The sequence below is a fragment of the Vibrio sp. ED002 genome (assembly GCF_023277445.1).
Classification (GTDB): Bacteria; Pseudomonadota; Gammaproteobacteria; order Enterobacterales; family Vibrionaceae; genus Vibrio; species Vibrio jasicida.
Window position 1 is genome coordinate 1,499,459 of the sequence record NZ_CP080238.1, and the last position, 57,671, is coordinate 1,557,129.

51 protein-coding genes (2 of these 51 running past the window's edge) are annotated in these 57,671 nt (G+C 45.4%); 22 read left to right on the plus strand and 29 right to left on the minus strand.

What is annotated here, in order from left to right:
• The 7 genes from sucC to sdhC all read right to left on the minus strand — a co-directional run.
• Positions 1–153 carry the beginning of an ADP-forming succinate--CoA ligase subunit beta gene (gene sucC, locus ITG12_RS06890; RefSeq protein WP_038877583.1) on the minus strand. Its footprint begins 1,014 nt before the window's first position, so the window shows 153 of its 1,167 coding nt (coding positions 1–153); the start codon lies at positions 151–153; the stop codon falls past the left edge of the window.
• A gap of 204 nt (positions 154–357) precedes the next feature.
• Positions 358–1,566: a 2-oxoglutarate dehydrogenase complex dihydrolipoyllysine-residue succinyltransferase gene (gene odhB, locus ITG12_RS06895; RefSeq protein ID WP_104026953.1), complete on the minus strand. Its 1,209-nt coding sequence runs from the start codon at positions 1,564–1,566 to the stop codon at positions 358–360.
• A 28-nt stretch (positions 1,567–1,594) separates the two neighbouring features.
• Positions 1,595–4,420 carry a 2-oxoglutarate dehydrogenase E1 component gene (gene sucA, locus ITG12_RS06900; protein WP_038877581.1) on the minus strand — a complete coding sequence of 942 codons (2,826 nt, stop codon included), beginning with the start codon at positions 4,418–4,420 and terminating at the stop codon, positions 1,595–1,597.
• Between the two features lie 93 nt (positions 4,421–4,513).
• Positions 4,514–5,224 carry a succinate dehydrogenase iron-sulfur subunit gene (locus ITG12_RS06905; RefSeq protein WP_038865681.1) on the minus strand — a complete coding sequence of 237 codons (711 nt, stop codon included), beginning with the start codon at positions 5,222–5,224 and terminating at the stop codon, positions 4,514–4,516.
• An 18-nt stretch (positions 5,225–5,242) separates the two neighbouring features.
• Positions 5,243–7,009 carry a succinate dehydrogenase flavoprotein subunit gene (gene sdhA / locus ITG12_RS06910; protein ID WP_038865683.1) on the minus strand — a complete coding sequence of 589 codons (1,767 nt, stop codon included), beginning with the start codon at positions 7,007–7,009 and terminating at the stop codon, positions 5,243–5,245.
• Positions 7,010–7,354, minus strand: a complete 345-nt coding sequence (sdhD, locus tag ITG12_RS06915) for a succinate dehydrogenase, hydrophobic membrane anchor protein (RefSeq protein WP_038865684.1) — start codon at positions 7,352–7,354, stop codon at positions 7,010–7,012.
• Positions 7,348–7,740, minus strand: a complete 393-nt coding sequence (gene sdhC, locus ITG12_RS06920; protein ID WP_005446421.1) for a succinate dehydrogenase cytochrome b556 subunit — start codon at positions 7,738–7,740, stop codon at positions 7,348–7,350. Before sdhC ends, sdhD begins: the two co-directional genes overlap by 7 nt.
• 395 nt (positions 7,741–8,135) lie before the next feature.
• Between sdhC and ITG12_RS06925 the strand changes: the two genes are divergently transcribed.
• Positions 8,136–9,425 (plus strand): citrate synthase, encoded by a 1,290-nt coding sequence (locus tag ITG12_RS06925; protein ID WP_038865686.1) that lies wholly within the window; start codon positions 8,136–8,138, stop codon positions 9,423–9,425.
• 215 nt (positions 9,426–9,640) lie between these two features.
• Here the strand turns inward: ITG12_RS06925 and ITG12_RS06930 are convergent, their stop codons facing one another.
• Positions 9,641–10,399 (minus strand): Nif3-like dinuclear metal center hexameric protein, encoded by a 759-nt coding sequence (locus tag ITG12_RS06930; protein WP_248873897.1) that lies wholly within the window; start codon positions 10,397–10,399, stop codon positions 9,641–9,643.
• 132 nt (positions 10,400–10,531) lie between these two features.
• Between ITG12_RS06930 and ITG12_RS06935 the strand changes: the two genes are divergently transcribed.
• Positions 10,532–11,284, plus strand: a complete 753-nt coding sequence (locus tag ITG12_RS06935) for a DUF1853 family protein (RefSeq protein WP_248873898.1) — start codon at positions 10,532–10,534, stop codon at positions 11,282–11,284.
• Between the two features lie 211 nt (positions 11,285–11,495).
• Here the strand turns inward: ITG12_RS06935 and pgm are convergent, their stop codons facing one another.
• Both pgm and seqA read right to left on the minus strand, forming a co-directional pair.
• Positions 11,496–13,142 carry a phosphoglucomutase (alpha-D-glucose-1,6-bisphosphate-dependent) gene (gene pgm / locus ITG12_RS06940; RefSeq protein ID WP_248873899.1) on the minus strand — a complete coding sequence of 549 codons (1,647 nt, stop codon included), beginning with the start codon at positions 13,140–13,142 and terminating at the stop codon, positions 11,496–11,498.
• A gap of 92 nt (positions 13,143–13,234) precedes the next feature.
• On the minus strand, positions 13,235–13,777 hold the full coding sequence (seqA, locus tag ITG12_RS06945; RefSeq protein ID WP_038865694.1) for a replication initiation negative regulator SeqA: 543 nt from the start codon (positions 13,775–13,777) through the stop codon (positions 13,235–13,237).
• Between the two features lie 92 nt (positions 13,778–13,869).
• Here seqA and ITG12_RS06950 point away from each other — a divergent pair, with 92 nt between their 5' ends.
• The 3 genes from ITG12_RS06950 (at position 13,870) to fldA (ending at position 15,553) form a co-directional block, all read left to right on the plus strand.
• Positions 13,870–14,637 carry an alpha/beta fold hydrolase gene (locus ITG12_RS06950; RefSeq protein ID WP_248873900.1) on the plus strand — a complete coding sequence of 256 codons (768 nt, stop codon included), beginning with the start codon at positions 13,870–13,872 and terminating at the stop codon, positions 14,635–14,637.
• A gap of 112 nt (positions 14,638–14,749) precedes the next feature.
• Positions 14,750–14,971, plus strand: coding sequence for a DUF2788 domain-containing protein (locus ITG12_RS06955; protein ID WP_038877574.1), 222 nt, complete (start codon positions 14,750–14,752; stop codon positions 14,969–14,971).
• Between the two features lie 48 nt (positions 14,972–15,019).
• The gene (gene fldA / locus ITG12_RS06960) at positions 15,020–15,553 is read left to right on the plus strand and encodes a flavodoxin FldA (protein WP_038877571.1); all 534 of its coding nucleotides are present in this window, start codon (positions 15,020–15,022) and stop codon (positions 15,551–15,553) included.
• A gap of 54 nt (positions 15,554–15,607) precedes the next feature.
• On the opposite strand, the gene ITG12_RS06965 is transcribed toward fldA, so the two are convergent.
• Positions 15,608–16,111, minus strand: a complete 504-nt coding sequence (locus ITG12_RS06965; RefSeq protein WP_038877569.1) for a DUF4442 domain-containing protein — start codon at positions 16,109–16,111, stop codon at positions 15,608–15,610.
• Positions 16,112–16,310: 199 nt separating this feature from the next.
• On the opposite strand from ITG12_RS06965, the gene fcrX reads away from it, so the two are divergent.
• Complete coding sequence (gene fcrX, locus ITG12_RS06970; RefSeq protein WP_010643296.1) at positions 16,311–16,760, plus strand: ferric iron uptake transcriptional regulator FcrX; 450 nt, start codon at positions 16,311–16,313, stop codon at positions 16,758–16,760.
• Between the two features lie 71 nt (positions 16,761–16,831).
• On the plus strand, positions 16,832–17,419 hold the full coding sequence (locus ITG12_RS06975; protein ID WP_038877566.1) for a type II secretion system protein: 588 nt from the start codon (positions 16,832–16,834) through the stop codon (positions 17,417–17,419).
• A 53-nt stretch (positions 17,420–17,472) separates the two neighbouring features.
• Here the strand turns inward: ITG12_RS06975 and glnS are convergent, their stop codons facing one another.
• On the minus strand, positions 17,473–19,143 hold the full coding sequence (gene glnS / locus ITG12_RS06980) for a glutamine--tRNA ligase (protein WP_038877564.1): 1,671 nt from the start codon (positions 19,141–19,143) through the stop codon (positions 17,473–17,475).
• Between the two features lie 237 nt (positions 19,144–19,380).
• Positions 19,381–20,955: an N-acetylglucosamine-specific PTS transporter subunit IIBC gene (gene nagE / locus ITG12_RS06985; RefSeq protein ID WP_038865705.1), complete on the minus strand. Its 1,575-nt coding sequence runs from the start codon at positions 20,953–20,955 to the stop codon at positions 19,381–19,383.
• Positions 20,956–21,444: 489 nt separating this feature from the next.
• On the opposite strand from nagE, the gene nagA reads away from it, so the two are divergent.
• The 4 genes from nagA (at position 21,445) to asnB (ending at position 27,363) form a co-directional block, all read left to right on the plus strand.
• A complete protein-coding gene (gene nagA, locus ITG12_RS06990) occupies positions 21,445–22,581 on the plus strand; it encodes an N-acetylglucosamine-6-phosphate deacetylase (protein WP_038865707.1) in 1,137 nt (378 codons plus the stop codon).
• A gap of 2 nt (positions 22,582–22,583) precedes the next feature.
• Positions 22,584–23,798 (plus strand): ROK family protein, encoded by a 1,215-nt coding sequence (locus tag ITG12_RS06995; RefSeq protein WP_038865709.1) that lies wholly within the window; start codon positions 22,584–22,586, stop codon positions 23,796–23,798.
• Between the two features lie 81 nt (positions 23,799–23,879).
• Positions 23,880–25,469 (plus strand): cation:proton antiporter family protein, encoded by a 1,590-nt coding sequence (locus ITG12_RS07000; RefSeq protein ID WP_038877561.1) that lies wholly within the window; start codon positions 23,880–23,882, stop codon positions 25,467–25,469.
• 229 nt (positions 25,470–25,698) lie between these two features.
• Complete coding sequence (gene asnB / locus ITG12_RS07005) at positions 25,699–27,363, plus strand: asparagine synthase B (RefSeq protein WP_038865711.1); 1,665 nt, start codon at positions 25,699–25,701, stop codon at positions 27,361–27,363.
• 104 nt (positions 27,364–27,467) lie between these two features.
• Here asnB and rfaH read toward each other — a convergent pair whose 3' ends face one another.
• Positions 27,468–27,968 carry a transcription/translation regulatory transformer protein RfaH gene (gene rfaH / locus ITG12_RS07010; protein WP_038865712.1) on the minus strand — a complete coding sequence of 167 codons (501 nt, stop codon included), beginning with the start codon at positions 27,966–27,968 and terminating at the stop codon, positions 27,468–27,470.
• 332 nt (positions 27,969–28,300) lie between these two features.
• Here rfaH and ITG12_RS07015 point away from each other — a divergent pair, with 332 nt between their 5' ends.
• Positions 28,301–29,689, plus strand: a complete 1,389-nt coding sequence (locus ITG12_RS07015) for a peptide MFS transporter (protein WP_038865713.1) — start codon at positions 28,301–28,303, stop codon at positions 29,687–29,689.
• An 85-nt stretch (positions 29,690–29,774) separates the two neighbouring features.
• On the opposite strand, the gene hemH is transcribed toward ITG12_RS07015, so the two are convergent.
• The 3 genes from hemH to htpG form a co-directional block, all read right to left on the minus strand.
• Entirely contained in the window at positions 29,775–30,737 is a 963-nt protein-coding gene (gene hemH, locus ITG12_RS07020) for a ferrochelatase (RefSeq protein ID WP_038877559.1), read from the minus strand.
• Between the two features lie 140 nt (positions 30,738–30,877).
• Positions 30,878–31,522 (minus strand): adenylate kinase, encoded by a 645-nt coding sequence (gene adk, locus ITG12_RS07025; RefSeq protein WP_038865715.1) that lies wholly within the window; start codon positions 31,520–31,522, stop codon positions 30,878–30,880.
• 318 nt (positions 31,523–31,840) lie between these two features.
• Positions 31,841–33,745 (minus strand): molecular chaperone HtpG, encoded by a 1,905-nt coding sequence (htpG, locus tag ITG12_RS07030; protein ID WP_248873901.1) that lies wholly within the window; start codon positions 33,743–33,745, stop codon positions 31,841–31,843.
• A 271-nt stretch (positions 33,746–34,016) separates the two neighbouring features.
• On the opposite strand from htpG, the gene ITG12_RS07035 reads away from it, so the two are divergent.
• From ITG12_RS07035 to ITG12_RS07050, 4 genes are read left to right on the plus strand one after another with little or no spacing between them, the layout of a single operon-like run.
• The gene (locus tag ITG12_RS07035) at positions 34,017–34,889 is read left to right on the plus strand and encodes a transcriptional regulator (protein ID WP_061036232.1); all 873 of its coding nucleotides are present in this window, start codon (positions 34,017–34,019) and stop codon (positions 34,887–34,889) included.
• A gap of 11 nt (positions 34,890–34,900) precedes the next feature.
• A complete protein-coding gene (gene toxS, locus ITG12_RS07040) occupies positions 34,901–35,416 on the plus strand; it encodes a transmembrane regulator ToxS (protein WP_038865718.1) in 516 nt (171 codons plus the stop codon).
• A 47-nt stretch (positions 35,417–35,463) separates the two neighbouring features.
• The gene (locus ITG12_RS07045) at positions 35,464–36,219 is read left to right on the plus strand and encodes a sulfite exporter TauE/SafE family protein (RefSeq protein WP_042602238.1); all 756 of its coding nucleotides are present in this window, start codon (positions 35,464–35,466) and stop codon (positions 36,217–36,219) included.
• A 23-nt stretch (positions 36,220–36,242) separates the two neighbouring features.
• Positions 36,243–36,521, plus strand: coding sequence for a SelT/SelW/SelH family protein (locus tag ITG12_RS07050; protein ID WP_005436938.1), 279 nt, complete (start codon positions 36,243–36,245; stop codon positions 36,519–36,521).
• Positions 36,522–36,580: 59 nt separating this feature from the next.
• Here ITG12_RS07050 and yfcE read toward each other — a convergent pair whose 3' ends face one another.
• The 6 genes from yfcE to ITG12_RS07080 form a co-directional block, all read right to left on the minus strand.
• Positions 36,581–37,126 (minus strand): phosphodiesterase, encoded by a 546-nt coding sequence (gene yfcE / locus ITG12_RS07055; protein ID WP_038877557.1) that lies wholly within the window; start codon positions 37,124–37,126, stop codon positions 36,581–36,583.
• 70 nt (positions 37,127–37,196) lie between these two features.
• On the minus strand, positions 37,197–37,406 hold the full coding sequence (locus ITG12_RS07060) for a hypothetical protein (RefSeq protein ID WP_080774343.1): 210 nt from the start codon (positions 37,404–37,406) through the stop codon (positions 37,197–37,199).
• 163 nt (positions 37,407–37,569) lie between these two features.
• Complete coding sequence (locus tag ITG12_RS07065) at positions 37,570–37,977, minus strand: CBS domain-containing protein (RefSeq protein ID WP_038865724.1); 408 nt, start codon at positions 37,975–37,977, stop codon at positions 37,570–37,572.
• The gene (locus tag ITG12_RS07070; protein WP_005436932.1) at positions 37,974–38,324 is read right to left on the minus strand and encodes a P-II family nitrogen regulator; all 351 of its coding nucleotides are present in this window, start codon (positions 38,322–38,324) and stop codon (positions 37,974–37,976) included. Before ITG12_RS07070 ends, ITG12_RS07065 begins: the two co-directional genes overlap by 4 nt.
• On the minus strand, positions 38,314–39,105 hold the full coding sequence (locus ITG12_RS07075; RefSeq protein ID WP_038865726.1) for a DUF1538 domain-containing protein: 792 nt from the start codon (positions 39,103–39,105) through the stop codon (positions 38,314–38,316). Before ITG12_RS07075 ends, ITG12_RS07070 begins: the two co-directional genes overlap by 11 nt.
• On the minus strand, positions 39,102–39,836 hold the full coding sequence (locus ITG12_RS07080) for a DUF1538 domain-containing protein (protein WP_038865727.1): 735 nt from the start codon (positions 39,834–39,836) through the stop codon (positions 39,102–39,104). The genes ITG12_RS07075 and ITG12_RS07080 overlap by 4 nt, the downstream gene beginning before the upstream one ends.
• A gap of 258 nt (positions 39,837–40,094) precedes the next feature.
• Between ITG12_RS07080 and ITG12_RS07085 the strand changes: the two genes are divergently transcribed.
• The 3 genes from ITG12_RS07085 (at position 40,095) to ITG12_RS07095 (ending at position 43,187) form a co-directional block, all read left to right on the plus strand.
• On the plus strand, positions 40,095–41,012 hold the full coding sequence (locus ITG12_RS07085) for a TIGR01777 family oxidoreductase (protein WP_038865728.1): 918 nt from the start codon (positions 40,095–40,097) through the stop codon (positions 41,010–41,012).
• Between the two features lie 37 nt (positions 41,013–41,049).
• Positions 41,050–41,877, plus strand: coding sequence for an SDR family oxidoreductase (locus ITG12_RS07090; RefSeq protein WP_248873902.1), 828 nt, complete (start codon positions 41,050–41,052; stop codon positions 41,875–41,877).
• A gap of 455 nt (positions 41,878–42,332) precedes the next feature.
• Positions 42,333–43,187, plus strand: a complete 855-nt coding sequence (locus tag ITG12_RS07095; protein WP_005436922.1) for a co-chaperone YbbN — start codon at positions 42,333–42,335, stop codon at positions 43,185–43,187.
• A gap of 104 nt (positions 43,188–43,291) precedes the next feature.
• On the opposite strand, the gene ITG12_RS07100 is transcribed toward ITG12_RS07095, so the two are convergent.
• The 6 genes from ITG12_RS07100 to ITG12_RS07125 are packed head-to-tail and all read right to left on the minus strand — an operon-like array spanning position 43,292 to position 54,038.
• On the minus strand, positions 43,292–47,059 hold the full coding sequence (locus ITG12_RS07100; RefSeq protein ID WP_248873903.1) for a cellulose synthase subunit BcsC-related outer membrane protein: 3,768 nt from the start codon (positions 47,057–47,059) through the stop codon (positions 43,292–43,294).
• Positions 47,050–48,156, minus strand: coding sequence for a cellulose synthase complex periplasmic endoglucanase BcsZ (gene bcsZ, locus ITG12_RS07105; protein ID WP_248873904.1), 1,107 nt, complete (start codon positions 48,154–48,156; stop codon positions 47,050–47,052). The genes ITG12_RS07100 and bcsZ overlap by 10 nt, the downstream gene beginning before the upstream one ends.
• Positions 48,153–50,444, minus strand: a complete 2,292-nt coding sequence (gene bcsB / locus ITG12_RS07110; RefSeq protein ID WP_248873905.1) for a cellulose biosynthesis cyclic di-GMP-binding regulatory protein BcsB — start codon at positions 50,442–50,444, stop codon at positions 48,153–48,155. Before bcsB ends, bcsZ begins: the two co-directional genes overlap by 4 nt.
• Entirely contained in the window at positions 50,434–53,067 is a 2,634-nt protein-coding gene (gene bcsA, locus ITG12_RS07115) for a UDP-forming cellulose synthase catalytic subunit (protein ID WP_248873906.1), read from the minus strand. Before bcsA ends, bcsB begins: the two co-directional genes overlap by 11 nt.
• 3 nt (positions 53,068–53,070) lie before the next feature.
• The gene (bcsQ, locus tag ITG12_RS07120) at positions 53,071–53,844 is read right to left on the minus strand and encodes a cellulose biosynthesis protein BcsQ (RefSeq protein ID WP_248873907.1); all 774 of its coding nucleotides are present in this window, start codon (positions 53,842–53,844) and stop codon (positions 53,071–53,073) included.
• Positions 53,841–54,038 (minus strand): hypothetical protein, encoded by a 198-nt coding sequence (locus tag ITG12_RS07125; protein WP_038865736.1) that lies wholly within the window; start codon positions 54,036–54,038, stop codon positions 53,841–53,843. Before ITG12_RS07125 ends, bcsQ begins: the two co-directional genes overlap by 4 nt.
• A gap of 478 nt (positions 54,039–54,516) precedes the next feature.
• Between ITG12_RS07125 and bcsE the strand changes: the two genes are divergently transcribed.
• The 3 genes in view from bcsE to bcsG are tightly spaced (each overlapping or abutting the next) and all read left to right on the plus strand, a layout consistent with a single transcriptional unit that may run on beyond the window.
• A complete protein-coding gene (bcsE, locus tag ITG12_RS07130; RefSeq protein WP_248873908.1) occupies positions 54,517–56,100 on the plus strand; it encodes a cellulose biosynthesis protein BcsE in 1,584 nt (527 codons plus the stop codon).
• Positions 56,097–56,273, plus strand: coding sequence for a hypothetical protein (locus ITG12_RS07135; protein ID WP_173652484.1), 177 nt, complete (start codon positions 56,097–56,099; stop codon positions 56,271–56,273). Before bcsE ends, ITG12_RS07135 begins: the two co-directional genes overlap by 4 nt.
• Positions 56,273–57,671, plus strand: the 5' portion of a protein-coding gene (gene bcsG / locus ITG12_RS07140; RefSeq protein ID WP_248873954.1) for a cellulose biosynthesis protein BcsG. Its footprint extends 224 nt past the window's final position; 1,399 of the gene's 1,623 nt are visible here — the first part of the coding sequence; its start codon is at positions 56,273–56,275; the stop codon falls past the right edge of the window. Before ITG12_RS07135 ends, bcsG begins: the two co-directional genes overlap by 1 nt.

A 57,671-nucleotide genomic window follows, 5' to 3' on the forward strand; every position in this document is an offset into this window, starting at 1 on the left:
AGCGTGAACCTGACATTTAACGACTTTCTTTTCAGTAGTGATGCGACCCGCCGCTTCGAAAGCTTCTTGTGGCGTATCACATGCGTAGCCTTCTGGTACAGGCAAACCGAATTCTGCAAACAGCTGTTTGGCTTGGTATTCGTGCAAATTCATTTTGATATTCCGTTTGTTTATCCCTTAGGGGATTTATTATTTCCATAACGCCGCTTCATGCGGTACGTCTGTAGGGTCTTCTCAAATCAACTGCTTATAATTTTATATCGGGGGCAGTTCAAATGAAGGCCAGACGCTGAGCCAGTCTAGCCTTGGATGCTGTAGACGTCGAGCCATCAAGGATAACTCGACGTTTTAGCGATATTAAACGTCTAATAACAGACGCGCTGGATCTTCTAGTAGCTCTTTAATGGTTACCAGGAAGCCCACTGACTCACGGCCATCAATCAAACGGTGGTCGTAAGATAGTGCTAGGTACATCATCGGCAAGATTTCTACTTTGCCATCAACCGCCATTGGACGCTCTTGGATTTTGTGCATACCCAAGATTGCCGATTGTGGTGGGTTAATGATTGGCGTAGACATCAATGAACCAAATACACCGCCATTGGTGATAGTGAAGTTACCGCCCATCAGTTCATCAACGGTTAACTTGCCGTCACGGCCTTTGATTGCTAACTCTTTGATGCCTTTTTCGATGTCAGCGAAACCTAGTGTGTCACAGTCTTTTAGAACTGGCGTCACTAGACCACGTGGCGTAGAAACTGCCATGCTGATGTCGAAGTAGTTGTGGTAAACGATATCATCACCATCGATAGATGCGTTCACTTCTGGGTAACGTTTTAGTGCTTCTGTTACTGCTTTCACGTAGAAAGACATGAAACCAAGACGAGTACCGTGGCGTTCTTCGAACTGGTCTTTGTATTGCTTACGAAGGTCCATGATTGGCTTCATGTTCACTTCGTTAAACGTGGTTAGCATTGCCGTGTTGTTCTTCGCTGCTAGAAGACGGTTTGCGACTGTCTTACGCAGACGCGTCATTGGAACACGTTTTTGACTGCGAGCCGCTGCAGGCGCTTCAACGGCTGCCGGAGCTTCCGCTTTTGGTGCCGCTTTTGCATTTGCAAGGTGCGCTTCAATGTCTTCTCGAGTAATACGACCGCCAACACCAGAGCCTTTCACTTGGCTAGCTTCAAGGCCGTGTTCAGCAAGAAGACGACGAACCGCTGGGCTTAGCGCATCGTTGCTCTCTTCTGTCAGCGTTGCTTTGTGACGCTTATCAGGAGACGCTTCTTTGTCTTCTGTTGAATCTGTTGTCGGCTCACCCGCTACCGCGCCTGGCTTAAGCTTTGCAAGCAGTTGTTTAGAAAGTACCGTCGCACCTTCTACTTCAATAATGGCTTCTAAAACGCCAGCTTCCGGAGCTGGAACTTCAAGCACAACTTTATCGGTTTCTATATCAACCAGAACTTCATCACGCTCTACCGCGTCGCCTGGTTGTTTGTGCCATGTCGCTACGGTTGCGTCAGCAACTGATTCAGGTAAATCTGGAACCAGAATTTCAATTGTCATATCTGTTTCTTCCTTTAACTTCTAGTTCTTAATTCGAAGTTTTTGAGTTCACGTTCAGAGCGTCTTCAACCAACGCTTTTTGTTGTTTCAAGTGCACCGACATGTAGCCTACTGCTGGCGAAGCAGAAGCTGGGCGACCTGCGTATTTAAGATCTGCACCTGCTGGAATTGCAGCACGGAAGTTGTGTTGACTGCAGTACCAAGCACCTTGGTTTTGAGGCTCTTCCTGACACCAAACAAAATCTTCAACATTCGTGTATTGTTCGATGGCAGCTTGTACTTCATCCAGAGGGAATGGGTACAGTTGCTCAACACGTACAATAGCAACATCATCTTGTTCGTTGTTGCGACGTTGTTCTAGAAGGTCGAAGTAAACCTTACCTGAACAGAACACAACACGTTTCACTTTGCTCGGTTCCAGATTATCAATCTCAGGAATCGCTGGTTGGAATGTGCCATCAGACAATTCTTCCAACGTTGAAGTACAAAGTGGATGACGCAGTAGCGACTTAGGTGACATAACAATCAGTGGGCGACGCATAGGGCGCACCACTTGGCGACGAATCATGTGATAAACCTGTGCTGGCGTAGATGGCACTACAACCTGCATATTCTGTTCAGCACATAATTGTAGATAACGCTCAAGACGCGCAGATGAGTGCTCAGGACCTTGACCTTCATAGCCGTGAGGTAGCAACATCGTTAGACCACATAGGCGTGCCCATTTTTGTTCACCTGATGAGATGAACTGGTCAATCACGACTTGTGCGCCGTTTGCAAAGTCACCGAATTGAGCTTCCCAAATAGTCAAACCACTTGGTTCTGCTGTTGCATAACCGTACTCAAACGCCAATACCGCTTCTTCTGACAACACAGAGTCAAACACTTGGAATGGACCTTGTTTGTCATGAATATTTGCTAGCGGAATGTATGTACTTGCATCATTTTGGTTATGCAAAACAGAGTGACGGTGGAAGAACGTACCACGGCCAGAATCCTGACCCGAGATACGAATACGCTTGCCGTCATCAACGATCGTAGCGTATGCCAGTGTCTCAGCCATGCCCCAGTCAATTGCTTTTTCACCACTGATCATTGCAGAACGATCGTTATAAAGCTTGTTTACGCGGCTTTGCAGTTTATGACTATCAGGGTATTGAATTAGGCGCTGACCAAGCTCTTTAAGGCGAGTCTCATCAAATTTGTTGTCCCAATCCACATCCCAGTCGTGACCAAGGTATGGAGACCAGTCAACCGAATGCAAAGCCATTGGACGCCATTCTTTCACCACAACTTCGCCTTTATCCAGCGCGTCGCGGTATTCATTGACCAATTGCGTCGCGACTTCAATGTCTGATTCGTTTTTATCGATCAGTACATCTGCATAAAGCTTACGAGGCGTTGGGTGCTTCTTGATTTTTTGGTACATCAATGGCTGAGTTGCGTTTGGCTCATCGGCTTCGTTGTGACCATGACGACGGTAACAAACCAAGTCAATGACAACATCACGTTTGAACTCATTACGGTAATCCAGTGCAATACGGGTAACGAATGCTACCGCTTCTGGATCATCAGCATTAACGTGGAAAATCGGAGCCTGTACCATCTTAGCGATATCTGTACAGTACATGGTAGAGCGTGTATCGCGAGGGTTTGATGTTGTAAAACCAACTTGGTTGTTTACAACAATACGCACCGTACCACCAACACAGAAGCCACGAGCAAGAGACATGTTGAACGTCTCGGCAACCACACCCTGTCCTGCGATCGCAGAGTCGCCATGAATAGTAATAGGAAGTACGCGACTGCCCTCAAAATCACCTAAGCGATCTTGACGAGCTCGTACAGAGCCAATAACTACTGGATTTACAATCTCAAGGTGAGATGGGTTAAAGGCTAACGCAAGGTGAACATCACCACCTGGCGTCGCAAAGTCAGCAGAGAAACCTTGGTGGTACTTAACATCGCCAGTACCCCATGTATCATCGTGCTTGCCCGCAAACTCATCGAACAAATCTTGTGGCTTCTTACCTAGAACGTTAACCAACATGTTTAAACGTCCGCGGTGAGCCATACCGATCACAACTTCACGCATACCGCTTGTACCAGCATGTCGAATCAGTTCTTTCGTCATCGGAATCAGTGCATCGCCACCTTCTAGCGAGAAGCGTTTCGCCCCTGGGAATTTTGCGCCCAAGTAACGCTCTAGACCTTCAGCAGCCGTTAGCTCCTCAAGAAATGTACGCTTTTCGTCTTTATCGAAAGATGGCTGACCAACGACAGACTCTAAACGCTGTTGAATCCAACGTTTTTGTTCTGTGTCTGTCATGTGCATGTATTCTGCACCAATCGAACCACAGTAGGTTTTCTTAAGTGCTGAGTAGATATCTTTTAACTGCATGGTTTCTTGGCCGACGGCGAAAGAACCTACGTTAAAAGTTTCTGCGAAGTCATCTTCGGTGAGATTGTGGAATGCAGGGTCTAGCTCCGCCACAGGTGGACGTTGCCATAGACCTAGAGGATCGAGCTCTGCAGCTTCATGACCGCGGAAACGGTATGCGTTGATAAGCTGGAGAACTTTTACTTGCTTAGCGTCGACATCTGGATCACTAACTTGGACACTGTAATGCTTTGTTTCTTGAGCGAGTCGTCGGAAGTAGTCGCGGACACGCGAGTGTGGCTGATCAGCCACTTCTTCTGAGTTCTTTGGCAACTCATCGAATACACGTTTCCACTCCTCACTTACCAGATCGGGGTCACTTAGATACAGTTCGTAGAGGTCTTCTACATACGTTGCATTGGCGCCAGCCAAGTGTGAAGACTCGAGCCATGCCTTCATCACGCCGTTGTGCATATTTTCCCTTAACCAGTAGTTTTCACGTTTGCTGCGGTCTGCGCCGAGCTATTAAGAGCCGACCCATTTAGGTCGGCAATTTTTTGTTGTTAATTAAATCGAACGATTGACCAACATCGACTTGATATGACCGATGGCTTTCGTTGGATTTAGCCCCTTAGGACAAACACTTACACAATTCATGATGCCATGGCAACGAAAAACGCTAAATGCATCATCAAGATCGGACAAACGTTCATCAGTCGCTGTATCTCGGCTATCAATTAACCAACGATAGGCCGCTAAAAGGCCAGCAGGGCCGATAAATTTATCAGGGTTCCACCAGAAAGACGGACAAGATGTCGTACAACATGCACACATAATACATTCGTACAAGCCATCTAGATGCGCACGCTCATCAGGCGATTGTAAGTTTTCACGAGACGGTGGAAGAGCACCATCGTCAATCAAGAAAGGCTTAACTTTCGCATAGTTATCGTAGAACTGAGTCATGTCAACGATAAGATCACGTACAACAGGCAGACCAGGTAATGGTCGAATGACGAGCTTATCGCCTTTTAAAGCAGATAAAGGTGTAATACACGCTAATCCGTTTTTACCATTCATGTTAAGGCCATCAGAACCACACACACCTTCACGACATGAACGACGGAATGCAATGCTAGGGTCTTGCTCCTTCAAAAGGATCAAGGCATCCAGAAGCATCATGTCTGATCCTTCTTCCACCTCAAGCGTGTAGTCTTTCATGTACGGCTTTTGGTCGACATCCGGGTTGTAGCGGTACAAAGAGAAATTCAGTTTCATAATATTACCCTCCTTTCCTTAGTACGTACGTGCTTTTGGCGGAAATGCTTCACGATGGATTGGCTCCATGTTTACACCACGTTTGGCCATTGCTTCCGTTTCCGGGTTGTAGATTGAGTGGCATAGCCACTGCTCATCATCACGGTCTGGGAAGTCAAAGCGAGCATGTGCACCACGGCTTTCTGTGCGGTAGTTTGCTGCTACAGCTGTTGCGTATGCTGTTTCCATCAAGTTCTCTAGTTCTAGACACTCAATACGTTGAGTGTTGAACTCTGTCGATTTGTCAGCAAGGTGTGCGTTCTTCAGACGCTCACGGATAACTTTAAGCTCTTCAAGACCTTTAGCCATTGCATCACCTTCACGGAATACCGAGAAGTTGTTTTGCATACATTGTTGTAGGTCTTTACGAATTTGCGCTGGATCTTCACCGTCAGTGCTATTTTCCCAACGGTTGTAACGCTCTAGTGAACGTTCAATGTCTGCTTCAGTTGCAGGTTTCGCATCAGCTTGTTTAAGCAGTGTTTCACCTAGGTGCAGACCTGTTGCACGACCAAATACCACCAAGTCTAGTAGTGAGTTACCACCAAGACGGTTGGCACCGTGTACTGATACTGATGCAATTTCACCACAAGCGAATAGGCCTTGAACTTCAACATCCGCGCCGCTTTCATCTTGCTTAATCGCTTGGCCTGATACCTGAGTAGGAATACCACCCATCATATAGTGACACGTAGGAATTACTGGGATTGGCTCTTTGACCGGATCAACGTGCGCAAATGTACGAGACAACTCACAAACGCCCGGTAAACGAGACTCCAGTGTATCTTTACCTAGGTGATCAAGTTTCAATTTAATATGTGGACCCCAAGGGCCATCACAGCCACGACCTTCACGGATTTCAATCATCATTGAACGTGCAACCACGTCACGACCAGCAAGGTCTTTCGCGTTTGGTGCGTAACGCTCCATGAAGCGTTCGCCGTCCTTGTTTAGAAGGTAACCACCCTCACCACGACAACCTTCGGTTACAAGAACACCTGCGCCAGCGATACCCGTTGGGTGGAACTGCCACATTTCCATATCTTGCATTGGGACACCAGCACGAAGTGCCATACCAACACCATCACCAGTATTGATGTGCGCGTTAGTCGTTGATGCGTAAATACGACCTGCACCACCCGTTGCTAAGATGGTTGCTTTCGATTTGAAGTAGCACACTTCACCCGTTTCCATGCATAGCGCCGTACAGCCTAGAACAACACCATCTTCATTTTTAACGATATCAAGAGCATACCACTCAGAGAATACCGTTGTTTTGTGCTTGATGTTTTGTTGGTATAGCGTGTGCAGGAGTGCGTGACCAGTACGATCAGCCGCTGCCGCTGTACGCGCAGCTTGCTCGCCACCAAAGTTCTTTGACTGGCCACCAAACGGGCGTTGATAAATAGTGCCGTTATCAAAACGAGAGAAAGGAAGACCCATTTTCTCTAGCTCGATAACAGATTCAGGACCGTTCTTACACATGTATTCGATTGCGTCTTGGTCACCGATATAGTCAGAACCTTTAACCGTATCGTACATGTGCTGTTCCCAATGATCTTCGTGCGCATTACCTAGCGCAACCGTAATACCACCTTGAGCAGAAACAGTGTGTGAACGTGTTGGGAAAACTTTAGATAGCAACGCACATGACAGGCCTTGCTCCGAAATTTGTAGTGCAGCGCGCATACCCGCACCACCAGCGCCGATTACTACGGCATCAAACTCACGAACTGGAATAGACACTTACGCACCCCACAGAATAAATAGACCAGAGAAGACATAGCCGAATAAAACGGCAATAACACCAAGTTGCAATGCACCACGAAGTATCGCGGGCTTAATGTAATCCGTTAACACCTGCCACAAACCAACCCACGCGTGAATTAGAATTGAGACTAAGGCCAACATGGTGAAAACTTTGGTGAACGTACCACCAAAGAATTGGGTCCAAGATGCGTAAGAGATATCTGAGAAAGCGCAGAAGCTAATCAGATAAATCGTGTATAGCGTCATAATGATTGCTGATGCACGAATCAATAAGAAATCGTGGACACCATTACGACCAAATGAAGAGACGTGTTTTACCATACCAAGATCCCCGCCAATAGTGATAATACTGCAGTAGCACCAAATGCGACTTTAGCGCTCATCGCGCCTGAATCGAGTTCTTCGAAATGGCCTAGGTCCATCAACAGGTGACGGACACCACCAGCGATGTGGTAGGCAAGTGCAGTTAGAATTCCCCACAGAATGAATTTCACGAAGAAGCTATCGACGATATCAGCGGCTTCCATAAAACCCATCGGGGATGACAGAGAAATGGACAGTAACCAAAGCAATATGCCCACCGCAACAAACGTAATCACACCCGACACACGATGTAGGATGGACGCGATTGCTGTGATGGGAAAGCGGATGGTCTGTAAATCTAAATTAACAGGTCTTGACTTTCTTTCTTTCACGGGCTTGCTCACTCAGCTCCATTGAGCATTTATTGTTATAACCAATTTCAGCTTCCAAACGTACAAAAGTTAACATTTGATTAACAAATACTCGCAATATGCTCGGAGATAATTGTAAACACTTTGTTAACAAACGGAGTCGGTAAACAAACCTCACTTTTGTTTCCAGCCCCGAATTTATAAGGATTTAACTAAAATTTTCTGTGCCAATATACGGCCAGCAACATTCTAATACAATTGATGTAACAAATTATGCTACATAGAACAGATTTTTAACGATTTTCATGAGAAAAATCATAACAAGTGCACACAAAAATGGAGAAAAATTGACTTTAAGCTTTAACAACAGTACAAAAATGGCACATAAACATCCTGGACGGATTAAATAATAAACAAAGGAGATTGTTATGGCGGATAAGAAAGCTACCCTTCACGTTGAAGGTCATGCGCCGATCGAACTGCCAATTATGGACGGTACGCTAGGTACACCTGTGATTGATGTTCGTAAACTGGGAGCCAATGGTTACTTTACTTTTGACCCGGGTTTTCTTGCCACTGCATCTTGTGAATCATCAATCACGTACATCGACGGCGGCAAAGGTATTCTTTTGCACCGCGGCTACCCGATTGATCAATTAGCCAATAACGCAGATTACTTGGAAGTATGTTACATCCTGCTTTATGGTGAAGCCCCTACCCGTGAGCAATACGAGCAATTCAAAACAACGGTTACTCGCCATACGATGGTGCATGAACAAATCGCAAGCTTCTTCCATGGCTTCCGACGTGATGCACACCCAATGGCAGTAATGTGTGGTGTAGTTGGTGCACTAGCGGCCTTCTACCACGATTCACTCGATATCAACAACGACGAGCACCGTGAGATCGCGGCGTACCGTCTGCTGTCTAAAATGCCAACATTGGCAGCGATGTGTTACAAGTACTCTATCGGTCAGCCATTTATCTATCCTCGTAACGACTTAAGCTACGCAGAAAACTTCCTACACATGATGTACGCAAACCCATGTGAAGAATACGAAGTAAACCCTGTTGTTGCTCGTGCGATGGATAAGATCTTCACACTTCACGCAGATCACGAACAAAACGCATCGACATCAACGGTTCGTTTGTCCGGTTCTTCTGGTGCGAACCCGTTCGCATGTATTGCCGCAGGTATTGCTTCTCTATGGGGTCCTGCGCACGGTGGTGCAAACGAAGCATGTCTGAAGATGCTTGAAGAGATCGGAAGCGTAGATAACATCCCTGAGTACGTCGAGCGTGCAAAAGACAAAGATGATCCATTCCGTCTAATGGGCTTCGGTCACCGCGTTTACAAAAACTACGATCCACGTGCAACGGTAATGCGTGAAACATGTCACGAAGTGCTAAAAGAGCTAAACATCAAAGACCCACTGCTAGACGTTGCAATGGAACTTGAGCGTATTGCACTTTCTGACGAATACTTCGTGTCTAAGAAGCTATACCCGAACGTAGACTTCTACTCAGGCATCATCCTAAAAGCAATCGGTATTCCTGTATCGATGTTTACGGTTATCTTCGCGATTTCTCGTACTATCGGTTGGATTGCTCACTGGAACGAAATGCACAGCGATCCACTAAACCGAATCGGTCGTCCTCGTCAGCTATACACTGGTGAAACTCAACGCGAGTTTTCTCCACTGCATGAGCGCGAGTAAGCGTTAGAATCGAGAATCGAGAATCGAGAATCGAGAATCGAGAATCGAGAATCGAGAATCGAGAATCGAATAAATATGAGGGTTGACGTGAAAGCGTCAACCCTTTCTATTTTGAAGAGATGAGAACGGGCTACGCTCTATGGAACGCTTCGCTTCGAGATGCGAGAAATAATTGCTTAACACTTTCGCATCTCACAGGGCGAAGCCTGTCCCTTTTATACTGGGTTATCAATATCGATAAACGTGACGTCTAACCCGTGCTCTTGCGCTAACCATTCACCCAACGCTTTAATGCCATAACGTTCGGTTGCGTGGTGACCTGCAGAGAAGTAATGAATATCCAATTCACGAGCCGTGTAAGTCGTACGTTCTGAGATCTCGCCCGAAATGAATGCATCTAATCCATGTTGAGCAGCAAGCTCAATGAAGTCTTGACCACTACCGGTACACCAACCTACTGTCTCAATCATTTTTTCTGCATTGTCAGGCGCGATATGCAAAGGTTCACGGTTTAATACGTGATTGATTTTGTTCGTGAAATCAGTGCCAGTCATTGCTTGTTTTAAGCGGCCAAACAGAGCGACAGATTGAGGGTGTCCTTCTAAGCCACCTTCCACTTCAATGTCTAGCAAGCGTGCCAACTCTGCGTTGTTACCCAACTCAGGATGAATATCTAGCGGTAAATGGTAGCCGTAAAGGTTGATGTCACTTTTGATCAAACTGCGGATACGCTTTCCTTTCATACCACGAATTGGCTCTGGTTCACCTTTCCAAAAGTATCCGTGATGAACAAGCAGTGCATCAGCCTCTAACTCGATGGCTTTATCGATCAATGCTTGTGAGGCCGTTACGCCTGTCACGATGCGTTTGATTTCTGATTTGCCTTCAACTTGCATTCCATTCGGTGCGTAGTCTTTAATAAGTTGCGGCGATAATTTCTCGTTAAGGATCTTTTCCAGCTGTAAATTATTCATTGTTACTTCCAATACTTATGGCTTAAACAAAGTGTATATCGAACCGCGATCAGGATGCTAGTTGTGGCATCCCCAACCAGAATAAATTTCGATACAATAGAAAGGCTCTGCCCGCGACAACAAGGATCATGGATGAATTCTCTACAACGTTTCTATCAATGGATTGCTAGCACCCCACCACTTTTTAAACTTCAAACGCCCTTTGTCACCGTCGAAGACATTCTGACACCACCTCTATCGGATAATGAAGATTACGATGGCAATCCACGACTTGGCTTCCTTTACCAACACCTTTGCACCAAGCTACTGACTTGCTCACCTCGATATGAACTGGTTGCTGAAGAGATTCAACTCAACGACACGACTGGCCGCACAATTGGCGCCGTCGATTTGATCCTCGAGAATCAGGAAACCAAACAATACGAGCATTGGGAAGTGGCCATCAAATTTTACTTACTGAATGAAGGCATTTGGTATGGCCCGAATGCACATGACCAACTGCATAAGAAACTCAATCGTATGCTCACTCACCAACTAAAAATGAGCCAGAGAGAAGAGTTCCACCAACAGTTACCATTAGACGCCACACTGAGTGAACACTTGCTGATGCAAGGTCGCCTCTATGTAAATCCTTTCACGGCCGAACCAATCCCTACAACCTGTTTAGGTTACGAACTAAACCAAAGCCAAATATCCGGTTACTGGTGCTATCAAAGTCAATGGGAACAAATTAATGAACCTTTATATGCTCTTTCCAAACCACTATGGGCAATTGGCAATGAGGAGTTCTTAGAGCCTATCGATAAACCATCAGATAGGTTTGTTCACGCTCAAACAAAGAGCGGTCAATTTTGGTTTGTTGTACCGGATACTTGGCCGAACTAAAACAGGAAACAGGAAACGATTTTATTTTGCTTTTCTGGGAACAAGTTCGGTAAACACCTTCTTAATCGAAATACCTTTTCACTATACTCTCAACGAGCACCTCTCGATTCCTAAAGCTAAGCGCTCCCGACTCTCGAAGCGCAGCGTTTCCTCTTCACAAACAAAAAAGGGCCGACGCAATGTCGACCCTTTCGAACCTTAATCGTTTGAATTACAAACCAGCAGCTGCAAATACTTGATTAACGATTTCTTGTGCTTCAGCTTCAATTTGTTTCAGATGCTCTTCACCTTTGAAGCTTTCACAGTAGATCTTGTAGATGTCTTCAGTGCCTGATGGACGAGCAGCGAACCAACCATTCGCTGTCGTTACTTTAAGACCACCAATCGCAGCACCATTACCTGGAGCGTGCGTCAGACGAGCGGTGATTGCATCACCAGCTAGAGTTTCAGCCGCAACCATTTCTGGTGACAACTTCTTCAATACGTCTTTTTGTGGGCCATTTGCGACAGCTTGAATACGGTTGTACTTAGACTCACCGTGCTTCGCCGCTAGCTCTTCATAGTAATCTTGAGGGTTCTTACCCGTTACCGCAGTGATCTCTGCGGCTAGAAGACATAGCAAGATACCATCTTTGTCTGTTGACCAAGGCGTTCCATCTTTACGAAGGAAAGACGCACCAGCACTTTCTTCACCGCCGAAGCCAAACTTACCAGTGTACAGACCATCTACAAACCATTTGAAGCCAACAGGCACTTCACATAGATCACGACCAAGGTCCGCAACAACACGGTCAATCAGGGCGCTTGAAACTAGCGTTTTACCAACAGCGACATCTTTACCCCACGCGTCACGATGACGGTACAGGTAGTCGATACAAACCGCTAAGAAGTGGTTAGGGTTCATCAAACCTTTTGGCGTAACAATACCGTGACGGTCATAGTCAGGATCGTTACCAAATGCTAGATCGTACTCGTCTTTCAGTGCCAATAGGCCTGCCATTGCGTAAGGAGAAGAACAGTCCATACGTACAACGCCGTCTTTATCTAATGACATGAATTGGAAAGAAGGATCAATCGCTTCACTTACTAGCGTTAAGTCTAGATTGTATGCCTGACCAATTTGACGCCAGTAATCGATGCCGCTGCCACCCAATGGATCTACACCAATCTTCAGACTTGCTTTTTGGATTGCTTCCATATCGATAACGTTCATTAGATCATCGATGTATGGTTTCACCAAGTCCATCTCAACAAACAGATCCGATGCTTTAGCTTCTGCTAGTGGTAGGCGTTTAACACCTTGTAAACCTTCAGCAATCAGGGCGTTCGCACGATCTTCGATAGCCTGAGTTAGCTCTGCTTCAGCTGGACCACCGTGAGTCGGGTTGTATTTAATACCGCCGTCCTGTGGTGGGTTATGAGATGGGGTAATCACAATGCCATCTGCTTTGTCATCATGCTTGATGTTGTAAGTCAGAATCGCGTGTGAAATACCTGGCGTTGGTGTGTAACCGTTGTCTTGTTGGACAATCACTTTCACACCGTTTGCAATCAATACTTCAATCACACTTGAAAACGCTGGTTCAGATAGCGCGTGCGTGTCTTTGCCCACAAACAGTGGACCTGTTGTACCTTGCTCAGCACGAACTTCTGCGACCGCTTGAGCGATAGCTAAAATGTGGTTTTCGTTAAAGGTGTGCTTGTCCGCGGTACCGCGGTGACCAGAAGTACCAAATTGAACGTTATGCTCTGCATTTGATGCATCAGGTTGAAGTAAGAAGTAGTTAGCAACGAGTGCTGGGATATTATGAAGATCTTCCTGCTGCGCTTTTTGCCCAGCACGAGGGTGCATAGCCATGTTTGACATCCTTTCTTTAAATACAAATAAAATCAAAAAAGCCTCATAATATCCGCTATACGCTACACATTATGAGGCTTCTATCAGGTTTCTTAGATTGAACCTGTTACTTTCTCTATCAAGTCAGGCTGGAATTCCATATGAGTCATCACCTGCTCAACCATCTGTCGCTTGCGACTGGTGTTGTTATTAGTGATTACCCAAAATGGCGTACCAGGAATTGCTTTAGGCTTGGTGGTATTGCCGTTTGCTAGCAGAGTATCTTCATTATCAGCAAAGTAAACGCGCTTGCGCCCTTTTACTTTCGTTGCTTGAGAGAAGCTCTCTGGATTTAACGTGTGTAAGGTTGATAGAACCAACATGAAGCGATCAATCGCTTTCTTAAGGCCAGCAAACTCATCAGAAATCAGTAGAGAACGCATTTCTTTTACGGTATCCACTGATTCTGTTTTACCAGCATCTTTACTTACTACAATCCCTTGTGGCTGCTCGATTACAGGTGCCACGACGGCTTCCTGCAACTGACCATCAAGGTTCAAAAGGCGTCGTAAAATATCCGAGGCACTTTCACCGATATGCTTGGTTTGACCCGCAATGTAACGGTATAGATCCTCATCAACCTCAATTGTTTTCATTCGCTTTTCACATTCTCAATGTTTAAACTCTGGGGGATTATAACGAGATCCTCGCGGATACTCCACGTTAAACCCATCACGAATAAGATAAAATGTCAGCATTACTCAACTATAAGCACGAAGGCCAAGGCCAAACGGTTGTTTTGATTCATGGATTGTTTGGCAGTTTCAGTAATCTAGGTTTACTGGCTCGCGACCTCGTCCAAGATCATTCCGTGATCAGCATTGATCTACGAAATCACGGTCTCTCTTTCCATTCAGATACACACAACTATGAAGTCATGGCGCAAGATGTTGCTGATTTACTTCGCAATATCGACATCGAGCCTGCGTTAGTCATCGGCCACTCTATGGGTGGTAAGGTTGCAATGAAACTAGCAGATGTCGCTCCTGAATTAATAAAACAGCTGATCGTTTTAGACATGGCACCAGTTGCCTACAACACAAATCGTCACGACAATGTATTTCGTGGTCTACAAGCGGTAGTCAAAGAACAACCAAGTAATCGCCAACAAACCATGGATATTCTTGCTCAACACATTGAAATGGACGGCGTAAGACAATTTTTGTCGAAGTCGCTGTATAGGAACGGTGACAAAATGGATTGGCGCTTTAATGTCGCAAGCTTATTCAACAATTATGATCAGATTATTGGCTGGCAAGAAATTGCTACCACAGATATTCCAACTCTGTTTGTTAAAGGTGGTGATTCAGACTACCTAATGCCTGAGCATCAGCCTGCTGTTAAGCGTCAGTTTAACAACGCAAAAGCACACATTATCGCCAATACCGGACACTGGTTACATGCAGAGAAACCCGCTGAAGTAATGCGTGTGATCAGGAAATATATTTCGAGTTAACAAATTCGAAAAACAACGCCAGATTATTGAAATAACCCTTCTTGTTGTGCATTAACTTTACTGTTTAACAGTGGTATAGTGCGCCCAAGAATTTTTGGCATGAAGGACGACAATGCTATACGACTATATGGACATGCTCGAGTCGATTGGGCTCGATCTGCTTTTTGCTGCTATCTTCTTTTTCATCGGGATGGCAATAAAAGATGTGCTAAAACAAGGTAACGTACCTGTTTATGGTCGTCGTATTGTGTGGTTAGTCCTTTTCCTTGGCTGCGCTGGTTTCATCGCGAAAGGCCTGATTCAGCTCAGTTGGGAAGGCACAGGGCTTGGTTAAGCTCTTCTCCCCATCGCCAGTAACAAACAATGTAAAGGTATAGACTCTATGGCAAGTGTAGGTATCTTCTTCGGTAGCGACACAGGTAATACTGAAGCCGTTGCAAAGATGATTCAAAAGCAACTAGGTAAACAACTAGTTCACGTTCAAGACATCGCAAAAAGCAGCAAAGAAGACATTGATAACTTTGATCTTCTTCTTCTAGGTATCCCTACGTGGTACTACGGTGAAGCGCAATGTGATTGGGATGATTTCTTCCCTGAGCTTGAGCAAGTAGACTTCTCAACAAAGCTAGTCGCTATCTTTGGTTGTGGTGACCAAGAAGATTACGCAGAGTACTTCTGTGATGCGATGGGAACAGTTCGTGACATCGTTGAAGCAAAAGGCGGTACTATCCTTGGCCACACTTCAACTGAAAGTTACGAGTTTGAAGCGTCTAAAGCACTTGCAGAAGGCGACGATAGCCAGTTTGTTGGCCTATGTATCGACGAAGATCGTCAACCAGAATTGACTGATGAACGTGTCGAAAACTGGGTTAAGCAAATCTATGAAGAGATGTGCCTAGCTGAGCTTGAAGGCTAATACAGCACCTATTGAAAAAGACCTCCACCTTGGAGGTCTTTTTGTATCTCTCTATCAAGAAGCTTCCGTTGCGACCTCTTCTTCTCGATATTGAGGTTTCTTCCTCACATACAACTTCCGTTGCACTTCCGATACAACGTTACCTTCTTTGTCTTTCACATAGGTAATAAACTCTGGAAAGCACTTTTCACCGTTACGAGTCATTTGGTAAATGTCAGCTAGCATTCCTTCTGTTACTTCAAACTCGGCAAATAAATCACTCTGTCCCGGTTTGATGAAGTTGATACTCGCCTCTTTATCCCACACAAAATACTCTTCCCGTAAAATGCCCATCAACATCAGAGAATAAATTGGGTCCGTAAGCGAGAAGATACTACCGCCATACTGGGTACGATTTGCGTTTTTATTCCACCAACGGAGCTTCAAACGAACGTTAACCGTTCGAAAGTCTTCAGAAATATGTAAGATTTTGATACCTGAGCCCCAAAATGGCGGCCAAATATTAAGCGCAAACTTAACAATCCCTGGTTTATAAATCTTGGCAAGTCGCTTATTCATACCTATCCATAGCCTTTGCGATGCAATGTTACAAAAATGTAACTGGTCTGATCTGTAATATAATCGACCTGTTTCTAATTTACAAAAAGAATCTATTAACCCTTTGAAGTTCGTGGTTTAATGTTCAGTACGCTTCGCCTATAATGGTAGGAATATTGAATTCTGTTAAATCGCTGCAGATGATCCAACGGGAAAGTATATGTCAGATAATAATCAGGCGCTGAAGGATGCGGGTTTAAAAGTAACCCTTCCAAGGCTAAAAATTCTAGAAGTACTTCAGCAGCCAGACTGCCAGCACATCAGTGCTGAAGATTTGTACAAAAAGCTAATCGATCTAGGTGAAGAGATTGGTCTAGCAACCGTTTATCGTGTATTAAACCAATTTGATGATGCTGGTATTGTTACCCGCCACCATTTCGAAGGCGGTAAATCAGTATTTGAACTGTCAACTCAACATCACCACGATCACTTAGTATGTTTAGACTGTGGTGAAGTAATTGAGTTTTCAGATGACGTGATTGAAGAACGTCAAAAAGAAATCGCAGCTAAGTACAATGTTACGCTTACTAACCACAGCTTGTACCTATACGGTAAATGTAGCGATGGTTCTTGTAAGACGAATCCTGACGCGCACAAGCCTGCAAAATAAAAAGTAACGCTTTTTATTAATAAAGACTCTAAACGTCAGCTTCGGCTGGCGTTTTTTTATGGAGACAAGCGATGAAGAAAAGGAATTCTTGTGGCTTTACCTTACTCGAACTGATTATTGCAATTGTTATTCTTGGGATACTGGCTGTTGTAGTCGCACCGCGATTCTTAAACCTTCAAGACGATGCCTACCAAGCCAAGATGGAAGCCATCGCAGACCAATTTGAAACGGCAGTTAAGTTCACCCAAAGCCAGTGGTTAGTTAACGGGGGGACACCAGCAGCACAGCAAAATATAGATGGCTATGGTGGCGGAGAACTTGATGTCAATGAATTTGGCTACCCTTTAGGAACAAACAAAGGCAACGCCAGTGGGAATATTGGTAACCCATACAATATTGGCCAAGGGAACGCAGGATGTATTGCCGTATGGCAAGCTCTATTAGGTGATGAATACTCGCTATCGAATAATCGGAATGCAAACGATAGGTTTGATTTTATAACGCGCCGTATCAGAGACAATGACTCCCACCAATCCGTTTGCTATTACACGTATACAAAAAAAGGTTACGAACGAACTCCCGAGAACTCAAGCTTTGTCATATGGTACGACTCAAAAGCGGGTACAGTGACGACATCAAAGCCCTCTCGTCTACCATAGGACATAAAAAATGCCAGCAATTTGCTGGCATTTTTGTTAGCGAGGTATTGAGATTATTGGTTCTCGATTTTCGCCCAAGTATCACGTAGACCAACCGTACGGTTGAATACTAGGTTATCTGCTGAAGAATCTTTTGAATCTGCACAGAAGTAACCCATACGCTCAAACTGATAACCTGTTTCCGCTTCTGCCGTTGTTAGGCTTGGCTCAACAAAACCGTTTAGAACCACTAGTGATTCTGGGTTGATTGTCGCAGCAAAGTCATCCGCAGCCGCTGGATTTGGTACTGTGAACAAACGATCGTACATGCGGATTTCTGCAGGCAATGCTTTGTCTGCTGATACCCAGTGGATTACGCCTTTCACTTTACGGCCATCTGCCGGGTTCTTACCTAGCGTTTCAGCATCGTAAGTACAGAAGATTGTTGTGATGTTGCCTTCCGCGTCTTTCTCGATGCGTTCAGCCTTGATCACGTATGCGCCACGTAGACGTACTTCTTTACCTAGAACAAGGCGCTTGTACTTCTTGTTTGCTTCTTCACGGAAATCTTCGCGCTCAATCCAAACTTCACGAGTGAATGGCACTTCACGCTCGCCCATTTCAGGTTTGTTTGGATGGTTAGCAACCGTCAGAGTTTCTACCGCACCTTCTTCAAAGTTCTCGATAACGATCTTAACTGGATCTAGAACGGCCATCGCACGTGGTGCGTTTTCGTTTAGATCATCACGAATACAAGATTCTAGTGAACCGAACTCAATCATGTTCTCTTGTTTCGTTACACCGATACGCTTACAGAACTCACGAATAGATGCAGAAGTGAAGCCACGGCGACGCAGACCAGATACGGTTGGCATGCGTGGGTCATCCCAACCATCAACCAATTTCTCAGTCACTAGTTGGTTTAGCTTACGCTTAGACATCACTGTATATTCAAGGTTTAGGCGACTGAATTCGTACTGGTGTGGACGGCAATCAATCGTGATGTTGTCTAGAACCCAGTCGTACAGACGGCGGTTATCCATAAACTCAAGAGTACAGATAGAGTGCGTAATGCCTTCTAATGCATCAGAGATACAGTGTGTGAAGTCGTACATTGGGTAAATGCACCACTTATCACCAGTCTGGTGGTGAGTCGCAAAACGTACACGGTAGATAACTGGATCACGCATTACCATGAATGAAGAACCCATGTCGATCTTAGCGCGAAGACACGCTTTGCCTTCTTCGAACTCACCTGCACGCATTTTTTCAAATAGCGCTAGGTTTTCTTCGATTGGGCGATCACGGTATGGGCTTGGTTTACCCGGAGCCGTTAGCGTACCGCGGTATTCACGAATCTGCTCAGGACTTAGCTCATCAACATACGCTAAGCCTTTATTAATCAATTCAATTGCATATTCGTAAAGCTTGTCGAAGTAGTTTGATGAGTAACATACTTCACCATCCCACTCGAAGCCCAACCAGTTTACATCTTTCTTGATAGACTCAACGTATTCGATGTCTTCTTTTTCAGGGTTTGTATCGTCAAAACGCAAGTTACATTGACCCTGGTAGTCCTGAGCAATACCGAAGTTCAAACAGATAGACTTAGCATGACCGATATGCAGGTAACCGTTCGGCTCCGGCGGGAATCGAGTATGCACGCTAGTGTGTTTACCATCCGCTAGATCTTTATCAATAATCTGGCGAATAAAGTTTGATGGACGAGCATCAGCTTCACTCATCTATAGCACCTCAAAAATATTAGTATTGTCAGAGAAAACAGAACTCCACAACCAAGGTTGGATTTGCAGAGTGCATTGTTCCTAATGATCCACAATTCTTAGCGATTAGACAACAAGAACCGTCGTTAAAAAGGCAATATTTCTCTACTTAGGTGGAAACCAAAGCATATTGAAACGCTTGAAACAAAAAAAAGACCTCCCGAAGGAGGTCTTTTATAGAGAGTCTTTAAGATGTTACTAAGGAAGTTTTACATCTGATAGGTCTTCACCTGCACCGATTGCTTTCATTTCACCAGCAACGATTTCTGCAAGAGGACCAAGGATAACTTGTAGGTTGTTTTCACCTAGCTTAACCACACCCTTCGCACCAAGTTTCTTAAGAACAGCTTCGTCAGCGACTGAGCGGTCTTTAAGAGTAAGACGTAGACGAGTGATACATGCGTCAATTGAAGTTAGGTTGTCGTGACCACCTAGTGCTTTCAGGTATTGACGAGCTAGGTCACCTTTTGGTGCATCACCAGCTGGAGCAGCAGATGCATCTTCATCGTCATCTTCACGACCTGGCGATTTCAGGTTGAATGCGCGGATTGCGAAGCTGAATGTGAAGAAGTATAGAGCACCGAAGCTTAGACCTAGAGCAAGAAGCACTAGAGGCTTAGTAGCTAGACCGTAGTTCAGTACGAAGTCGATTAGACCCGCAGAGAAACCAAAGCCATGTAGCGTGCCAAGCATGTTTGCAAGTACTAGAGATAGACCAGTAAACACGGCGTGCATTGCGTATAGAGCAGGAGCAAGGAACACAAACATGAACTCTAGAGGCTCTGTAATACCTGTTAGGAATGAACAGAACGCTACTGAGAATAGTGCGCCACCAACTTGGCTGCGTTTCTCAACTGGTGCTGCTAGGTACATAGCTAGTGCCGCACCTGGTAGACCGAACATCATTACAGGGAAGAAGCCGTTCATGAATACACCAGCGCTCTTATCGCCGCCGAAGAAGCGGTGTAGGTCACCAGATTTAAGCGTTTCAGTTACTTCTTTAACTGTTGCTGTGATTTCTGGAGTTACAGAGTTAGCGAATTCGAATGTGTGAGTTTGACCAGCAACAAGAGTCTTAGCTAGAGCTGGGTCAACACAAAGCTGTTGTAGAGCAGGAAGTGCTTGACCAGCAGCAGTTGCGCCAGATACTAGAACTTCTTGACACGTACCCATACCGAACCAGAAGTACGAGTTTAGTACGTGGTGTAGACCTACAGGGATAAGTGCGCGGTTAAGCGTGCCGTAAACGAACTGACCGATAGCACCAGAAGTAGAAACTGCGTGCGCTAGCGCGTCAAGACCGCCTTGAATTGTTGGCCATACAACACCAGCAAGAGCACCAGCTACAAGCGAGAATAGACCCGCCATGATTGGTACTAGACGTTTGCCAGAGAAGAATGCCAACCACTCAGGAAGACGAGTAGCATGGAAAGCGTTGTAAGAGTGACCAGCGATGATACCTGCAATGATACCGCCGAAGAATGACATGTTAACACTTGCATCAATTGTCGCTGCAGTAGCAGTTAGCACGAAGTAAGCAACTGCACCTGCTAGACCAGCAGCACCTTGACCGTCTTTAGAAAGACCGATCGCGATACCTAGACCGAATAGTAGTGGTAGTTGACTAAAGATTGCGTTACCAGCTGATGCCATAAACGCAATGTCTAAAAGGTCAGGTTGACCCAAACGTAGTAAAAGCGCTGCAACTGGAAGCGTTGCGATAGGAAGCATAAGAGCTTTACCTAACTTCTGCGCGTATCCAAGAATATTCACCTTAAGTTCCCCCTATAGGATTTTATGTTTTGTCGAATGACTTATTTCAGTCGTTCAATTTAGTCGCTACCAGTTTATGATATTAATTTTGCTCCGCAAATTAAAAGCTCATTGTTTGTGATCATAATCACCAGAAACAGCCCTTTGGGAAGGTTTTTGCTAGCGAGATCATAAAACTTATTTTATTATACGAAAAAATGGCGTTTTAGAGATAAGATCCTCGCACTTTATGCAAGACAGAATCAGTGTTATTTTGGTATCTCTACAGATGATTCGCAGTAACTTCGCTCTGGAAAACAATCATAAAAACTAATTCATTTATTATTTTTCAGTTAGTTACTCTGATAATGACATCGATAAAACGCGACTTGCTGTATGTGACTCGTTATCTAATTCAGTGATACAAACTAAGTACCAGCATGACTCATGCAGTCACCAGTTAGATAACGGGACAGAAAATGAATTCTCATCTATAAGGACTAGCTGACTATGTACGCGCTAAGTAACTGTAAAATCTATACCGGTAGTGATGTTCTTACCGATCATGCGGTCATCATCGACAATGACCAGATTCAATCAGTTGTGCCAGTAACTCAATTACCAGAAGGTATTGAGATCAAAGATCTGGACGGTGCAAATCTAAGCCCTGGTTTTATTGACCTTCAGCTAAACGGCTGTGGCGGTGTGATGCTAAACGACGAAATCACACCTGAAACCATGCAAATCATGCACGAAGCCAACCTAAAGTCGGGTTGTACTAGCTTCCTACCAACTCTTATCACGTCTTCAGACGAAGACATGCGTGCTTCGATTGCTGCGGCTCGTGAATACCACAACAAATACCAAAACCAATCGTTAGGTCTTCACCTTGAAGGTCCTTACCTTAACGTTGCGAAGAAAGGCATCCACAGCGTGGACTTCATCCGCCCTTCTGACGACGGCATGATTGACCTTATTTGTGCGAATGCAGATCTCGTAGCAAAAGTAACACTAGCACCAGAGCAAAATGATCCTGAGCACATAGCACGTCTCAAAGCGGCAGGTATCGTCGTATCAATCGGCCATACAAATGCTACTTACGCAGAAGCGCGTGAAGGTTTTGAAGCAGGTATCACCTTTGCTACTCACCTATTCAACGCAATGACGCCAATGGTTGGCCGTGAACCTGGTGTTGTTGGTGCGATTTATGACACTCCGGAAGTTTACGCCGGCATCATTGCTGACGGTTTTCACGTAGACTACGCAAACATCCGAATTGCTCATAAAATCAAGGGTGAAAAGCTTGTTTTGGTGACGGATGCCACAGCTCCAGCAGGTGCTAACATGGATCACTTTATTTTTGTTGGTAAGAAAGTATATTACCGAGATGGTAAATGTGTTGATGAAAATGGCACATTAGGCGGCTCAGCTCTGACTATGATAGAAGCAGTTCAGAATACAGTTGAGCACGCAGGCATCGCTTTAGACGAAGCTTTACGAATGGCTACACTGTACCCAGCAACCGCAATCGGTGTTGAGGAACGTCTTGGCCGAGTTCGAAAAGGAATGGTGGCAAACCTGACTATTTTCGATCGTGACTTCAATGTAAAAGCGACGGTTGTTAACGGACAATACGAGCAAAATTAAGCATGAATGGCGGACAGATTGGTAATGTAGATTTAGTAAAACAGCTTAACAGCGCTGCGGTATACAGGCTGATTGACCAACAAGGTCCAATTTCCCGTATTCAAGTCGCGGATGTTAGTCAGCTCGCCCCTGCGAGTGTTACCAAAATAACCCGCCAACTCTTAGAGCGCGGCTTAATTAAAGAGGTCGCGCAACAAGCATCTACCGGTGGTCGCCGAGCGATATCGCTGACCACTGAGGTAAAACCCTTCCACTCTATCGCTGTGCGATTAGGCCGAGACTACGTGCAATTTAGTTTGTACGATCTAGGTGGCACGGCGTTGGCAGAAGACCAGCACGAACTTCACTACACCAATCAGGCTGACTTGATCGCTGGTTTGATTGATCTGTTGAAAGACTTCGTAAATCGCTGCCAAGACAAAATCGACCAACTTATTGCTATCGGCATCACCCTACCTGGCTTGGTAAACCCAACTACAGGTGTTGTTGAATACATGCCAAACACAGATATCGATAACTTAGCGCTTGGCGAAATCATCCGTGAGAAGTTCAATACTGCGTGTTTCGTTGGTAACGATGTACGTGGTATGGCTCTGGCTGAACACTACTTTGGTGCAAGCCAAGATTGCCAAGACTCAATTCTGGTCAGTGTTCACCGCGGTACTGGTGCGGGCATCATCGTAAATGGTCAAGTTTTCTTGGGCTTTAACCGCAACGTAGGCGAAATCGGACACATCCAAATTGACCCACTCGGTGAGCAATGCCAATGCGGTAACTTTGGTTGTTTAGAGACCGTAGCGGCAAATCCAGCAATCATTCAACGTGTGAAAAAACTGATTGCACAAGGTTACGAATCTAGTTTAACTCAGCTTGAACACATCACGATTGAAGATGTTTGTAACCACGCAATGAATGGTGATGAACTGGCGAAACAAAGTCTGGTTCGTGTGGGTAATCAACTTGGTAAAGCGATTGCAATTACCATCAACTTATTCAACCCACAAAAAATTGTCATTGCTGGTGACATTACTGCCGCTGAAGAAATTGTCTTCCCAGCGATTCAACGAAACGTAGAAAACCAATCTTTGAAGACCTTCCATAACGAACTTCCAATTGTTGCTTCTCATATTGATAAGCACCCAACAATGGGCGCATTTGCGATGATTAAACGCGCCATGTTGAACGGAGTTTTGTTACAAAAGTTACTAGAAGACTAAGTTTATACAACCAATTGAGTTACAATCTCGGGCTGTGATTTCACAGCCCGTTTTTGTATATCAGGAATATAGCTCAACAGTATGGAAATTATTCTAATTACAACGGCCTTCATCGCCGGTTTTATTGCGCTCAAATGCCACCTTCCTCCATTGGTTGGCTTTCTACTTGCCGGCTTTGGCTTGCACGCGTTTGGTTACCAAAGTAATGACGTCATTGTTACCCTTGCAGATCTTGGTGTTACGCTTCTCCTCTTTACAATTGGCTTAAAGCTAGATGTCAAAACCCTACTCTCTAAAGAAATTTGGGGAGGAGCCACGGCGCACAACGTTCTTTCAACTCTTTTCTTTGCGCTTGTTCTTATTGGACTAAAACTGCTCGGCTTATCCTCATTGACAAGCATGGATAGCACGCAAATTCTACTTCTCGCTTTTGCTTTATCATTTTCCAGTACTGTATTTGCCGTTAAGACACTACAAGAAAAAGGTGAGATGAACGCGACCTACGGGACCCTCGCTATTGGTATTCTGGTTATGCAGGATATTTTTGCCGTGGTTTTCCTTACCGCTTCAACGGGTAAAATTCCGGAGTGGTATGCGATAGGTTTGTTTGCATTGCCTCTTCTTCGTCCATTGTTCTATAAACTCTTAGACAAGGTAGGCCATGGCGAGATGCTGGTTCTCTTCGGTATCTTCTTTGCGTTAGTCGTTGGCGCAGGCCTATTTGAGCTTGTTGGTATGAAGCCTGACCTCGGTGCTCTTATCCTCGGTATGCTCTTGGCAGGACACCGTAAAGCATCTGAATTATCCAAATCTCTATTCAATATGAAAGAACTATTCTTAGTCTGCTTCTTCTTGAATATTGGTTTGTCGGCATCTCTGAGCTTCACAGGCATTGGTTTGGCGTTGCTGTTTATTTTACTACTGCCAATTAAAGGTCTGCTTTACTTCCTAACCATCAACTATTTCAAATTCCGCGTACGTACCTCACTTCTGACATCACTATCATTATTCAACTACAGTGAATTTGGTTTGATCGTCGGTGGATTGGCCTACAAAATGGGTTGGATGCCAAGTGATATGCTTGCTGCGATTGCAGTTGCCGTCTCCATTTCTTTCATTATCTCTGCACCATTGAACCGCTTGGGTCACCAGATCTACCAGCATTCTGGGAAATGGCTACAAGAAACAGCAGCCGAAAAGCTCAATCAACGCGACCAACTTATCAACCCGGGCCATGCTCAAGTCCTGATTTTAGGTATGGGCCGAATTGGCACTGGTGCCTACGATGAGTTGCGTTCTCGCTATGGCAAGATTTCTCTTGGTGTAGAAGTCCGTGAAGAAGCAGCGCATAAACACCGTTCTGAAGGACGCAATGTAATTTCTGGCGACGCGACCGACCCCGATTTCTGGGAACGAATTTTAGATACAGCCAATGTAAAGTTGGTCTTACTGGCGATGCCACATCACCAAGGAAACCAAACCGCATTAGAGCAACTACAAAGCCGAAAATATAAAGGCCAAATTGCAGCGATTGCTGAATATCCCGATCAGCTAGAAGGATTACTAGAAAGTGGTGTTGATGCGGCGCTGAACATTTATAGTGAAGCCGGTAGCGGTTTTGCGCGTCATGTTTGCGAGCAACTTCAACCTCAGTTCACCCCGATGAAATAAGCATCAAAAACAATATTTTTATTGAGCCCTCTAACAATAAGAGGGCTTTTTTGTGTGTTTTTTATACCAAACCTTAATCTCATTCATCAAAACAAGACTTATTTTAAACACCATCTAATAGACAAGCCTTTTTATCATTTTTTTAATCATAAAACGTTGCTTTTTTTACTCACAATGGCAAATTGAAGCCATACCGATTAAAAATTGTTTAGTTTAAAAAGGATGTTGTATGTGTTCAGTATTTGGCATTTTAGACATTAAGAGTGATGCAGCAGCATTGCGCCCTATCGCACTTGAGATGTCGAAAAAGCTTCGTCATCGCGGTCCAGACTGGTCTGGAATCTACTCATCAGAACGCGCAATTCTTGCGCATGAGCGTCTAGCGATCGTTGGTCTAAATAGTGGTGCGCAACCACTATACAGCCCTGATAAAAAACTCATCCTTGCTGTAAACGGTGAAATCTACAACCACAAAGAGATTCGTGCTCGCTACGAAGGCAAATACGAATTCCAAACCGATTCAGATTGTGAAGTTATCCTAGCGCTATACCAAGACATGGGCGCAGACCTTCTTGAAGAACTAAACGGTATTTTCGCATTCGTACTTTACGATGAAGAAAAAGACGAATACTTAGTGGGCCGTGACCACATCGGTATCATCCCGCTTTACCAAGGTTACGATGAGCACGGCAACTACTATGTTGCTTCAGAAATGAAAGCACTAGTACCAGTATGTAAGACCGTGAGCGAGTTCCCTCCAGGTTGTCACTACGGCAGTGCAGATGCAGAGCCTCAACGCTACTACACTCGTGACTGGAATGAATACGCAGCCGTACAAGGTAACAGCACTAGCAAAGAAGAATTGACTGAAGCTCTAGAAGCAGCGGTCAAGCGCCAACTAATGACTGACGTGCCTTACGGTGTACTTCTTTCAGGTGGTCTAGATTCTTCTATTACGTCTGCGGTAGCGAAACGCTTTGCAGCGATGCGTATTGAAGATGATGAGAAGTCTGAAGCTTGGTGGCCACAACTGCACTCTTTCGCTGTCGGCCTAGAAGGTGCGCCCGATCTGAAAGCTGCTCGTGAAGTTGCTGACCAAATTGGTACGGTTCACCATGAAATGACATACACCATCCAAGAAGGTTTGGATGCCATTCGTGACGTGATTTACCACATTGAGACGTATGACGTAACAACGATTCGAGCTTCTACTCCGATGTTCCTTATGGGTCGTAAGATCAAAGCAATGGGCATCAAGATGGTACTGTCTGGCGAAGGTGCGGATGAGATTTTCGGTGGTTACTTATACTTCCACAAAGCACCAAACGCTCAAGAGTTCCACGAAGAGACGGTACGTAAGCTTCTCGCTCTAAACATGTTTGACTGCGCACGTGCTAACAAATCACTAGCGGCGTGGGGTGTAGAAGGCCGTGTTCCATTCCTAGATAAAGAATTTATTGACGTTGCAATGCGCCTGAACCCAGCAGACAAGATGTGTGGCAACGGTAAAATGGAAAAACACATTCTACGTGAGTGTTTCGAGCACTACTTACCAGAGTCAATTGCATGGCGTCAGAAAGAACAGTTTTCTGATGGTGTAGGCTATAGCTGGATCGATACTCTAAAAGAAGTGGCTGAGCAGAAAGTGACTGACCAGCAAATGGAAACAGCGCAGTTCCGTTTCCCTTACAACACACCAACCACAAAAGAAGGTTATGTGTACCGCGAGATCTTTGAAGAGCTGTTCCCGCTACCTTCTGCAGCTGAATGTGTTCCTGGAGGCCCTTCAGTAGCGTGTTCTTCAGCGAAAGCGATTGAATGGGATGAGTCTTTCCAAAACTGTGTAGATCCATCAGGACGTGCTGTGCAAGCCGTTCATAACGACGCATATTGATTCTAAGGTAGGGCTGGCTCCACCAGCTGCCTTTCAGTCTTTAGGCACAAAGATCAAAAAGAGGTGCAAAAGCACCTCTTTTTTTATACCAGAATGACTGTTGGTTATTTTAAATCGAGGTCATTATTGTCTATGCTTACCGGCACTCGCTTAGTGATCATCTGCACTAACATGATTGAGCGCTTCTCACCATCTTGCTCTTGGAAGATGGCATCTATACCCGCAAACTGCCCGCTTTTAACTCGAACCTCATCACCAGGCTGTGGCATACATTCAGAATCAGAATGATCGTCTGTGCAGGTTTCCAGCTGTTTAAGCTCAAAAACCAGATCACCTTGGATTTCTTTAGGCTGCGCACCAAAACGCACAAAATCCACAACACCACGTGTAGAACGTACTGAGGTGAAATTAGGGCCTTTTTCATAATCAAATCGAGCAAATACATAACACGGGAACAACGGCTCTTCGACTTTCTGTCGCTTACCCCGTAAGATCTTTTCGACCTCAACAGTTGGGTAAAAACATTCTACACCCTGGTTTTCTAGGTGCTGTTTTGCCCTAACTTGTTCTCCACGTTTACAATAAAGTAAATACCAACGTTTCATTTTTTACTAGCCAATTATATTTTTCTCTCATCCTAGCATTAAGCCCAAGGTGAGTCATGGACATTCAAGTAACCTATCAATAAGCCACTTTATATTGCACATACAACTTACACCTTTTCATCAGCTTAAGAAAATAAGTCTATAGGTAAAAATGAAAAGTAAGTTTGTAACACGACCAAATCACCGACAAAAACCCCGCCATTTCAACGCTAAGCAGTCGTTTCATAAGGTAAATGAATCGTCACATAAAATTTTATTGTTTGTCAGACATAAAATTGCCATGTATACGTAGATTTCGTTAAAAAATGTAATAACTACTATTAGAAGAGCTTATGTCAAACCAACATCAATACTTTGGTCACCCACGTGGCTTGTTCTTATTGTTCGGTACAGAACTATGGGAACGCTTTTCTTACTACGCAATGCGCGCCATTCTAGTACTTTATCTTACTGACACAACCATGAACGGTGGCCTTGGCTGGTCGACTAAAGATGCCCTAGACCTTTACGGCATCTATACTGGACTTGTCTACATCACCCCGCTTATTGGTGGCTACCTTGCGGATAACTATCTAGGTCAACGCCGTTCGATCCTCATTGGTGGTGCATTAATGGCTATCGGCCAATTTACGCTAGCAATGCCAGCTGATGCGCTCGGTCTTGGCTCTCTACACACTTTCTACCTGGGTCTTGCTCTGCTTATTTGTGGTAACGGTCTATTTAAGCCAAACATCTCAACAATGGTTGGTGACCTTTACAACGAAGGTGATAACCGTCGTGACGGCGCATTCACTATCTTCTACATGGGTATTAACCTAGGTGCACTACTTGCAGGCGTGGTATCTGGCTCAGTAACCAATGAATTTGGTTGGAAAGCCGGTTTCGTTGCCGCTGGTGTTGGTATGATTGTCAGCCTTGTGATGCAAATGACCATGGCTCAATCTTGGTTAGGTGATATTGGCCGTGTACCAGCAGCAAAACGTGACCTAGCGATTAAAAAATCTGCGAAGAAAGAGCCTCTAACTAAAGAAGAAGTCGACCGAATCAAAGTTATCCTTGTGATGAGCTTGTTCACTATCGTTTTCTGGGCGGGCTTCGAACAAGCCGGCGGTCTAATGAACATCTACACACAACAATACACAGATCGTATGATCGGTGGTTTTGAAGTGCCTGCTGCGTGGTTCCAATCACTAAACCCATTCTTCATTATTACTCTTGCACCTGTATTAGCCGTTCTATGGGTGAAGCTGGGTAAACGTGAACCTAACTCGCCAATGAAGTTTGCCTTCGCAATGTTCTTCCTAGCACTAGGCTTCCTATGTATGGTTGGTGCCGTTATGGAGCAAGGTGGTGATACTGCGGTTAAAACATCAATGCTATGGCTAGTAGGTGCATTCTTCTTCCATACGTTGGGTGAACTGTGCCTATCTCCTATTGGTCTATCTCTAGTAACTAAGCTAGCTCCGCTACGTCTTGCATCACTTATGATGGGTGCATGGTTTGGCTGTAACGCGATCGCAAACTACGTTGCAGGTTATGTTGGTTCTCACGTTGGTGAGCTAGGTGCACTAGCAATCTTCAGTGGTATTGCAGTAACAGCGACTATCTCTGGTGTAATTCTACTGTTGTTCTCTAACACGCTAGTTCGTTGGATGCACGGTGCAGAAAATACACACAGCACAGCAGAACAAATTGAAGAGCAACAAACTCAAGTTGCTTAATATAACGTACAAATAAAACAAAGGGTCGCAATCGCGACCCTTTTTGTTCCCTGTAAACAAAACAGAAGCTCGAAGGCTTGAAAGATTAAAGCTTAGAACGCACCAAATCGACCATCATATCAATGTGCATATCATTGTCGTTTAAACAAGGGATGTAGCTAAAGCTCTCCCCGCCTGCTTCAAGGTAAATCTCACGGCACTCTTCTGAAATCTCTTCCAACGTTTCCAAACAATCTGACGAGAATGCAGGCGTTAGAATACTTAACTTCTTCTTACCTTGGCTTGGTAATACTTCTAACGTTTTATCGGTGTAAGGTTGTAACCACTCTTCACGGCCAAATCGAGACTGGTACGTCATACCGAACTGGTCATCAGTTAACCCTAATGCTTCACCTAGCAATCGCGTCGTTTCTTCACAATGTTTAGGGTAGATATCACCATTGTCGGCATAGCGCTTTGGAATACCATGGTAAGAACACAGCAGGTACTCCCCTTTCCCATGCTCTTCCCAATGTTCACGTACTGATTGCGCTAATGCTGCGATGTACTTGGGGTGGTTGTGATAATCACAAATAAAACTAAATTCTGGCATCACTGGCATTTTTTTGAACGCTTTCGTCATGCCATCAGAGACTGCAGCTGTCGTCGTCCCCGAATACTGCGGATATAGCGGCAACACGACCACTTCTTCGACACCTTGCGCTTGCAGGGCTTCAAAACCACTTAGAAGACTTGGGGTACCATAAGTCATTCCTAATTCCACAGGCATGTCTAACGCGACTGCGAGCTTCTCTGCTTGTCGCTTAGAGTGCACCATCAAAGGCGAGCCTTCTTCCATCCATACAGATTGGTAGAGTTTTGCAACTTTCGGCGCGCGTACTGGCAAAATAATACCGTGAAGGATTGGGCACCACAGCCAACGAGTCATATCGACAACACGGTGATCATGAAGGAACTGACTGAGAAAACGCTTTACTGCCGGTGCGGTCGGCTCATCGGGAGTGCCAAGGTTAACCAGTAACACCCCTTGCTTATTATTGTTTTTCATAACATCCTATTCATGGTAAACGGCGTTGATTGTACGATGAGTATAAGAAATTGGTTCACCGTTCAAACAAGCTGAATAAAAAAAGCGACCCTAAGGTCGCTTTTAAATATATCAAAATATTAAATTTTGCCGCTAGCAAATTATGCTAGTGCTTTCTCAATATCTGCACTTACTTCTGCAACTTGCTTAGTACCGTCAAACTTAAGGTACTTAGTGTTACCTGCTTCTGCTTCTTTACCGTAGTACTCGATAAGTGGTGCAGTTTGCTCATGGTAAACACCCAGACGTGCGCGTACTGTTTCTTCTTTGTCGTCATCACGTACAACAAGATCTTCGCCAGTTACGTCATCTTTACCTTCCACTTTTGGTGGGTTGTAAACAACGTGGTAAGTACGACCTGATGGTAGGTGTGCACGACGACCAGCCATACGCTCAACGATTACGCTGTCAGCAACGTCGAATTCGATTACGTAATCGACATCAACACCCATTGCTTTTAGACCATCAGCTTGAGGGATAGTACGAGGGAAACCATCTAGTAGGAAACCTTTCGCGCAATCGTCTTGAGCAATACGCTCTTTGATAAGGCCAAGGATGATTTCATCAGAAACTAGCTGACCAGCGTCGATAACAGCTTTAGCTTGTTTGCCAAGCTCTGTACCTGCTTTGATAGCAGCACGAAGCATATCACCAGTAGAGATTTGTGGAATACCGTATTTATCCATGATGAAGTTTGCTTGTGTGCCTTTACCAGCACCTGGAGCACCTAGAAGAATGATGCGCATGATTTATCCTCTTTAATATTTAAGATTTATACCGAAGCTCACAATAGCTGGCTTCTTGGGCCGCAACCCGTCGAGGCAGTCGCAACGATAAGTTTCGGTATAATGTTTAGGCGAGCCAAAATACACGCCTTATTACTCACATTCAAGTTCGAGATTCTAACACAGGTTCACTAAGCAATGAGCAGATTAAGACTAAAGAATGTTAGCGATGCCTGCTTTCGAGTTTTATTGATTACTAACTCAACACTCAAAGTGTGAATCTATGCGTTTACAAACAAAAAGCTCGCATTTCGCGAGCTTTTCATTGATGTTTGGTTATTAAACCTTAGTCAAAAGCTTGTTGATGGCACCGACAAATTGCGTCGGGTCTTCCATCGAACCTCGTTCAGCCAGCATCGCTTGGCCCAACAACACTTCCACCCAGCGACCAAATGCTTCTTCATCGGCTTCATCTGCCATACGCTTAACAAGTGCGTGCTCTGGGTTGATTTCGAAGATGTACTTCACGTCTGGTACTGCTTGACCTGCCGCTTCAAGAAGCTTCGCCATCTGTGTACCCATTTCGAAATCGTCAGTCACGACAACTGCAGGCGTAGTAGCAAGCTTGAAAGTCGTACGAACTTCTTTTACGCGGTCACCAAGGTATGACTGAGTTCGCTCAACTACAGACTTAAACTCTTCTTCCGTTTCTTTCTGCTTTTCTTTTTCTGCTTCGTCTTCAAACTTACTCAGATCAAGACCCGCTTTGGTAATCGATTGGAATTGCTTACCATCAAATTCGGTTAGATAGTTCATCAGCCACTCATCGATGCGGTCAAACATCAAGATAACTTCGATGCCTTTCGCTTTGAACTGCTCTAGGTGCGGGCTGTTCTTCGCGGCTGCGTAGCTGTCTGCCGTTAGGTAGTAAATCTTATCTTGGCCTTCTTTCATGCGTTCAATGTAAGAAGCCAAACCAACGGTTTGTTCAGCAGAGTCCACTTCGGTAGACGCAAAGCGCAATAGACCAGCAACCTTCTCTTTATTTGCCATGTCTTCTGCAACGCCTTCCTTCATGACAAGGCCGAACTCTTTCCAGAATGATTGGTATTTTTCATCATCATTCTTCGCCATACGCTCAAGCATAGTAAGTACACGCTTGGTACATGCGTTGCGAAGTGACTGAGTGACCTTGTTATCTTGAAGAATTTCACGAGACACGTTCAATGGCAGATCATTCGAGTCAATCAAACCACGGATGAAACGCAAGTAAGATGGCATAAGCTGCTCAGCGTCATCCATGATGAATACACGCTGCACGTACAACTTTAGACCCGACTTATGGTCGCGGTTCATCATATCCCATGGCGCTTTCGCTGGGATGTAAAGCAGGCTGGTATAATCGTTCTTACCTTCTACACGGTTATGACTCCACGTAAGCGGATCGGCGAAATCATTAGAAACGTGTTTGTAAAACTCTTGATACTCCTCTTCAGAGATATCCGACTTGCTGCGGGTCCAAAGTGCCTGAGCTTTGTTGATTTGCTCCCACTTCTTCTCACCCGTTTCATTACCTTCGTCATCACGAACAGTGGTTTGAATTGCAACTGGAATACCAATATGATCAGAGTATTTACTGATGACATCACGCAGACGCCATTCATTTAGGAATTCTTTACCTTCTTCACGCATATGAAGAACAATATCGGTACCACGAGAGTCTTTCGTAATGGTTTCAATGGTGTACTCACCTTCACCCGCAGATTGCCATTGAACCGCTTCGTCAGCAGCAGTACCCGCAGCACGAGTGCGCACAGTCACCGCGTCAGCAACGATGAACGCTGAATAAAAGCCAACACCAAACTGACCAATCAGTTGCGAGTCTTTACTTTGATCATCAGACAGCTTCGAAAAGAATTCTGCCGTACCAGATTTCGCGATAGTACCTAAGTGCTCAATCACGTCGTCACGCGTCATGCCGATGCCGTTATCAGAGATCGTAAGTGTGTTAGCCTTTTCATCAAACGCAAGCTTTACACCAAGGTCGGCATTCCCTTCATATAAATCTGGGTTAGATAGCGCTTGGAAGCGTAATTTATCTGATGCATCAGATGCATTTGAGATCAACTCGCGTAGGAAAATCTCTTTGTTTGAATAAAGAGAATGGATCATCAGGTGAAGTAACTGCTTTACTTCTGATTGAAAGCCACGAGTTTCTTTGTTTGGGGATACGGTGTCGCTCATGTTTGCTCCATAACTTCTAAATTAAAAAGACTTTAAATGACAAAGTCCTAACCGCTGCCTTATAAAAACAGCTTTACCACGATGTCATTTAACATGTGGCTGACAAATGTAAATTCAAGGTCAATATTGCTAAAAACGGTGTTTTTTTAGAAAATTTTAATTATCCTATTTGTCTAAAAGCATCTAAAACGAGCACATGTCCTTTTGCGTACGCCATTTTTTGTGACGCAAATCACTATAATTTCAGAATCATCCATCTAAGAAGAACTAAATGACTAACATCGGCACCAAATTTCTGCTTGCTCAAAGATTTGTCTTTGACCCAAATAGTAATTCGCTCGCTGACCAACAAAGTGGCAACGAAGTTGTACGATTAGGAAGCAACGAAAGCCGTATACTCCTGTTGTTGGCAGAGAGACCTAACGAAGTATTAACACGTAACGAGTTGCATGAGTTTGTTTGGCGCGAACAAGGCTTCGAGGTGGATGACTCAAGCCTAACTCAAGCAATTTCTACCCTGCGAAAAATGTTGAAGGATTCAACTAAATCGCCAGAATTCGTAAAAACAGTCCCTAAACGCGGTTACCAATTGATTTGTTCTGTTGAACGTTTAAGCCCGTTGTCTTCTGATTCTTTCCCTGAACTTGATGATCCAGAGAATGAAAACGAAGCGCCTGTCGTAGATTTAGAGCAATTCACAGAATCTTCGACGGAAACAATTGCTGAAGCACCTGTTGAACTTGAAGCGTCATTAGAAACACCAAAAACAACACCAGCACCAAAAACAAACCACTGGATCGCGCGCGTGCTTGTTATTGTCGCTCTGCTATTGCCAGTGTGCGTATTGTTACTAACTAATCCTGCAGAGTCTCAATTCCGTCAAGTTGGTGAGTACCATAACGTCCCCGTTATGACACCCATTAATCACCCACAATTGAACGATTGGCTGCCATCCATTGAGCAGTGCATCAAACGTTATGTGGAGCATCATGCGGAAGAGTCTTCGCCAGTCGAAGTTATCGCCACTGGCGGCCAGAACAATCAACTGATACTTAACTATATTCATGATAGCGACCATTCATACGAGAATGTGACGCTGCGAATCTTCGCTGGTCGTAATGACCCAACAGACATCTGCAACTAAAGGAGGCTGAAATGAAGATTAAAATAGCATCTGCGGTTTTAGCCGTATCTATCCTTTTTAGTGGCTGGTTATATTGGGGCAGTGACCTAAAAGTAGAACAAGTACTGACAGCAAACGAATGGCAATCTACCATGGTCACACTGATCACTGATAACTTGCCAGACGATACTGTAGGTCCACTACGCAAAGTCAATGTAGAATCGAACGTGAAGTATTTACCAAACGGTGACTACATCCGTGTAGCAAATATTCGATTGTTTGCGCAAGACTCAACGGCGGAGTCAACCATCAACATTTCGGAAAAAGGTCGATGGGAAGTGAGCGACAATTATTTGTTGGTATCGCCTGCGGAGTTCAAAGATATTTCGGCCTCTCAGTCCAAAGACTTCTCTGAATCGCAACTTCGTCTCATTACTCAAATCTTTAAGCTAGATGCCGAGCAGAGCCGTCGCATTGATGTCGTGAACGAAAAAACGTTACTACTGACTAGCCTGAACCACGGTTCTACGGTACTGTTTAGAAACTAATTTTGATTCGATGATAAGGGGGCAAGATGCCCCCTTTTATTTTGGACATGGACTGGCTAGATACCCTTACCCTCTTCTTTGGTTCCCTCATTGCAAATACGCTTGCTTCGCTTTCTGGCGGAGGCGCGGGCTTGCTGCAATTTCCGTTATTGATCTTTCTCGGTTTGCCTTTCTCTGTAGCACTCGGTACACATAAAGTAGCATCAGTGGCTCTTGGGTTAGGCGCAGCGAGTACCCACCTCAAAGCCGGAACAATAAAGCCTAAAATTGCGCTTTACCTGATTCTAGTTGGCAGCATTGGCGTTGTAATTGGTGCAAATTTGATTGTCCAAATTCCTGATAACATCGCAGAGAAAATGCTTGGCTCGATGATCCTAGCTCTTGGAATTTACTCTCGCTTCAAGAAACAGTTGGGGCAGACAGAGATACCAACTCATCGCGATACCTTTGGCTGGATAGTCGGCGGGTTAGGTTTGATGTTCATTGGTATAGTGAATGGCTCGTTGACTGCCGGCTCTGGCTTGCTTGTTACCCTTTTCCTTGTGCGTTGGTTTGGTTACGACTACAAGCAAGCGGTGGCCTATACAATGATTTGTGTCGGTCTGTTTTGGAATGGTATCGGTGGCGTCGCAGTGGTACAAGCCGGAGCGCCAATTCATTGGGCCTGGTTACCGGTTTTATTAGTGAGTTCATTTTTAGGCGGCAGCTTAGGTGCATGGGCGGCGACAAAGTACAGCAATCGAGTTATCAAAATCGCGTTTGAAATCCTCACCTTTGCAGTCGGCATCAAGCTGTTGCTTTAGTATTTAAAGAAAGGAAATTAGAAATGGATAAAGCCATCATAGACATTCACTACTGTCGTCAGTGCAATTGGATGTTGCGTTCAACTTGGCTATCGCAAGAATTGCTTCATACATTCAGTGAAGAGATTGAAACCGTCAGCTTACATCCTGATACGGGTGGCCGTTTTGAGATTTTTTGCAATGGCGTCCAGATTTGGGAACGTAAAAAAGACGGGGGTTTCCCTGAAGCCAAAATCCTAAAGCAACGCGTAAGAGATATCATCGATCCAGAACGCGATTTAGGTCATTCAGATACAAAATAGGGAGCCAATGGCCCCCTTGATTACTTATCTAATTACCGATTTATTCGATGACACCAAAATTAAATCGTGGTCTGTGCTAACACTTCACCTTCTGGCGTTTGCACCGTTAGTGTGTTGCCTTCCATCAAACCATAGCTACGTGACAAGCCATTTCTTGGGAAGGTCATTGATCCCGGATTAAAGATGATCGCACCTTCTTGCATCTCTGCCACTGGAACATGAGTATGACCATGAGCAATGATGTCGCCTTCACGCAATGGCGGGCGTTTTGTACTGTTGTATAAATGACCATGAGTGAGGAACATACGCTTACCCGACTCCAATAGCAGCCATGCGTATTCCGTCATCATTGGGAAGTTCAACAGCATTTGGTCAACTTCACTGTCACAATTACCACGAACAGAGATGATCTGCTCACTATATTGATTAAGTAACTCTGCGACTTGTGGCGGGTTGTAACCTTCTGGGATTGGATTTCTTGGCCCGTGGTTTAACGTATCACCCAATAAGATGAGATGGTCAGCACCAGAGGCCAAATAAAGCTGGATAGTTTCTTCGGTTGCCGGCAAAGAGCCATGCAAGTCTGAGGCAAAAAATAGTTTCACGACATCGTCTCCTCAAAATGTATGAGGGTATTCTACGGCATTCTTATAGAAGCTCAACCAAAGTACAAAACTAGTGATTACGAAGCATTTCAACCAACATTGGCACCAAGTAGAACCAAGCAAAATAACCGGCCCCCACAAGGATTACAGCCCAAAATATCATCGATAAAAACTTAGACTTGGCTAGGTGGTTTAGTGGGTCTGGCTCTCCACATCCTGGACAGGTGTGAGCTCGTTTTGATATTTGCTTCTCGCACACAGGGCAAGCAACTAGCGGCATGACATGACATCCTCAATTATTTCTTTAATTCTCAAAGAATAAGCCTCAGTTTACGGATATGCAATGGCACAAATAAGTAATTATTACTCGGTTTGCTATTTGTCGCTGTGATGAGAATGTTTCCGTTCTTACCCTCTATTGAGCCATTAACGAAAAGAGCCGCCTATACCTCTTCTCTCGCCATACCATTAATCACAATGTTGTTGTAACTCACCATGCCAATGACCTCACCATTTTCAATCACTGGTGCGCGACTAATACCAAATCGTTCAAATAAGCGTGCGCAATATTTCACATTCATGTTGGGATCGACGGACAGTGCTGGTTTAGTCATGATTTCATAAAGATTGGTTCGTTGCGGAGAACGATTTTTTGCCAGAACTTTTTTAGCGATATCGTTCATCAGAACAATGCCATATTCATCATCGCTATCACGCTTATTAATCACCAGCGCTTTAACTTCACTCCTTTTCGCTAACGTAATACCTTCATGAACCGTGATTAACCCATCTACAATAATATACGTTGCAGCCATCACGTCTCTGACTCGAATTAACTCGTGATTACTCATAATTCGTCCTCTACCACTTTGGTCAGTTTTTCTACTTGGTGCGCGACGCCAACCGCATCCTCGACATCAATTTGTACGGCAATGCCTTGGCCTGACTCTTGGTCGAACTCTCCGACCTCGCTGATTGTCTCTAGTATGTGTCTGGATAAATGCTCTTCAACAACAAACAACAACACGTCTTTTTGCACTTCTAAAGTCAATCCAAAGAAGGTGCGTTTTTGGTTTAAACCTTGCCCTCGAGCGTTGTTAATCACCGTAGCACCCGTTGCCCCTGCATCACGAGCCGCATCCAGCACTTTGTCGGTCTTGCTATCCTCTACAAAGGCCAGTATTAGTTTAAAGCGCATTCTCTTTTTCCTCCGCAGTCTCTTTGTTTAACCACTGGGTGATTTGGGCATAACCCATGACAGAAATTATTGGGAATAAACTGGCAAAGGCGATCAAACCAAAGCCATCTATCATGGGGTTTCGTCCCGGAACCGTCGATGCCAACCCCAAGCCAAGTGCAGTCACCAAAGGCACTGTGACCGTAGACGTCGTCACGCCACCCGAATCGTAAGCCAAAGGAACGATTAGCTTTGGCGCGTAAAAGGTTTGAATCACCACCACGATATAACCTGCAATGATGTAATAGTGAATCGGATCGCCCACTACGATTCGGTAACTGCCCAACGCAATGCCAACCGCGACACCTAAAGCAACAGCAACACGTAACCCGTTCACACTGATGCTGCCACCAGACACTTGATTAGCTTTAATGGCCACCGCGATAAGAGAAGGCTCCGCTATGGTGGTACTAAAACCGATAAAGAAAGCGAAGATGTACACCCAGTAATAATCAACCCAACTCAAGGCTTGGCCGATTGAGACTTTAAACTCCAGCAAGAAAGCTGGAGCAGTCAATTGAGTCGCCATGGTTTCACCAAGTGGAAACAGCGCCATTTCCAAACCAAGCAAAAATAACGATAACCCTAAAATAACGTAACCAAAGCCAAGTATTACTTTGGGTAAGTTTGAAACTGGACGGCGCAGCACTGCCAACTGAAAACCGAAGATAATGGTCGCGATAGGAACCACATCAGTGATGGTTGAGATAAAAGTATCGATGAAATGCGCAAAGGAAATCATGCCACCACCATCCCATAAACCATCACAAACATCATCGGTAACAAGGAGGCAAAAGCGATAAGTCCAAACCCATCAATCATGGGATTGCGTCCTTTGATCGCCGATGCGAGCCCAACCCCAAGAGCAGTAACCAGAGGCACCGTGATGGTAGAAGTCGTCACACCGCCAGAATCGTAAGCCACACCGATGATAGATTCCGGCGCAAATCCCGTCAGTATCACAACGCCGATGTAGCCTCCGATGATCATGTACTGAATCGGCCAACCTTTTAAAATCCGAAGTACGCCTAATACAATCGCCACGCCCACCGACAAAGCAACCGTTAAGCGCAAGCCATCTGCGTATTCCTCCATTGATTGCTCAGTATTGGCAATCATCCCTCCCTCAGCCGCCACCTCCGAAGCTTCTTCCGCTACAGCAGTCAATGCTGGTTCAGCAATGGTTGTCCCGAAGCCTAAGCAGAATGCGAAAATCAGCAGCCAAAACACGCTGCCTTTACTGGCAAAAGCTTGCGCCATGTTTTCGCCAATCGGGAATAACCCAAGCTCCAAACCAAAGATAAAGAAGGTCAAGCCGAGAATAACCAAAAGAAGGCCAAATAGAATGGAGACAAGATTAGGGAGTGGCTCTTGCAAAACAACGAGCTGAAAAAAGGTAATAACAAGAACGATAGGTAGTAGGTCGCGAGCACTGCTGAGTAAGGCTCGAAACAGAGCAAAAAATGCTTCCATATACGCCTCCTACCCTAATGTCATCTTCCTTTAAAGTCAGCATGACACAGTTTCCTGCAACTAAGTGTGAGCCGCACTCGATGATTAATAACATCTTGTTACATTTATTCAAATTGTGAGCTTCACATCGCTTCACAACAAAACGCTTCTAACTGCTTAGGAACTAATAATAAAATCGACAACGCAAGTCATTGAAATGATCATGCTAGGCCGTTAACGACTATAATGTTTGAATAGTTTTACAATCAAAGGGATAACATGAAGATATTACTGACCGGTGGTACAGGCTTTATTGGCTCTGAGTTACTTAAACTGCTTACCACGCATCAAGTCATGCTGCTTACTCGCACCCCAGAGCAGGCGAAGCAACGCCTACAGCATGCTGATGTCGGTAATATAGAATACCTCGACTCCCTTGATTCGATTGAAGATCTCAATGACGTCGATGCGGTGATTAACCTTGCCGGCGAACCGATTGCAGATAAACGCTGGAGCAAGGAGCAGAAAGAGGTCATTTGTAACAGTCGGTGGAAAGTGACCGAGCGGATCGTTGAATTGATTCACGCCAGTACCGAGCCACCAGTGGTATTTATTAGCGGCTCTGCGGTTGGCTATTACGGTGACCAGCAAGACCACCCGTTTGATGAGTGCTTACACGTGAATAGCGATGCTTTCGCTCATTCTGTGTGTGCTCGTTGGGAGCAAATTGCCAAGCGTGCAGAATCTGAACAAACACGAGTGTGTTTAATTCGTACTGGTGTTGTCCTCGGTCAAAATGGAGGCGCGTTGGCAAAAATGCTGATGCCCTACAAACTAGGTGTAGGTGGGCCGATGGGAAGCGGTAAACAGTACATGCCTTGGATTCATATTCTGGATATGGTTCGCGCTATCATGTACCTACTTGAAACCCCACATGCTCATGGTGAGTTCAACTTGTGCGCCCCCCACCCTGTCAGCAACCGAATTTTTAGCGGTACACTGGCGAAAACCCTCAAGCGACCGCATATCCTGTTTACTCCTAAATGGGTGATGAACATGGCGATGGGAGAGTCATCGTGCTTACTGTTCGATAGCATTCGCGCTAAGCCTAAGAAACTGACCGAGCTTGGTTTCAAGTTCAGCTACTCAAGAGTTGAACCCGCACTCAAGAACTTGCTTCAAGACAGAAGTTGTTGAATCATAAGGCTCACTACCTCCCAGTGAGCCCCTTACTATGAAAAAGTCAGTTTTAATCACCGGATGCTCTACAGGCATCGGGTACGTGTGTGCCCACGCTTTACAAAAAGAGGGCTTTCACGTTATTGCCTCGTGTCGCAACGAGCAAGACGTTCAACGCTTAACCAGTGAAGGCTTAATCTGCATTCAGTTAGCTCTTAATGATCCTCAAAGTATTTCTGCTGGAGTTTCAACAGCTCTGGAACTGGCCGAGGGGACACTCTATGCCGTGTTTAACAATGGCGCTTACGGACAACCTGGCGCATTAGAAGATCTACCGACAGAAGCACTTCAAGCACAATTTCAGACCAACTTTTTTGGCTGGCACCAACTCGTAAGAGAAGTGTTGCCACACATGCGCAAACAGGGTGAAGGAAGAATCATCCAAAACAGCTCTGTGCTAGGGTTTGCGGCGATGAAATATCGTGGTGCCTATAACGCCTCTAAGTTCGCTCTTGAAGGCTGGACAGACACGCTACGTTTGGAATTGATGGACACCAACATCAAAGTTGCACTGATCGAACCCGGCCCAATAGAAACCCAGTTTAGACAAAATGCCTTAAAAGCTTTTGAGCAGTGGATTGATGTGGAAAACAGTGCCCACAGAGCGGCTTACGAAGGACAAAAGCAGCGTTTGGATAACGACAAGTCGAACAACAAATTTGTCCTTCCAGCTGAGTCTTGTATTCAGCCGGTGCTTCACGCACTCACCAGTGATAAACCCAAAATCCGTTACCGAATAACCACACCGACCAAAGTTTTTGCGGTATTGAAGCGCCTGTTACCAACTCGTATTCTTGATAAGATTTTGCGACAAGCAGCATAAAAAATTTTTATCACGATGTAATTTTACCGTAACAATGTGATGTCATTATGAGCATGTAGGTTAAGAAAGCCTCAATGTTCGAATCAATTTCTAGGTTAGTATCTTCATCCATCGTGCCTGAACGCGATGTGGATACTCACTTTAGATTTGGTATCGCCACCCTTTCTGTTTTGTATTTTCGCGAGACAATAATGACATTAAATCAGCTTAACTGGCTTAGTGTGGGTGTAGTGTTGACCATGTTCATCCTATTTTGATACCACACCCAGCACACCACTATAACGTCTAACAAGACTTTCTAAAGCGTGCTGGACTAGCCAAATTTAATAGCACTTTCGCTTGCTATCAGGAATACGCTGCTTCGGCAGCGTTTTTCCTTTCTATCGCTTGAATTTCCCAAATATCAACTCCATATCTACAATCAACGACAAGAAACAAAAAGCAAGGATACTCTGATGCAATCCCCATTTATCGTTGAGTTAACAGAACAAAATTTCCGTGAAACGCTTGAAGGATCAATGAACACGCCTGTATTGATTCACTTTTGGGCGGGCGCTCAACCAGAAAGCGCACAAGTGATTCCTGATCTACAAATGCTGACTCAGCAATACAACGGCGCATTTACCCTTGCTCTATTGAACTGTGAACAGCAACCTGCTCTTGCTTCTCAATTTGGCGTGCAAGTGCTACCAACCATCGCATTATTCATGAACGGCCAAGCCGTCGATGGTATGGGTGGTCCTCAGCCTATTGATGCGATTACAGCAATGCTGCAAAAGCATCTACCAAGCCAAGATGAGATGCAGTTGAAGCAAGCAAGTGAATTGCTTCAACAAGGTGAGCACGCTCAAGCATTAGCGATTCTACAAACGCTATCGGAAGAGCTTCAAAACCGTGGCGACGTGAAACTGGCGATGGCAGATTGCTTGCTAGAAACCAAACAGTTTGAATTGGCACAAACGCTGTTAAGCGCGATTCCGCTGGAATATCAAGACAACTACTACAAAGGTTTGATCGCGAAGTTAGACCTGCATCTTCAAGCAGCAGAAAGCCCAGAGCTTCAACGTCTTGAACAAGAACTAGCAGCAAACCCTGATAACATTGAATTGGCGTGTGAACTTGCGGTTCAGTACAACCAAGTAGGTCGCGATGAAGAAGCGTTAGAGCTGCTTTGGAACATTCTTAAGACCAACCTAGGCGCACAAGATGGTGAAGTGAAGAAAGTCTTTATGGATATCTTGAGCGCACTTGGCCAAGGCAATGCGCTGGCAAGTAAGTACCGCCGTCAACTTTACTCGATTTTGTACTAAGCGAATCGATTTAAAGCAGGACAGCTCAAATAGAAAAGGCCGGAAAACTCCGGCCTTTGTTGTTTCTACCATTCCTAAAACACCCGTCACGAGAGAGTTTGGTACTAAAAATCACTGTACAGCGTAGGTACCGCAGGTGGGTATTCAATCGGCTGCCAGCGGTCATTGAAGGTGTATTTTCCGTACAGCATGAAATGGTTTGGCGTATAAAACTCTGAACGCTGTAGATCCACCAGCGCACCGATATACCAACGTTTACTCACTCGCTTCTCAACGGCTGCTTGCAGCGATGCACCAAAGCCGCCACCGCGCTCAGAACTATCACCAGAAGATAAATAAGGCGCATCTTCTTCTGTCCATGAGTTAGAAATGGAAGCACTCAATTGATACGACCATGTGCTGCCGTACCGACCGTAATAGTTGACTGGCAATGACACAGAGAAATAGCTTTGCGGACTGTAGTAGCCACCATGCCCAAGAGTGTATTCACCCAAGTTTTTGTCATAGTCGAGATACATCAAGTTGGTGCCAATGCTCAGGCGCTGATCATCCGTTGCGATCAGTTTGTAGTAAGCCCCACCAAGCACACCGAGACGAGTATTGTCTTCAACGTTTTCACCCGTCAGTGCATGGTATTGCAGGCTGCTCCAAAAACCGTAAGGGCCACCTATATCCCAGCTCGAATTGAGCTTAACGCCAGTTCGAACTACACCACCCCATTTTTTGCCTTGAGGATCACTGGTTCCACTCGGTACTGTCATTCCAGCATAAGAAAGTGTGCTGCTGGTTTCAGGTCGGCGAGACGCTTCTGCTGTCCATCCGAAGTCCCCGAGATCACCATCCACACTGACCCCGCCTACCCAAGTAGTATGGTCAAAACCAATCGGTGTAGTGCCGATATCCACTTGCCAATCTTTGGCTTGCCAACCCACACCAAGCGCCATACCCGATGCATCATTTTGAACCGTTGTTGTAGTTGGGAATTTTTCAGGTTCCTTCTCGTAGTAATCTAGCTCGCCCGAATCGATAGATACGTAATCCGCTCTCAGCAGCAGATGCCCATCGAGTGACTCAATCGGAATACGCGCTTCGATTGGCACTTGGTTAGATGAGTTACGCCCATCACGCGCACTGTAATCCCAACCAATAAGTACATGACCATCACTGCGGTCATGGAGCGTATCGATGTCCGACTTAACATTTCGCGTTAGCCAGTAGTCATCGGCTGTGTCATACAACTCACGCAACGTAAGCGTCTCTAGACTTGCTTCATCTGGTTTTGCACTTTTTTCAATTCGATCACTATTCAGTGCCTGACGTCCGCGCTCTTCCGCTAACGTCCATTGCTGATTGTCCATCGCAATAGACATGCTGTTGCGATACGCCAGAGCGTCAGCGCCCTGTGTATCATCGAGCAAGCGGTTCAGGGTGTTCGCATCATTGCGGTAACCAAGTTGATTGAATACCGAAGCAACCGTCATCAGCTGAGCAGCATTCAGCGTGTCACGCTTCTTATTCAAGATCAGATGCAAGTCGTGATAGGTTGCCTCATCCCCACTCTGTGCGCTAGCTTGCAGCAACCCCACCTGAGCTTGCGTCTTGAATGGTTCAGGTTTTGATGAGATACGTTCATATAAAGCCATTGCTTGCTCTGGTCGTTGATTCGCGAGTAACAAATCCGCTTGCGCTAAAGTACGACGTGTTTTGAGTTCATCAAATTGCAGCGCTTCAGAGGCACTGACTGCTTGCTGGTCTTTACTCAACGCCAAGCCTTCGTACCATTGGTCGAAATCGTCAAACTGATTCAGGCTCACCATCATACTGCCGTAAGCGAGTTTTTCGTCGGTAGACCATTTGCTTGAGGGGCGAATACTTTGATAAATACGCTGCGCTTCATTGACCTTTTCAATCTCTACCCAAGCACTTACAAGCCTCGCTAGAGGTTGAACTTGCCCAGCATATTGCGACTCAAGCGACGTCAACATGGTAGTAACCGTCTTCGGTGAGGCCTGATAACGCGAGGATAAATCTTGTAAATCGGCATTGAGCTTTAAGCGTGTGAGGTTACGCTCCATGGCTGGGGTAACCTCGCGCTTCGGCACACTCTCTAACTCAGAAATCGCCGCATCGACTTTAAAATCTTGAGCGAGATACAAGGCATACGCGAACTTCATTTCCGGATCAGTGCTGTTCGTCGCCCATTCAGACATCAGTTTGTCGGCACGACGTTTATCCCCCATAGAGCGAACCACATCGGCAATATCTAGCCTCAACCACGGCGATATTGGCTTCAGCTCAATCAGATCTTCCACTGCAGATTGCATACCTGCTTGGTCATCTTTCGCTATCGCAATGCGCAATCTCGCCAGAATGATCTCAGATTGAATGCCATTGATTTTCTCAGACACCACCTGTTTTTGCGCTGGAGAAAAGCGCTGTGCAAGCGAAGCCGCGCCCGCCCAGTCCTGCTGCTCAATACGAACATCGAGTCGTCCACGTAAGGCAGATCCGTTCAGCGCTTCAAGTTTTAGTGCTTGGATATAAGCTTTATCTGCCGCGGCATAGTTCTTTTGTGCTAAGTAAAGCGCCCCTAAAGAGGTAAAAGCATAAGGCTGTGTTTTATCAGACTGAATGGCTTTACGGTAAAGGCTTTCAGCTTGTTTAAACTGCCCTTTCTCAGCCAGTGCATCACCTTGATCCAAATAAGCCCAATATTGCGAGGTTTCAATCAGAGTGGCCCATTTCGAGGCACTATCCGGGTCTTTATCTAACTGCTGTGCACGTTCAAAATACTCAAGCGCCTTTTGTTGCTGACCTTTACGCAGATAGACCTTGCCCATACCACCCAATATTTCTGGGTCGTTCGGACGCGTCGTCATCGCATAACGCAACTGCTTCTCAGCTTGCAAGGTTTTGTCTTCATCCAGCAGTTTGAGACCTTTCAATTTGGCAAGATAGGTTGGGTCCTTACGTAGATCTTGCTCGGTTTCCCAGCGCTTCTTCGCGCCTTGGTTGGCGCGTTGAATCTCAAGATCTGATGGATAGTAACTCGCAAGAATCGCGTATTGTTGAACCACTTGTTCTGAGATAGGCAGTTGATCGAGAGCACGCAACCAAGATGTCGCCGCACTGCTGCCAATGACTGGCGCTAAAGCGAGCTTTTTGTAGGTATCCAAAATCCATGGGTCAGCTGGGTTCTCTTTGCGGATATGATTCGCCAATGCGAGTTGAAACTGAGGCACACCCGGGTAATCTGCATTTAAGCGCTCTAAACCTTGTTTTACCACCTGCCAACTTCCATCAAGATTGCTTTGCAGCTGAAGAAACTCTAACTGCAATGCAGCAGAAGGCATGCCGTTGGGGAAAATGACTTTATACGCTTGGATGGCTTCTTCGTAACGGCCAGATTTAGCCAGCAGCTTAGCTCGTTGGTAATCGCCTTTGTTATCTCCTTGAAGAGACATGATGGCAGCCAAGTCTTTGGCTTGTGGAGAATTTGGCGATTGTGTAGTTAAACGTTGAAACGTCTGCTTCGCCAGCTCAGGTTGCTTACGCTTTAAGTACATATTGGCTTGATAATACAAGCCAATCGGGTTGCCTTCCTCAATGGCAAACAAACGCTCTAACGTACTTTCAACAATGTCGTCGCGTCCTATTGCATCCGCCAGTTTCAGTTGTTCAACTAGCCACTCCACCGAATTTACCCGAGCAAGAGATGTCGAGAACTGAACCGTTTCAACTGGTTGATATACTGCGGCTAACTGCGCTTTGCTAAGCGGGTTTGAACTAAAGCTTTGTGCGTAAACAGGAGCAATCCCGCTCGCCATCATGGCCAGCGAGATCAACCACGAAGCACGTCTTGCTATTGGCATTGCTCGCTCCATGCAGGCAACAGTTCACCTTGTTTGCCAAAGCGGTAGCGCGCCTGATGCCAGCCTAGGCCAAACAAACTCAAAACATTGTCGTAGTAGTGGTCGTTTCTGTCCGAGATAAGCTCTTGTTGCGCTCGGCTTGCTTGTGCTTTGAGCAGCTCAGACTCACCAGATGCCGCCAACAAAGGCAAAGCAGCGGCAGAAAATCCTGCACTGCCAACTTGAGTGTACTCACCCGTTTCTGTATTCACTTCTCGTGGTGGTGCACCGAGCGCTTCAGTCGCTGCGACAAAGGGCTGCATTTGCTGAATCAGCTGAGCTTTTTCTGCGACTTGGTCATCAAGCATACCCGTCCATAAGTAGGTACGAATGGCGTTGTAACTGCCAATTGGCCCAGTCACCGAATCGGCACTGTACTGGCCTTGGCTGAGCGTTGCCCAATCAGGGCTGAAACCTTTTGGCATGGTTTGCGTTAGCATTTGCGCGCTTGCTTTATACATGACATCCCATGAATACTGCGGATACAGAGCTTCCATTCGGGCAATCAGCTGTAACGGCACATAGCTCGGGTTCACACGGTAGCGATCACCAAACTCAAATCCTGTTGGTGCAGGCAGTAACACGGTGCCCACACCGTCAATGGTTACAGCCTCTTCTCGTAGAATACGACTAGCAAGCAGATGACCAAGCGATTGGTAGTAATAGTTATCCCACAGTCGACCCGCTTCAACTAAAGCGTAAGCAATCCAAAGGTCGGAATCCGATGCTGCATTGGTATCTAACACACCAAAACTGCCGTTCGCTTTTCGGCCCCATAACCAAGCTGGCAATCTTGCCGTAAGGTCACCACCAGCTAAATGCACTTGAGTCCAGTTTAATACTTCGGCAAACGCTTTTTGATCATTGGCAACCAAAGCAAAAAACAACGCATAGGACTGGCCTTCCGATGTGGTGATCATGCGTTCATCGCTGCCATCCACGACTCGACCTTGTTCGATATAAACCGACTTGAATGTGTCCCATTGTGGCCAGTCACACGTGTTTGCCCACAGTTGAGGAGAAGTCAGTAGCATGATAAGTGCAATCAACTTTTTCATTCCTCTTCCTCCTCAGTCTTCTCTAGACGTTTTGCAGCAACCTGACGCAGAACACGCCAAAGCACAATAGTCACGATCACCATCAATAACGCAGCGAAGCATGCCACGATGATTGGATGATTTGAGAAGTGGAACCACACTAATTGCCACACTGGCAATTCACCCACAAAGTAGTGAGAACCAACGTTATAGCTCGCGACTTCATCTTTTCTTAGCGTCACCACAGAGCCAAACATATGCTCCACTTTGCCCGAATCTGCGAGAGCTTCATCAACCGTAGCAAAATCGGCAGGGTGAGCAGCCATAATAGACACTAAACTGCGATTATTTGTGTAAGGTGATTCCATACCATAAATCGCAGCAAAGGAGCCGCCTGCTTCCACTGAAACGTAGTCAGCTGGCACTTGGTTAGCGTCGCTTGGGTTCATCCAGTTCATGCCAAGCTGCTGTTCATTTTTACTTGGTAGACGAATTTGACGCTCGCCCGCTTCAACCACCAGATTCACTTGCTCTGGGTCGTTCGCCGCTTCTTCTAATGAACGCACCACTCCTATGCTCAAGATATCTTTGTCTTTTAGCGCTTGTGCATCCCACTTATCGGTCAACAAGACTTGGATGCCTGGGTAGCCAGAATCGCTGCCTAAAGAGCCCATGACATTCAGGAAGGTTTGCAGTGCTTCCTTTGGTGCATTTTTGGCTACTACAACAGCGGTTTCAGACAGATCCGCCATACGTGTGTACGGGAAGCCAGATGTTGCAAACGCGCGCATGTTTGGCATTTCGATGTAATGCGGGAAGCCGCTAAAGTCGAGCGTAGAGTCGCCATCAACCACGGCATATTGTTTGCTTGGTTGAGTGACCTGACACTGACCATCTGTGACAGAGGCAAAGCCAAATTCAAAATCGATCTGGTTTTTGCTGCCCACTTTGAATGCCGGAATACGAACACGGTCGTCGCTGCTCAGAATGCTGTCATCCAACAATGGGACACGAACGCGGTTAGAGTCGCCACCCTGACCCGCAGTGGTCAGGTTAAAGGCTTCGATGAACTGGTCGTTAATGCTCAACGTCAGACGGGATCCAGAATGGTCTTCCGTAGGCGGTGAGTAACGGTAGTTCAGATCCATTGGAATACCACGACTCTGCCAAGTAAACAGATCTGGCGGCAAACGTAAGCTCACGCTGATAGGTGGTGGTGTGCGACCTTCCACTTGCAGCATGCTCTTTTGTTCAACCAATTCAGACAACGCAACCGGGCGATCTGTGCTCACCCAGTTTGGCGCATCGTAAGGCACGCGAGGTTTGATTTGCTTCACCTCGTTGATCTTGGCAATGGGGCCGGTAAGAATCTGGTTACCCAATGCCAAGCCACGTACTGCGGTGTTTAGGTCAGCACTGTCACGACCAATCACCAGCAATAACTTCGCGTATGGGTCGGTTGGGTGGGTAATCACCTGTACACGCGGGCCATCCGTATCTGGGAAGTCTTTTAGGAATTCAGGTTTGTTGTCGTTGGTGATAAACACCACGGCGTTGCGCTCTGGCAAAGTGTCGAAACTCAGAGGGAACTGCGCACCGCGCCAAGCCGCTAAAGAGCCAAAGTAGGAACTCAAAACACCAGCGGCTTTCACTTCGTCTAAGTCATATTTATCGCCCATCACGACAGGCAGATTAAGTTGGCTAAAATCACGAACATCAAAGAAAGGCGCTGGCAATAAGCTCAAATCGCTTTCTAGCTGCGTTTTTTGCACAAACATTTCGATGCGGCTGCTTTGGCTGATCTCGGCCCAAATACTGGAATCATTCGGGTTGGCACAGTCTTTTTGAGTATTGCCAATCAGCTCAAAACGAATTTGGTTGTAGTTACTGAAGTAACGCGTATCCAGCGGCATAGAAAGACTGAGCTTTTTACCCTGCTGGCCATCAACGATAGACGCCACGCCCATCAACTCGTTGTTCAAATACACTTTGACGTGTGAAACCAAGGCAAGTAACGCTGGCGAAGGCGTAATATCAAAGTACAACGTGGCTTTTGAAACCACCTCATCAAGGCGAGAGCCAAAGCCAACATAAGCGTTCGCTTCACTGCCCTGAATCGCAATTGAGCCGCTGTAGCCCAATTGAGTAAATGGAACAACTCGCTTAAAGACGGTGGCATTTTCCGCGCCTTGTTGCTGAGCTTGGGGTTCCGACAATTGCTGTTTTACTTCTTGTGCCGCGAGACTGCCCGACATACACATCAGAGTGATTGCCGTCGTCAACGCTGTTAGTTTTTTATTATTTAGCATGACTTGTGGTCCTGATTGGGACATAGCGAGGTCGAAGTGACCAAATAAATTCGATACAAAATAAAAGTGCATCCACACTGACCACGACAAATTTCGGGCAGTGTTGTAGCAAGCGCTTGTATCCATTAAAGCCGACTTGTAGAACGGCTTGCATACTCGATAGTGGCTTATCTGCTTGATAGCCTTGTTGCCATTTCGCCCATGTATCTGCTCGCGCAAATGTACATTGGACGTATTGGATTTGTTGTTGATGCGACAATTCATTGAGTTGCATACCGAACATGCCTTTATGAGCATAGGCAACCGTCATCGGGAACACGAATTCTTGTCCACCACGATTCAGAATCACTTCGAGTGACTGACCGAGTAAGTACTGGCAAGTTTGTTCGTCAACGCCATCGATTTCTATGCGGACGCCCCCCAATGAAAAGTCTTTCATCTGAGCTTGAATCAAATGCCCAGAATGCAATCTCACCGCAACAGGAATTGCCACCTCTACGCGGTGATCTTTTCGTACCTGTTTCGCTTCTACCGCAACCGCGACCGCTGCACCTAAGATCAGCAAGTTGTACATCGTCCATACTAAGTTCACGATGACAGTGCCGACCTCATCCTGGGGCCCCCACCCCATTCGATACAGGCCCACGGCAAAACCAAGAATATTCAGTGCCACGAGCACCAAATACGGTCGAGAGATCACCCAGTCGTAATGCGATTTTTCAACTAAGCCCCCTTTCGCCGTTACATTGAATGTCCCTTTATGAGGCGCAAACAAAGCGACGGTGGTTGGTCTTGCGATGTACCAAGCAAGCACGGTTTCATACACTTCTCCCCAGAAGGAGTAACGATAGTCACCCTGCATGCGTGAGTTGGTCATACTGGCGTGGATCATATGCGGCAAAACGTACAGGATGATCGCCAATGCTGGTGCGTAAATGACGTAAGAGTGCAGCAGTAAAAACGCCAGAGGTGCAATCAAAAACACAATACGCGGTATACCGGATAAGAAATGCAGCATGGCATTGACGTAACAAAGCCGCTGCGACAACTTCAGCCCTTTACCGGTGAGCGGGTTGTCGACCCTGAAGATCTGCGCCATGCCCCTCGCCCAGCGAATACGTTGCCCTACGTGTGCCGATAAGGTTTCTGTCGCTAAACCCGCTGATATCGGCTGCTTAAGGTAAGCAGAGCGATAGCCCAATCGGTGCATGCGCAGTGACGTATGTGCGTCTTCCGTTACGGTTTCAACTGCAATACCACCCACTTCTTCAAGCGGTTCACGGCGCAAAATGGCGCACGATCCACAGAAAAACGTCGCGTCCCATAAATCGTTACCATCTTGAATCAACCCATAAAACAAGTTGCCTTCGTTAGGCACATTGCGGAAGTTCGATAAGTTACGTTCAAACGGATCTGGAGAGAAGAAGTGGTGCGGAGTTTGAATCAACGCCAGCTTCGGATCTTTAAGGAACATCCCCATCGTGAGCTGGAAGAATGCTCGAGTTGGAATGTGGTCACAGTCGAAGATCGCCACAAACTCACCATCCGTCTGCTTTAACGCATAGTTGATGTTACCGGCTTTGGCGTGCTCGTTAGTTGGCCTGCGAATGTAGTTAACCCCTACGCTCTTTGCGAAGTCACGGAAGCTGTCTCGTTTACCATCATCGAGAATGTGAATTTTTAATTTGTCTTTTGGCCAGTCCACACCCATTGAGGCGTACACCGTCGCTTTAACCACATCGAGATCTTCGTTGTAAGTCGGAATCATCAAGTCGATGGTTGGCCAAGTCGATTGATCTTGTGGCATCGAAACCGGCTTTCGGTTAAGCGGCCATATATTCTGGAAGTAACCCAGCATCAACACGATCCAAGAATAGGTTTCTGCCAAAAGCAAAATACCCCCTAAGATCAGTGCAATAGGATCGTCCCAGTTTAAGGTTGATGAGTAACGCCACCAGAGATAACGGCAAGATGCTGTCACCGAAAGAATGATGAGCAACATGGTCGGAAAGCGCCCCGACATGCGTCGCACCATCATGGCAAGTGCCCACAATAAAAGCACAAATACAGTCTGTGCCTGATAGCCGAATGGCACGGTAAAACAGAGCAACGCGAGCAACGCCACGAGGAACAGCAATGCATAGTTCAATACCATCGCAGACTTGCTGGCTTTCATGCGTTCACGAACTTCAGGATCTTTAACTTGGTTGGCCGTTTGTTCTAACCAACGAACACTTTTCGCCACCAGCTCAAACGGCAAGTAGAAAGCATTGCGGATTTTCTCAGCAAGATGCATCACGACACTACTGGCTTGATGAGACCAAGCGGACGCCACACTTTGCTTAAAACACAGTAACCAAACGCTCTGGATAACAAATCGAATCGGGTCGAATAAGCGAGGAGCGGCGTAGTTAACTTGTGGGAAATAGATCAGCGGCAGTTTCCAAGAGGGAACACCAGCAACCACTGGTTTTAGGAAAACAAAGCTCAATGAAAACCAAACAGAAAGCACAATGTTGCCCAACCAATTGGTTTTGCACTCCCAAGCTTGCTCATACGCCTGCTTGTGCGACTGAAATTGGTCGACTATCCAGCTTTGGAAGATAAGGTTAAGGCTACGCATGCACTAGCCCTGAGAAGTTGCAGCGGCAAGCGTTGAAACGCACCAAAATGCCAAAGATTGGTAATCTTTCGCAGCTTGGCTCGTCGGAGAGTAATGCTGAACGGTCGTCAAGTTGGCTGCGCATTCAGCCAATGCCGTATCACGGTGCATAAGAACAGGCACTAACGACGCTTGCAGTTCCTTCTTAAACACCAGCATGAAATCTCGACCAATCTCAGTCTCAGGCTGATATTGATTGAGAATGTAACGCAGCTTACCAGAGTCAAGCAGGTTGCTGAGTTGAGGCGAGTGGCTAAGCGCCGTTTGTAACGCTGCGTAGTTCATTGCGTCAGCGTTAATAACCACAAACACCATGTCCATCGACTCAACAAACGCGTTCATTTCTGGAGTCATGAGGTAAGACATATCACCATGGAACAACTGCCATTGCTCTGCATCTGTGACTTGCAACGTTGAGCGACCAAGCGCTTGAAAGTATTGATAAGATTGAGCGAACTGACCCTTTTGGTCGGTATCCAATTCGCCAAATGGCAACAACAGAGCACCTTGTGGGCTTTGATACCCGGCCTCTACCCAAGCATCGCCAGACAACACACGAGCTGCCCAACCGTCTTGCTCTTCATAAGGAAGGCCAAGATGAAGGCGTAACAGATTCTCAGGCACTGCGTCGATAGCAAGAACCTGCTTGTTAATTTTGACTAAAGCTTGAGCCAAGTTTGCGGTTACCGTGGTTGATCCACATCCGCCTCTCAGGCTAACAAAAAGAAGGCGCTTCATATCGCTTCCGTTTCAATACCTGCTTGTTTGTTTTTGATCCCAACGCCACTGTCTTTGGTCGATTGAGATTGAAAAACCAACCATTTACTTTTCACATTGAGATACGACTCGTTTTCTGTCGTCTCAACATATTGATGCTGAGTTAAGTCATATGAAGAGTAGATCGAATTAATGTCTTTTGCTGGCTCTGTCACGACATCTTTCCACGTTATCCACGTATCTGATAAAGCGCTAAGACATTCCTATCTTGCTTAAATTTTTATCAAATACGATGATGAAAATTTGACGCACCTAACCCGTGCATCACATATTTATAGAATGAGAAAAAATGTGAACAACCTAAGTCATTGATCACATGATTATTAAATTCCTATACGATGTTAGGCTTCAGAAACTGAGGTTATGAAGATGAGTTGTAATTATCCGTTTACGACATATAAGATAAAACTATAGGCGAACTTTAAATGTATTGATTTGAAAATGCCTAATTTTAAACTTATAAACATCAAGGCAGATAATGCTATATCTAATTTTATTTTTGATCAATTTCGTTTAATATCTTCGCGTCATTTTATTGTCACATTGGCATTTTTTTTTGTAACGTTTTACATACAGCACAACGATAAAGACAACCAAGATTGAACGTAACTATATGATTAAAAGGCTATTTTAATGTCATTAATAAACGGTCTGTCCGCAATTACCAGTGATCGAGAAAGTAAATCGGTATACGTCAATTTATTTTCTCACAAACACATGACAATTGAATTCTTAACCAGTGCATCAGACCAAAGTCACAACACTTCGCTTACAAGTTTCACCAATAAAGAAACCTTCCTATCCGGCCTAAATCGCAAAGCATCACAAAAATTCAATGACTTATCTGATAGTTATCTTGATAAGGTCTACTTTGTCAGTAATAAAAACCATAAAAAGAAGTTAAACCCAATTATTCTCGCCAAAGACATTCACAAAATAAATATTATTAAGAACTCTAACTATATTTTGTTTATTCCCGACTCGATTTTATCTCACTGCAGCGACAAGGATGTAGGTATATTCCTAAAAACAATTAATGAATTCGCTCATAAAAAATCGCTCTTGATCAATATATGTATCTATGGTCATTTGGCGACATCGATACTTAAGCCTAAGTTGTTGACGAATAATCAATACCTCGCCGGTCTCGCGACGATGAGCGCACTAGATGAAACACGATACAGTTACTTTGTCGACTTTTGGTCCAACAAGCATGGGGTGAAATCAGAAGAAGAATACATCCTATCTTTTGATGATGACGGCCACTTGCTCGCGACACCTTATGAGAAGTTGCAAACGAACGACGTTACAGAAGACAAAGCCGATAGCGAACGACTTTACATTACGAAAGAAGCCTTAGGTGATAGCACAAAAGTTCCGAAAGGAATGCACCTAGCAGAAAATAACCAACAGTTATTAGAGATGTTAGACAGCCCAAGAGCATCAACCATTGTTTTCAACTGCTCAAGCCAGAGCGAAGTACAACAGTTGGCATTGGATTGCTACCGACTGCGCACGAAAGCGGGCAGACAACTCAAGCTCGTGATAAGAGAAACACAACAATGTTTACGATATGCGGATGAAAAGTTTCTGCTTCGTGCTGGCGTAAACCTGATTTCACCGGTGCAGGTGCCTCAGATGCGCTTTATGACTCAGGTAGAGGCCATACAAGGACAAATGCTGACGCGTGCGTTACCTCAAAGCTTAGAGGCCTTACTAAAGTACGACGTTAAATTTGGCAGCAAAGGTTACCTGCATAACAGAGACTTCAGTCAATACTGTACGGATGTGATCGCCAGTTCGAGCCGTTCTAACGTCAACTTTGCTCTGATTAAGTTGAATTTGCTGCCGGGAATGAGCCCTGAAGAATGTCTTCGTTTGTGCCACATCCGACGAGATGGTGATGTCGTCACCGCGTGTAACAAAGCACTTTATGTTTTGTTCAGTGCTATTCGTCATAACGACATCGATGTTGCTCTTAATAATATTTTCGAGTTTCCACCTCGAGATCTGTTTCACTCAACGCGCACCTTCGATACCCATTATGACATCGAAGCTGAACTAAAATACATCCTAGAGGATGAAGTCAGCATCTCTGAAGAGGTATCAAGCTTGACCACTGAGAAGCAGATTTTCGCGGTAACGAAAAAGCCGATGAGCGAGGTACCTGCTTTGTTCGCAGTAAAGAAAGCCATCAACATTAAGGAGCAGGAATGAACATTGATGACTTTATGCTCACCGTAGGCATTAGCCTTTGCATCGGATTAATCCTAGGCTACTTTCTGCGTGATGCAGTAAGCGCGATAAAGCGATTCTACGATAGATACTTAAAACGCGCTCAGTACTTTGAGCAAGATCTTTCTGTAAACAAAAACAAGAAGCTTAAGTGATGACTTCACACTCTAAACAGCCTGCTCAGTTCACAATTGGATTGGGTTGGTGGAACATTTATTTTATTGCCAAAGTTGCCCTTTCCCTCCAAGGGACCATCGATTTCCATCCGCTAGAAAACTTTGCGCTCTTGCTCTTTATTCTGTTACCAGTGCCAATCAAAGCATTGAATGTCCTGCGACATGTTATCGCAGTGATCATCGCTGCATGGCTACTGCATTATGACTCTTTCTTACCTCCGCTAGAGCGATTATGGGCTCAGGCGGGGCAGTTGATGCAGTTTGAGTTTAGCTATCTTGTCGAACTCATGGGACGCTTCATCTCTGTTCAAGCATTGCTTGGGTTGTTTGCTTTGTGCGCAGCGTATTTCATTCTGAGTAAGTTTTTACGTGTTTCTGTATTCGTTGTCATCGCGATGATTTACATCAGCATTCCAAAAACGCCACAGAATTCAGTCACCGTTGAGACAACTCAACCTGCGCCACCAGCAACTACGGAAGTGGCGGAAACGGCACAACCTCAAGTCACAGAAATCAACGATGAGTCGCTAAACAGTATGACAGCAGATTTTTTTGCGAAAGAAGCGTCACGACGTGTCTCGTTCAGCCCTGATAGTGCACAAGATGCTCCGTTTGATTTGCTGTTCTTGAGTATCTGTTCCGTCGCTTGGGATGACATCGAGATTGCTGGTTTGGCCGATCACCCGTTGTTCAAAGAATTTGATGTCATGTTTGATAACTTCAGCGCGGCAACATCCTACAGCGGACCAGCCGTTGTAAGGCTGCTGAGAGCAAGTTGTGGCCAGCAAGAACACAGTAAACTGTTCGAGCCTGCTCCAAAGCAATGTTACTTGTTCGATAACCTGAAAGATCTCGGCTTCAAAGAAAATCTGTTGATGAACCACAATGGTGTGTTCGATAGCTTCTTAGAACTGATCAAAAAAGATGGCGATCTAAAAACGAACCTGATGTCTCAAGAAGGGTTCAAGCCTTACCAAAAGTCGTTCGATGGCTCCTCTATCTTCCGTGATAAACAGGTGCTTGATGATTGGTGGCAACAACGAATCAAAAGTGATGATGAGAAAGTGGTTGCGTTGTATAACACCATTTCATTGCATGATGGTAACCGCATCATCAATGCCAATTCGACAACGTCTATGGTGAGTTACAAGAAACGCCTAAAGAATCTTCTTGATGATCTTTACTCGTTCTTCCAAGAGCTAAAAGCCTCCAACCGTAATATTGTTGTTGCATTAGTGCCAGAACATGGCGCCGGTATGCGAGGTGATAGAATGCAGATCTCTGGTATGCGTGAAATTCCAGCGCCGACCATCGTTCACACACCGGTTGGGATTAAAGTCTTCGGTGAAGGAATTCAACGCCAAGGCAATACGAAGC

Excerpts from the sequence above, each read along its gene's own strand:
- ITG12_RS07045 (WP_042602238.1), top strand. The coding sequence starts at position 35,464 with ATGGACTGGCTAGATACCCTTACCCTCTTCTTTGGTTCCCTCATTGCA.
- ITG12_RS07090 (WP_248873902.1), top strand. The coding sequence starts at position 41,050 with ATGAAAAAGTCAGTTTTAATCACCGGATGCTCTACAGGCATCGGGTAC.
- htpG (WP_248873901.1), bottom strand. The coding sequence starts at position 33,745 with ATGAGCGACACCGTATCCCCAAACAAAGAAACTCGTGGCTTTCAATCA.
- ITG12_RS07050 (WP_005436938.1), top strand. The coding sequence starts at position 36,243 with ATGGATAAAGCCATCATAGACATTCACTACTGTCGTCAGTGCAATTGG.
- ITG12_RS07065 (WP_038865724.1), bottom strand. The coding sequence starts at position 37,977 with ATGAGTAATCACGAGTTAATTCGAGTCAGAGACGTGATGGCTGCAACG.
- sdhD (WP_038865684.1), bottom strand. The coding sequence starts at position 7,354 with ATGGTAAAACACGTCTCTTCATTTGGTCGTAATGGTGTCCACGATTTC.
- ITG12_RS07080 (WP_038865727.1), bottom strand. The coding sequence starts at position 39,836 with ATGGAAGCATTTTTTGCTCTGTTTCGAGCCTTACTCAGCAGTGCTCGC.
- pgm (WP_248873899.1), bottom strand. The coding sequence starts at position 13,142 with ATGGCTATGCACCCTCGTGCTGGGCAAAAAGCGCAGCAGGAAGATCTT.
- ITG12_RS07100 (WP_248873903.1), bottom strand. The coding sequence starts at position 47,059 with ATGCCAATAGCAAGACGTGCTTCGTGGTTGATCTCGCTGGCCATGATG.
- bcsE (WP_248873908.1), top strand. The coding sequence starts at position 54,517 with ATGTCATTAATAAACGGTCTGTCCGCAATTACCAGTGATCGAGAAAGT.
- hemH (WP_038877559.1), bottom strand. The coding sequence starts at position 30,737 with ATGAAAAACAATAATAAGCAAGGGGTGTTACTGGTTAACCTTGGCACT.
- ITG12_RS07075 (WP_038865726.1), bottom strand. The coding sequence starts at position 39,105 with ATGATTTCCTTTGCGCATTTCATCGATACTTTTATCTCAACCATCACT.
- ITG12_RS07035 (WP_061036232.1), top strand. The coding sequence starts at position 34,017 with ATGACTAACATCGGCACCAAATTTCTGCTTGCTCAAAGATTTGTCTTT.
- fldA (WP_038877571.1), top strand. The coding sequence starts at position 15,020 with ATGGCAAGTGTAGGTATCTTCTTCGGTAGCGACACAGGTAATACTGAA.
- seqA (WP_038865694.1), bottom strand. The coding sequence starts at position 13,777 with ATGAAAACAATTGAGGTTGATGAGGATCTATACCGTTACATTGCGGGT.
- glnS (WP_038877564.1), bottom strand. The coding sequence starts at position 19,143 with ATGAGTGAAGCTGATGCTCGTCCATCAAACTTTATTCGCCAGATTATT.
- ITG12_RS07015 (WP_038865713.1), top strand. The coding sequence starts at position 28,301 with ATGTCAAACCAACATCAATACTTTGGTCACCCACGTGGCTTGTTCTTA.
- bcsA (WP_248873906.1), bottom strand. The coding sequence starts at position 53,067 with ATGCGTAGCCTTAACCTTATCTTCCAAAGCTGGATAGTCGACCAATTT.
- ITG12_RS07085 (WP_038865728.1), top strand. The coding sequence starts at position 40,095 with ATGAAGATATTACTGACCGGTGGTACAGGCTTTATTGGCTCTGAGTTA.
- ITG12_RS06965 (WP_038877569.1), bottom strand. The coding sequence starts at position 16,111 with ATGAATAAGCGACTTGCCAAGATTTATAAACCAGGGATTGTTAAGTTT.
- ITG12_RS07000 (WP_038877561.1), top strand. The coding sequence starts at position 23,880 with ATGGAAATTATTCTAATTACAACGGCCTTCATCGCCGGTTTTATTGCG.
- ITG12_RS06950 (WP_248873900.1), top strand. The coding sequence starts at position 13,870 with ATGTCAGCATTACTCAACTATAAGCACGAAGGCCAAGGCCAAACGGTT.
- toxS (WP_038865718.1), top strand. The coding sequence starts at position 34,901 with ATGAAGATTAAAATAGCATCTGCGGTTTTAGCCGTATCTATCCTTTTT.
- bcsQ (WP_248873907.1), bottom strand. The coding sequence starts at position 53,844 with ATGAAGCGCCTTCTTTTTGTTAGCCTGAGAGGCGGATGTGGATCAACC.
- ITG12_RS06975 (WP_038877566.1), top strand. The coding sequence starts at position 16,832 with ATGAAGAAAAGGAATTCTTGTGGCTTTACCTTACTCGAACTGATTATT.
- ITG12_RS06905 (WP_038865681.1), bottom strand. The coding sequence starts at position 5,224 with ATGAAACTGAATTTCTCTTTGTACCGCTACAACCCGGATGTCGACCAA.
- rfaH (WP_038865712.1), bottom strand. The coding sequence starts at position 27,968 with ATGAAACGTTGGTATTTACTTTATTGTAAACGTGGAGAACAAGTTAGG.
- ITG12_RS06935 (WP_248873898.1), top strand. The coding sequence starts at position 10,532 with ATGAATTCTCTACAACGTTTCTATCAATGGATTGCTAGCACCCCACCA.
- nagA (WP_038865707.1), top strand. The coding sequence starts at position 21,445 with ATGTACGCGCTAAGTAACTGTAAAATCTATACCGGTAGTGATGTTCTT.
- ITG12_RS07070 (WP_005436932.1), bottom strand. The coding sequence starts at position 38,324 with ATGCGCTTTAAACTAATACTGGCCTTTGTAGAGGATAGCAAGACCGAC.
- odhB (WP_104026953.1), bottom strand. The coding sequence starts at position 1,566 with ATGACAATTGAAATTCTGGTTCCAGATTTACCTGAATCAGTTGCTGAC.
- ITG12_RS07095 (WP_005436922.1), top strand. The coding sequence starts at position 42,333 with ATGCAATCCCCATTTATCGTTGAGTTAACAGAACAAAATTTCCGTGAA.
- ITG12_RS06995 (WP_038865709.1), top strand. The coding sequence starts at position 22,584 with ATGAATGGCGGACAGATTGGTAATGTAGATTTAGTAAAACAGCTTAAC.
- sucA (WP_038877581.1), bottom strand. The coding sequence starts at position 4,420 with ATGCACAACGGCGTGATGAAGGCATGGCTCGAGTCTTCACACTTGGCT.
- fcrX (WP_010643296.1), top strand. The coding sequence starts at position 16,311 with ATGTCAGATAATAATCAGGCGCTGAAGGATGCGGGTTTAAAAGTAACC.
- bcsZ (WP_248873904.1), bottom strand. The coding sequence starts at position 48,156 with ATGAAAAAGTTGATTGCACTTATCATGCTACTGACTTCTCCTCAACTG.
- ITG12_RS07060 (WP_080774343.1), bottom strand. The coding sequence starts at position 37,406 with ATGCCGCTAGTTGCTTGCCCTGTGTGCGAGAAGCAAATATCAAAACGA.
- bcsB (WP_248873905.1), bottom strand. The coding sequence starts at position 50,444 with ATGCTAAATAATAAAAAACTAACAGCGTTGACGACGGCAATCACTCTG.
- ITG12_RS07135 (WP_173652484.1), top strand. The coding sequence starts at position 56,097 with ATGAACATTGATGACTTTATGCTCACCGTAGGCATTAGCCTTTGCATC.
- adk (WP_038865715.1), bottom strand. The coding sequence starts at position 31,522 with ATGCGCATCATTCTTCTAGGTGCTCCAGGTGCTGGTAAAGGCACACAA.
- ITG12_RS06930 (WP_248873897.1), bottom strand. The coding sequence starts at position 10,399 with ATGAATAATTTACAGCTGGAAAAGATCCTTAACGAGAAATTATCGCCG.
- asnB (WP_038865711.1), top strand. The coding sequence starts at position 25,699 with ATGTGTTCAGTATTTGGCATTTTAGACATTAAGAGTGATGCAGCAGCA.
- ITG12_RS06925 (WP_038865686.1), top strand. The coding sequence starts at position 8,136 with ATGGCGGATAAGAAAGCTACCCTTCACGTTGAAGGTCATGCGCCGATC.
- ITG12_RS06955 (WP_038877574.1), top strand. The coding sequence starts at position 14,750 with ATGCTATACGACTATATGGACATGCTCGAGTCGATTGGGCTCGATCTG.